Annotated in this window: 56 protein-coding genes (2 of these 56 only partly in view); 32 read left to right on the forward strand and 24 right to left on the reverse strand. The window is 74.7% G+C overall.

The features are described 5' to 3' along the window. Positions 1-1,126, reverse strand: the 5' portion of a protein-coding gene (gene sucB, locus CLV35_RS12410) for a 2-oxoglutarate dehydrogenase, E2 component, dihydrolipoamide succinyltransferase (RefSeq protein WP_121193788.1). It extends 791 nt beyond the left edge of the window; 1,126 of the gene's 1,917 nt are visible here — the first part of the coding sequence; it begins with the start codon at positions 1,124-1,126; the stop codon falls past the left edge of the window. A 75-nt stretch (positions 1,127-1,201) separates the two neighbouring features. Further along, positions 1,202-2,581: a dihydrolipoyl dehydrogenase gene (lpdA, locus tag CLV35_RS12415; protein ID WP_121193789.1), complete on the reverse strand. Its 1,380-nt coding sequence runs from the start codon at positions 2,579-2,581 to the stop codon at positions 1,202-1,204. A 218-nt stretch (positions 2,582-2,799) separates the two neighbouring features. Here lpdA and CLV35_RS12420 point away from each other — a divergent pair, with 218 nt between their 5' ends. Beyond that, positions 2,800-3,138, forward strand: coding sequence for a hypothetical protein (locus CLV35_RS12420; protein WP_121193790.1), 339 nt, complete (start codon positions 2,800-2,802; stop codon positions 3,136-3,138). A 139-nt stretch (positions 3,139-3,277) separates the two neighbouring features. After that, positions 3,278-4,270, forward strand: a complete 993-nt coding sequence (locus CLV35_RS12425; RefSeq protein WP_121193791.1) for an NAD-dependent epimerase/dehydratase family protein — start codon at positions 3,278-3,280, stop codon at positions 4,268-4,270. 7 nt (positions 4,271-4,277) lie between these two features. On the opposite strand, the gene CLV35_RS12430 is transcribed toward CLV35_RS12425, so the two are convergent. Further along, the gene (locus tag CLV35_RS12430; RefSeq protein ID WP_121193792.1) at positions 4,278-5,471 is read right to left on the reverse strand and encodes a PQQ-dependent sugar dehydrogenase; all 1,194 of its coding nucleotides are present in this window, start codon (positions 5,469-5,471) and stop codon (positions 4,278-4,280) included. 73 nt (positions 5,472-5,544) lie between these two features. Next, the gene (locus CLV35_RS12435) at positions 5,545-7,071 is read right to left on the reverse strand and encodes a leucyl aminopeptidase (protein WP_121193793.1); all 1,527 of its coding nucleotides are present in this window, start codon (positions 7,069-7,071) and stop codon (positions 5,545-5,547) included. Positions 7,072-7,130: 59 nt separating this feature from the next. On the opposite strand from CLV35_RS12435, the gene gcvT reads away from it, so the two are divergent. Both gcvT and CLV35_RS12445 read left to right on the forward strand, forming a co-directional pair. After that, positions 7,131-8,228, forward strand: a complete 1,098-nt coding sequence (gene gcvT / locus CLV35_RS12440) for a glycine cleavage system aminomethyltransferase GcvT (RefSeq protein ID WP_231121755.1) — start codon at positions 7,131-7,133, stop codon at positions 8,226-8,228. Between the two features lie 5 nt (positions 8,229-8,233). Beyond that, positions 8,234-8,761: a shikimate kinase gene (locus CLV35_RS12445; RefSeq protein WP_121193795.1), complete on the forward strand. Its 528-nt coding sequence runs from the start codon at positions 8,234-8,236 to the stop codon at positions 8,759-8,761. Between the two features lie 4 nt (positions 8,762-8,765). Here the strand turns inward: CLV35_RS12445 and CLV35_RS12450 are convergent, their stop codons facing one another. The 3 genes from CLV35_RS12450 to CLV35_RS12460 all read right to left on the reverse strand — a co-directional run bounded on the left by CLV35_RS12450 (position 8,766) and on the right by CLV35_RS12460 (position 11,536). After that, positions 8,766-9,506 (reverse strand): adenosylcobinamide-GDP ribazoletransferase, encoded by a 741-nt coding sequence (locus CLV35_RS12450; protein ID WP_231121756.1) that lies wholly within the window; start codon positions 9,504-9,506, stop codon positions 8,766-8,768. Next, entirely contained in the window at positions 9,507-10,517 is a 1,011-nt protein-coding gene (gene cobT, locus CLV35_RS12455) for a nicotinate-nucleotide--dimethylbenzimidazole phosphoribosyltransferase (protein WP_121193932.1), read from the reverse strand. Positions 10,518-10,603: 86 nt separating this feature from the next. Continuing rightward, complete coding sequence (locus CLV35_RS12460) at positions 10,604-11,536, reverse strand: bifunctional adenosylcobinamide kinase/adenosylcobinamide-phosphate guanylyltransferase (protein WP_121193796.1); 933 nt, start codon at positions 11,534-11,536, stop codon at positions 10,604-10,606. 25 nt (positions 11,537-11,561) lie between these two features. On the opposite strand from CLV35_RS12460, the gene CLV35_RS12465 reads away from it, so the two are divergent. Next, entirely contained in the window at positions 11,562-11,771 is a 210-nt protein-coding gene (locus CLV35_RS12465) for a hypothetical protein (protein ID WP_121193797.1), read from the forward strand. Positions 11,772-11,851: 80 nt separating this feature from the next. On the opposite strand, the gene CLV35_RS12470 is transcribed toward CLV35_RS12465, so the two are convergent. Together CLV35_RS12470 and CLV35_RS12475 are read right to left on the reverse strand one after the other, a co-directional pair. Beyond that, positions 11,852-12,856 carry an aldo/keto reductase family protein gene (locus CLV35_RS12470; protein ID WP_121193798.1) on the reverse strand — a complete coding sequence of 335 codons (1,005 nt, stop codon included), beginning with the start codon at positions 12,854-12,856 and terminating at the stop codon, positions 11,852-11,854. Between the two features lie 69 nt (positions 12,857-12,925). Next, entirely contained in the window at positions 12,926-13,507 is a 582-nt protein-coding gene (locus CLV35_RS12475; protein ID WP_231121758.1) for a DUF3043 domain-containing protein, read from the reverse strand. Positions 13,508-13,603: 96 nt separating this feature from the next. Here CLV35_RS12475 and CLV35_RS12480 point away from each other — a divergent pair, with 96 nt between their 5' ends. Next, the gene (locus CLV35_RS12480; protein ID WP_121193934.1) at positions 13,604-14,389 is read left to right on the forward strand and encodes a PspA/IM30 family protein; all 786 of its coding nucleotides are present in this window, start codon (positions 13,604-13,606) and stop codon (positions 14,387-14,389) included. Further along, positions 14,386-14,664, forward strand: coding sequence for a PspA-associated protein PspAA (gene pspAA, locus CLV35_RS12485; protein ID WP_121193799.1), 279 nt, complete (start codon positions 14,386-14,388; stop codon positions 14,662-14,664). Before CLV35_RS12480 ends, pspAA begins: the two co-directional genes overlap by 4 nt. 64 nt (positions 14,665-14,728) lie before the next feature. On the opposite strand, the gene CLV35_RS12490 is transcribed toward pspAA, so the two are convergent. From CLV35_RS12490 to nadA, 3 genes are read right to left on the reverse strand one after another with little or no spacing between them, the layout of a single operon-like run. After that, positions 14,729-15,967, reverse strand: coding sequence for an SAM-dependent methyltransferase (locus CLV35_RS12490; protein WP_121193800.1), 1,239 nt, complete (start codon positions 15,965-15,967; stop codon positions 14,729-14,731). Positions 15,968-16,015: 48 nt separating this feature from the next. After that, a complete protein-coding gene (locus tag CLV35_RS12495; RefSeq protein ID WP_121193801.1) occupies positions 16,016-17,401 on the reverse strand; it encodes an FAD-binding oxidoreductase in 1,386 nt (461 codons plus the stop codon). A gap of 48 nt (positions 17,402-17,449) precedes the next feature. Beyond that, positions 17,450-18,628 (reverse strand): quinolinate synthase NadA, encoded by a 1,179-nt coding sequence (gene nadA / locus CLV35_RS12500; protein WP_121193935.1) that lies wholly within the window; start codon positions 18,626-18,628, stop codon positions 17,450-17,452. A gap of 384 nt (positions 18,629-19,012) precedes the next feature. On the opposite strand from nadA, the gene CLV35_RS12505 reads away from it, so the two are divergent. The 4 genes from CLV35_RS12505 (at position 19,013) to aat (ending at position 21,701) form a co-directional block, all read left to right on the forward strand. After that, positions 19,013-19,378: a HesB/IscA family protein gene (locus tag CLV35_RS12505; RefSeq protein ID WP_121193802.1), complete on the forward strand. Its 366-nt coding sequence runs from the start codon at positions 19,013-19,015 to the stop codon at positions 19,376-19,378. Positions 19,379-19,526: 148 nt separating this feature from the next. Beyond that, a complete protein-coding gene (locus tag CLV35_RS12510) occupies positions 19,527-19,952 on the forward strand; it encodes a DUF4115 domain-containing protein (RefSeq protein WP_183061951.1) in 426 nt (141 codons plus the stop codon). A gap of 63 nt (positions 19,953-20,015) precedes the next feature. Beyond that, a complete protein-coding gene (locus CLV35_RS12515) occupies positions 20,016-21,008 on the forward strand; it encodes a carbohydrate kinase family protein (protein WP_121193804.1) in 993 nt (330 codons plus the stop codon). A 9-nt stretch (positions 21,009-21,017) separates the two neighbouring features. Further along, positions 21,018-21,701: a leucyl/phenylalanyl-tRNA--protein transferase gene (gene aat / locus CLV35_RS12520; protein ID WP_121193805.1), complete on the forward strand. Its 684-nt coding sequence runs from the start codon at positions 21,018-21,020 to the stop codon at positions 21,699-21,701. Between the two features lie 9 nt (positions 21,702-21,710). Here the strand turns inward: aat and CLV35_RS12525 are convergent, their stop codons facing one another. Together CLV35_RS12525 and CLV35_RS12530 are read right to left on the reverse strand one after the other, a co-directional pair. Then, entirely contained in the window at positions 21,711-21,956 is a 246-nt protein-coding gene (locus CLV35_RS12525) for a sulfurtransferase TusA family protein (protein WP_121193806.1), read from the reverse strand. Then, positions 21,953-23,053, reverse strand: coding sequence for a cysteine desulfurase family protein (locus tag CLV35_RS12530; RefSeq protein ID WP_121193936.1), 1,101 nt, complete (start codon positions 23,051-23,053; stop codon positions 21,953-21,955). Before CLV35_RS12530 ends, CLV35_RS12525 begins: the two co-directional genes overlap by 4 nt. A 277-nt stretch (positions 23,054-23,330) precedes the next feature. Here CLV35_RS12530 and ctaC point away from each other — a divergent pair, with 277 nt between their 5' ends. The 4 genes from ctaC (at position 23,331) to CLV35_RS12550 (ending at position 27,876) form a co-directional block, all read left to right on the forward strand. After that, entirely contained in the window at positions 23,331-24,245 is a 915-nt protein-coding gene (ctaC, locus tag CLV35_RS12535; protein ID WP_121193807.1) for an aa3-type cytochrome oxidase subunit II, read from the forward strand. Next, positions 24,242-25,960 (forward strand): aa3-type cytochrome oxidase subunit I, encoded by a 1,719-nt coding sequence (gene ctaD / locus CLV35_RS12540; protein ID WP_121193808.1) that lies wholly within the window; start codon positions 24,242-24,244, stop codon positions 25,958-25,960. Before ctaC ends, ctaD begins: the two co-directional genes overlap by 4 nt. Position 25,961: 1 nt before the next feature. Continuing rightward, positions 25,962-26,357: a cytochrome c oxidase subunit 4 gene (locus CLV35_RS12545; protein ID WP_121193809.1), complete on the forward strand. Its 396-nt coding sequence runs from the start codon at positions 25,962-25,964 to the stop codon at positions 26,355-26,357. A 163-nt stretch (positions 26,358-26,520) separates the two neighbouring features. After that, complete coding sequence (locus tag CLV35_RS12550; RefSeq protein ID WP_147431958.1) at positions 26,521-27,876, forward strand: L,D-transpeptidase; 1,356 nt, start codon at positions 26,521-26,523, stop codon at positions 27,874-27,876. A gap of 2 nt (positions 27,877-27,878) precedes the next feature. Here the strand turns inward: CLV35_RS12550 and CLV35_RS12555 are convergent, their stop codons facing one another. The 5 genes from CLV35_RS12555 to ctaE form a co-directional block, all read right to left on the reverse strand. Further along, the gene (locus CLV35_RS12555; protein WP_121193811.1) at positions 27,879-29,102 is read right to left on the reverse strand and encodes a GGDEF domain-containing protein; all 1,224 of its coding nucleotides are present in this window, start codon (positions 29,100-29,102) and stop codon (positions 27,879-27,881) included. A 167-nt stretch (positions 29,103-29,269) separates the two neighbouring features. Beyond that, on the reverse strand, positions 29,270-30,871 hold the full coding sequence (gene qcrB / locus CLV35_RS12560) for a cytochrome bc1 complex cytochrome b subunit (protein ID WP_121193812.1): 1,602 nt from the start codon (positions 30,869-30,871) through the stop codon (positions 29,270-29,272). Position 30,872: 1 nt separating this feature from the next. Continuing rightward, positions 30,873-31,988 (reverse strand): cytochrome bc1 complex Rieske iron-sulfur subunit, encoded by a 1,116-nt coding sequence (qcrA, locus tag CLV35_RS12565; protein ID WP_121193813.1) that lies wholly within the window; start codon positions 31,986-31,988, stop codon positions 30,873-30,875. 82 nt (positions 31,989-32,070) lie between these two features. Continuing rightward, the gene (qcrC, locus tag CLV35_RS12570; protein WP_231121762.1) at positions 32,071-32,868 is read right to left on the reverse strand and encodes a cytochrome bc1 complex diheme cytochrome c subunit; all 798 of its coding nucleotides are present in this window, start codon (positions 32,866-32,868) and stop codon (positions 32,071-32,073) included. An 8-nt stretch (positions 32,869-32,876) separates the two neighbouring features. After that, positions 32,877-33,485 (reverse strand): aa3-type cytochrome oxidase subunit III, encoded by a 609-nt coding sequence (gene ctaE / locus CLV35_RS12575; RefSeq protein WP_121193814.1) that lies wholly within the window; start codon positions 33,483-33,485, stop codon positions 32,877-32,879. Positions 33,486-33,747: 262 nt separating this feature from the next. Here ctaE and CLV35_RS12580 point away from each other — a divergent pair, with 262 nt between their 5' ends. Then, positions 33,748-34,164 carry a response regulator gene (locus CLV35_RS12580; protein ID WP_121193815.1) on the forward strand — a complete coding sequence of 139 codons (417 nt, stop codon included), beginning with the start codon at positions 33,748-33,750 and terminating at the stop codon, positions 34,162-34,164. Continuing rightward, positions 34,161-35,234, forward strand: a complete 1,074-nt coding sequence (gene trpD, locus CLV35_RS12585; protein ID WP_121193816.1) for an anthranilate phosphoribosyltransferase — start codon at positions 34,161-34,163, stop codon at positions 35,232-35,234. The genes CLV35_RS12580 and trpD overlap by 4 nt, the downstream gene beginning before the upstream one ends. A 114-nt stretch (positions 35,235-35,348) precedes the next feature. On the opposite strand, the gene dacB is transcribed toward trpD, so the two are convergent. The 3 genes from dacB to CLV35_RS12600 all read right to left on the reverse strand — a co-directional run bounded on the left by dacB (position 35,349) and on the right by CLV35_RS12600 (position 38,879). Continuing rightward, positions 35,349-36,671 carry a D-alanyl-D-alanine carboxypeptidase/D-alanyl-D-alanine endopeptidase gene (gene dacB, locus CLV35_RS12590; RefSeq protein ID WP_121193817.1) on the reverse strand — a complete coding sequence of 441 codons (1,323 nt, stop codon included), beginning with the start codon at positions 36,669-36,671 and terminating at the stop codon, positions 35,349-35,351. Beyond that, positions 36,671-36,958, reverse strand: coding sequence for an Lrp/AsnC family transcriptional regulator (locus CLV35_RS12595; protein WP_121193818.1), 288 nt, complete (start codon positions 36,956-36,958; stop codon positions 36,671-36,673). Before CLV35_RS12595 ends, dacB begins: the two co-directional genes overlap by 1 nt. A gap of 100 nt (positions 36,959-37,058) precedes the next feature. After that, a complete protein-coding gene (locus CLV35_RS12600; RefSeq protein ID WP_231121764.1) occupies positions 37,059-38,879 on the reverse strand; it encodes a DEDD exonuclease domain-containing protein in 1,821 nt (606 codons plus the stop codon). Between the two features lie 61 nt (positions 38,880-38,940). Here CLV35_RS12600 and CLV35_RS12605 point away from each other — a divergent pair, with 61 nt between their 5' ends. From CLV35_RS12605 to CLV35_RS12645, 9 genes are all read left to right on the forward strand, one after another. Beyond that, positions 38,941-39,228 (forward strand): hypothetical protein, encoded by a 288-nt coding sequence (locus CLV35_RS12605; protein WP_231121765.1) that lies wholly within the window; start codon positions 38,941-38,943, stop codon positions 39,226-39,228. Next, a complete protein-coding gene (locus tag CLV35_RS12610) occupies positions 39,225-40,547 on the forward strand; it encodes an NYN domain-containing protein (protein ID WP_121193819.1) in 1,323 nt (440 codons plus the stop codon). The genes CLV35_RS12605 and CLV35_RS12610 overlap by 4 nt, the downstream gene beginning before the upstream one ends. Positions 40,548-40,745: 198 nt before the next feature. After that, a complete protein-coding gene (locus tag CLV35_RS12615) occupies positions 40,746-41,921 on the forward strand; it encodes a fatty acid desaturase family protein (protein ID WP_183061952.1) in 1,176 nt (391 codons plus the stop codon). Further along, entirely contained in the window at positions 41,918-42,772 is an 855-nt protein-coding gene (locus CLV35_RS12620; protein ID WP_121193821.1) for a DMT family transporter, read from the forward strand. The genes CLV35_RS12615 and CLV35_RS12620 overlap by 4 nt, the downstream gene beginning before the upstream one ends. Positions 42,773-42,861: 89 nt before the next feature. Beyond that, positions 42,862-43,089 (forward strand): hypothetical protein, encoded by a 228-nt coding sequence (locus CLV35_RS12625; RefSeq protein WP_121193822.1) that lies wholly within the window; start codon positions 42,862-42,864, stop codon positions 43,087-43,089. A 201-nt stretch (positions 43,090-43,290) separates the two neighbouring features. Continuing rightward, positions 43,291-44,793, forward strand: a complete 1,503-nt coding sequence (locus CLV35_RS12630; protein WP_147431960.1) for a peptidase MA family metallohydrolase — start codon at positions 43,291-43,293, stop codon at positions 44,791-44,793. Continuing rightward, entirely contained in the window at positions 44,790-45,530 is a 741-nt protein-coding gene (locus tag CLV35_RS12635; RefSeq protein ID WP_231121766.1) for a (2Fe-2S)-binding protein, read from the forward strand. The genes CLV35_RS12630 and CLV35_RS12635 overlap by 4 nt, the downstream gene beginning before the upstream one ends. A 61-nt stretch (positions 45,531-45,591) precedes the next feature. After that, positions 45,592-46,287 carry a class I SAM-dependent methyltransferase gene (locus tag CLV35_RS12640; RefSeq protein ID WP_121193824.1) on the forward strand — a complete coding sequence of 232 codons (696 nt, stop codon included), beginning with the start codon at positions 45,592-45,594 and terminating at the stop codon, positions 46,285-46,287. A gap of 5 nt (positions 46,288-46,292) precedes the next feature. Then, positions 46,293-47,468 (forward strand): glycosyltransferase family 4 protein, encoded by a 1,176-nt coding sequence (locus tag CLV35_RS12645; protein WP_183061953.1) that lies wholly within the window; start codon positions 46,293-46,295, stop codon positions 47,466-47,468. On the opposite strand, the gene CLV35_RS12650 is transcribed toward CLV35_RS12645, so the two are convergent. Then, positions 47,435-48,319, reverse strand: coding sequence for an aldo/keto reductase (locus CLV35_RS12650; protein WP_121193826.1), 885 nt, complete (start codon positions 48,317-48,319; stop codon positions 47,435-47,437). The two genes, CLV35_RS12645 and CLV35_RS12650, sit on opposite strands and share 34 nt — an antisense overlap. A gap of 39 nt (positions 48,320-48,358) precedes the next feature. Continuing rightward, positions 48,359-50,179: an AMP-dependent synthetase/ligase gene (locus CLV35_RS12655; RefSeq protein ID WP_121193827.1), complete on the reverse strand. Its 1,821-nt coding sequence runs from the start codon at positions 50,177-50,179 to the stop codon at positions 48,359-48,361. A 105-nt stretch (positions 50,180-50,284) separates the two neighbouring features. Between CLV35_RS12655 and CLV35_RS12660 the strand changes: the two genes are divergently transcribed. From CLV35_RS12660 to CLV35_RS12685, 6 genes are all read left to right on the forward strand, one after another. Further along, entirely contained in the window at positions 50,285-50,812 is a 528-nt protein-coding gene (locus CLV35_RS12660) for an SRPBCC family protein (protein WP_121193828.1), read from the forward strand. Beyond that, entirely contained in the window at positions 50,803-51,750 is a 948-nt protein-coding gene (locus CLV35_RS12665; RefSeq protein ID WP_121193829.1) for an ROK family glucokinase, read from the forward strand. The genes CLV35_RS12660 and CLV35_RS12665 overlap by 10 nt, the downstream gene beginning before the upstream one ends. Before the next feature lie 8 nt (positions 51,751-51,758). After that, positions 51,759-52,463: an endonuclease/exonuclease/phosphatase family protein gene (locus CLV35_RS12670; RefSeq protein WP_121193830.1), complete on the forward strand. Its 705-nt coding sequence runs from the start codon at positions 51,759-51,761 to the stop codon at positions 52,461-52,463. 289 nt (positions 52,464-52,752) lie between these two features. Beyond that, positions 52,753-53,868 carry a HesA/MoeB/ThiF family protein gene (locus CLV35_RS12675; protein ID WP_183061954.1) on the forward strand — a complete coding sequence of 372 codons (1,116 nt, stop codon included), beginning with the start codon at positions 52,753-52,755 and terminating at the stop codon, positions 53,866-53,868. Then, positions 53,865-55,076, forward strand: coding sequence for a hypothetical protein (locus CLV35_RS12680; protein ID WP_121193832.1), 1,212 nt, complete (start codon positions 53,865-53,867; stop codon positions 55,074-55,076). Before CLV35_RS12675 ends, CLV35_RS12680 begins: the two co-directional genes overlap by 4 nt. Positions 55,077-55,108: 32 nt before the next feature. Then, positions 55,109-55,193, forward strand: partial view of a VOC family protein gene (locus tag CLV35_RS12685; RefSeq protein ID WP_121193833.1) — the beginning only. 323 nt of this gene lie beyond the right edge of the window; 85 of the gene's 408 nt are visible here — the first part of the coding sequence; its start codon is at positions 55,109-55,111; the stop codon falls past the right edge of the window.

A 55,193-nucleotide genomic window follows, 5' to 3' on the forward strand; every position in this document is an offset into this window, starting at 1 on the left:
CGACCTGTGCCGCGGGCGCCGCCGGAGCGGACGTCGCAGCGTCGCGGGCCGCAGCGGCGTCGGTGACGTCCTGCTTGCGGATGCGGCCGCCCACCCCGGTGCCGGTCAGCGTCGAGAGGTCGATGCCGTGCTCGGCCGCGAGCTTGCGGACCAGCGGGGTGACGTAGGCGTCGCTGCCGCCGGAGGTCGACGCCGGTGCTGCGGCCGCCGGAGCGGGTGCAGCGGCCGGAGCCGGCGCAGGCGCAGGCGCAGCGACCGGAGCCGGCGCAGGCGCAGGCGCAGGCGCAGGCGCAGCGGCCGGAGCCGGCGCAGGCGCAGGGGCGGCTGGCGCGGGTGTCGGCGTGGGCGCGGGCGCCGGGGTCGGCTCGGGGGTCGGCGCAGCGGCGGGCGCGGCGGGTGCCGGTGCGGCTGCCGCGGCGGCGTCGCCGATCACGGCCAGGGTCGCGCCGACCTCGACGGTCTCGTCGGCCTGCACGCGGATCTCGAGCAGCGTCCCGGCCGCCGGCGAGGGGACCTCGGTGTCGACCTTGTCGGTGGAGACCTCGAGGAGCGGCTCGTCGGCCGCCACGGTGTCGCCCACGTTCTTCAGCCAGCGGGTGACGGTGCCCTCGGTGACGCTCTCGCCGAGCGCCGGCATGGCCACCTCGGTGCCACCGGCGGCGTTGCTGCCACCGCCCGCAGGGGCGCTGGAGGAGCTCTCGTCGGCCGCACCGCTGGACTGCACGGGCTGCTCGGAGGGCGACTGCACGCCGGCGGGGGCCGCCGGGTACGCCGCCTCGGCGGTGTCGGACTGCGCCTGGCCGACGGCGGGCTCTGCGGCGGCGGGCTCTGCGGCGGCGGGCGCCTGCGCTGCCTCAGGGGCCGCGGCGGGCGCGTCGGCGGACTCGCCCTCGGTCGCGATGACGGCGAGCTCGGCACCGACGTCGACCGTCTCGTCGGCGGCGACGACGATGCGCGACAGGACGCCGGAGGCGGGGGAGGGCACTTCGGTGTCGACCTTGTCGGTCGAGACCTCGAGCAGGGGCTCGTCGGCCTGGACGGTGTCGCCCTCCTGCTTGAGCCAGCGGGTGACGGTGCCCTCGGAGACACTCTCCCCGAGGGCCGGCATGGTCACCGAGAACGGCAAGGTGTGCCTCCGGAAAACGTTGAGAAGCGGGTGGGGACGAACGGGACCGCGGGCGGCTGGGCCGCCCGCGGAACCCTAGCCGTGGACGTGGAGCGGCTTGCCCGCGAGGGCCAGGTGGGCCTCGCCGAGCGCCTCGGACTGCGTCGGGTGCGGGTGGATGAGCTGCGCGACCTCGACCGGCAGCGCCTCCCAGTTGGTGATCAGCTGCGCCTCGGCGATCAGCTCGCCGACGCGGGCGCCGACCATGTGCACGCCGACCACGGGGCCGTCGGCCTGCTGCACGAGCTTGACCGCGCCCTGCGTCTTGAGGATCGAGCTCTTGCCGTTGCCGGCGAGGTCGTAGGTCAGCACCTTGACGTTCTCGGTGCCGAACTTCTCGCGCGCCCTGGCCTCGGTGATGCCGACCGAGGCGACCTCGGGCTCGGAGTAGGTCACGCGCGGCACGCCGTCGTAGTCGATCGGCGCGACCGGCAGCCCGGCGATCTGCTCGGCGACGAGGATGCCCTCGCCGAAGCCGACGTGCGCGAGCTGCAGGGTCGGGATCAGGTCGCCCACCGCGTAGACGCCCTCGACGCTGGTGCGGCAGTGGTCGTCGACGACGACGTAGCCGCGGTCGACCCTGACACCGGCCTCCTCGTAGCCCAGGCCGGCCGAGACCGGCCCGCGGCCGACCGCGACGAGCAGCAGGTCGGCCTCGAGGGTGGTGCCGTTCTCGAGGGTGACGCGCACGCCCTCCTCGGTGTAGTCGGCCTTGGAGAAGCGGTTGCCGAGCTCGTACTTGATGCCGCGGCGGCGGTAGGCGCGCTCGATGAGCTTGGAGCTCGACTCGTCCTCGAGCGGGAGCAGGTGCGGCAGCGCCTCGACGATCGTCACGTCGGCGCCGAACGACTTCCAGACGCTGGCGAACTCGACGCCGATCACGCCGCCGCCCAGGATGATCGCCGAGCGCGGGACCTGCTCCATCTGGAGGGCGTGGTCGCTCGAGACGATGCGGTTGCCGTCGATGGTCAGCCCCGGCAGGGACTTGGGCACCGAGCCGGTCGCGAGGACGACGTTGCGGCCGGTGTAGCGCTGGCCGTCGACCTCGACCGTGCGGGAGTCGACGAGCCGGCCGTAGCCCTCGACGTAGGTGATCTTGCGCTGCTTCACGAGCCCCTGGAGGCCCTTGTAGAGGCGCGAGACCACGCCGTCCTTGTACTTGTTGACGCCGGGCATGTCGATGCCCTCGAGCGTCGTGCGCACGCCGAACTGCTCGCCCTCGCGGGCCGCGTCGGCGACCTCCGCCGCGTGCAGCAGCGCCTTGGTCGGGATGCAGCCGCGGTGGAGGCAGGTGCCGCCGACCTTGTCCTTCTCGACGAGGACGACGGACAGGCCGAGCTCTGCTGCGCGGAAGGCGGCTGCGTAGCCACCGCTGCCGCCGCCGAGGATGACGACGTCGTAGGCGTTGTCCGCCACCAATCGCTCCTTGATCGTGGGTCCCGTGGTTCGGGGCCATCTTGTCACTGCCGCCCGGCGGCCCGCCCCGCAGGGCCGGGCCCGGACGCGCGCGTGCGGACCGGAGCTCGCGGCACGTCGTCGGTGCAGACCGTGCCGTAGGTTCCACCTACCAGGATGCCTCCTGCGCGCCGGTCCTGACGGGCGGCGCCGGGCGGCCGGCCGGACGGAGGACGTCGATGGGGTGGTCCGCTCTGCGGTGGTGGCGCGACAGGCGCGACCCGGTCCTCGGCGAGTCCTCCGCGCACCTGCGCGACTTCGCGGCCAGCCGCACCGGCGTGGAGGCCTTCGTCGAGCCGCAGACGACCGTCACCGGGGTGACCGTCGTCTTCGTCGCCAACGACGGGGAGTGGACCCGGCGGGCCGCGCCGGACGCCCGGGCCGCCCACGCCCTGGCCAACTCGCTGGGCGTCCCCTCCTACGACGCGGCGGTCGTGGGCTACCCGGCCCGCATGCGCGAGTGGTCGGCGCGGCGCGCCGCCGAGGAGCGCGAGACCGAGCGCCGGCGCGGGCAGTAGGCCCCCGCCCGGGCGCCGGCGGGCCTCGCGGGGCTGTCGGTGCTACGTCGTACAGTCCGTGAATCCCGTCGACGGAGGACCACGTGCAGCAGACCACAGCGACCGCCCCAGCCGGCTCCCGCGCGGGCGGCGGTGCCTGATGCGGACGCTGTTCGTCGGCGGCACCGGCATCATCAGCTCCGCCTGCGCGCAGGTCGCGCTCGAGCGCGGGGTCGAGCTCCACGTGCTCAACCGCGGCACCTTCACGACCCGCCCGCTGCCCGACGGCGCGGTGCTGCACTCGGCCGACGTGCGCGACCCGGCCTCCGTGCGGGCGGCGCTGGGCGACCTCGAGTTCGACTCGGTCGTCGACTGGGTGGCGTTCACCCCGAAGCACGTGCAGACCGACCTCGAGCTGTTCGCCGGCCGCACCGGGCAGTACGTCTTCATCAGCAGCGCGTCGGCCTACCAGACGCCGCCGCTGCGGCTGCCGATCACCGAGTCGACGCCGCTGCGCAACCCGTTCTGGCAGTACTCCCGCGACAAGATCGCCTGCGAGGACCTGCTGGCGCGCGCCTACCGCGACGACGGCTTCCCCGTGACGGTCGTGCGGCCCTCCCACACCTACGACCGCACCGCCGTGCCCTTCGACGGCGGGTGGACGGTGCTCGAGCGCATGCGCCAGGGCAAGCCGGTCGTCGTCCACGGCGACGGCACCTCGCTGTGGGTGATGACGCACGCCGCCGACTTCGCCAAGGCGTTCGTGGGGCTGCTGGGCAACCCGCGCACCCTCGGCGACAGCTTCCAGATCACCTCCGACGAGGTGCTCACCTGGGACCAGCTCGCGCGGGCCCTCGGCGCCGCCGCCGGCGTCCCCGAGCCGCGCCTGGTGCACGTGCCCTCGGACGCGATCGCGGCGGCCGACCCGGGCTGGGGTGCCGGCCTGCTCGGCGACAAGGCCCACAGCGTGTGGTTCGACAACAGCAAGGTCCGCAGCGTGGTGCCCGGCTTCGTCGCCACGATCCCGTTCGCGCAGGGCGCCGAGGAGATCGTCGCCTGGCACGACGCCGAGCCGTCGCGGCGCCAGGTCGACGCCCGCCTCGACGCCCTGATGGACCGGCTCGCCGAGACCTACGCGCCGCGCGAGCTCTAGCCCGGGGTCAGCGCACGTCGAGGCGCAGGATCCGGTCGTCGCCCTTCGACGGCTCGGCGCGGCCGTCGGTGTTGCTGGTCGTCAGCCACACCGAGCCGTCGGGCGCCACGGCGACGGTGCGCAGGCGCCCGTAGGTGCCGGTGAACGACGCCTTGGGCGCGCCGCCGCCCAGCGGCACGGCCCACAGCCGCTCGCCCTTGAGCGCCGCGACGTAGGCGGTCGACCCGACGACGGCGAGGCCCGAGGGCGACGCGTCGTCGGTGTGCCAGGTGACGACCGGGTCGGCGTAGCCGGAGCGGTGGCCGACGCCTTCGACGACCGGCCAGCCGTAGTTGCGGCCTGCGACGATGCGGTTGACCTCGTCCCAGGTGTCCTGGCCGAACTCGTCGGCCCACATGCGGCCCTGCGGGTCCCACCCGAAGCCCTGCACGTTGCGGTGGCCCAGCGTCCAGACGAGCGAGCCCGGGAACGGGTTGCCGGCAGGCACGGCTCCGGTGCGCGTCATCCGCAGGATCTTGCCGTTCAGGGACCCGCGGTCCTGCGCGTTCGGCCGCTCCTCGGCGTCACCGGTGCCGACGTAGAGCATGCCGTCGGGGCCGAAGCCGATGCGCCCGCCGTTGTGGTGCGTGCTCCTGTGGATGCCGCGCAGCAGGACGGTGGGTGCGCCGAGCCGGCCACGGGCGTACGTCATCCGCACGACGCGGTTGTCGCTGGCGCTCGTGAGGTACGCGTAGAGGTACGGCTGGCGCGGGTAGGCGGGGTCGAGCGCGAGACCCAGCAGGCCGCCCTCGCCGCCGTCGGAGGCGGTGTGCACCGCGTCGGCCACCCGGCCCACCGTCGTCACCGCGCCCGCGGCCGTCACGCGCTTGACCAGCCCGGTGTCCCTCTCGGAGACCAGCGCCGAGCCGTCCGGCAGGAACGCCAGCCCCCACGGGGTCGTGAGCCCGGTGGCCACGGTGCCGACCACCTTCGGCGTCAGGCTGCCAGGTGCCGGCGCGCGGGTGGCGGTCGCACCGGGTCTGCCGGGTGCGGTCGCCGTCGGGGAAGGCACCGACTCGGACGACGCAGGGCCGGAGGTGGCGGCGGGCGGGACCGGCGCCGCCACAGGGGAGGAGCTCCCGCCGCAGCCGGCGCTCAGCAGCCCGACGGCCAGGGCGGCGGCTGCCGGGCGCAGGCCCCGGCGCAGCGCGGAGCGGGTCATCCCTCGAACGTACCCGCGCCGGGCACGGACGCACGTCGCCGCTAGCCAGCGCCCTGTCGTCAGCTCGAGGGCGTCAGCGCGGCAGCTGCCCCTGCGCCAGCCGCTCGGCCACGGCGACCAGCGTGCGGACGCTGGCGCCGGTGCCGCCCTTGGGCGTGTAGCCGTAGGGGTCGCCCTCGTTGAACGCCGGCCCGGCGATGTCGAGGTGGGCCCACGGCACGCCGTCGGCGACGAACTCGCGCAGGAAGAGCCCGGCCACCAGCATGCCGCCGTAGCGGTCGCCCATGTTGGCGATGTCGGCCACGGCGGAGTCCATGCTCTTGCGCAGCTCGTCGGGCAGCGGCATCGGCCACATCGCCTCGCCCGCCGAGTCGGCGGCCTCGACGACGGCCGCCCGCAGGTCGTCGTTGTTGCCCATGACGGCGCCCGTGCGGCTGCCCAGCGCCACCAGCTGGGCGCCGGTCAGGGTCGCGGTGTCGAGCAGCACGTCGGGCTGCTCCTCGCACGCCGCGACGATGGCGTCGGCGAGCACCAGCCGGCCCTCGGCGTCGGTGTTGAGGACCTCGACGGTGCGCCCGCCGTAGATCGTCAGCACGTCGGAGGGCCGGATGGCCGAGCCGGACGGCATGTTCTCGGCCAGCGGCATCCAGCCGGTGACGCGCAGCGGCAGCCCGAGCCGGGCGATCGCGAGGACCGCGCCGAGGACCGCCGCAGCACCGCCCATGTCGCACTTCATGGTGATCATCGAGGCCGGCGGCTTGAGCGAGAGGCCGCCCGAGTCGAAGGTGATGCCCTTGCCGACCAGCGCGAGGTGCGGCGCGTCGGGGCCGCCGCCGGTGTAGGACAGGCGCACCAGCCGCGGCGGGTTGGCCGAGCCCTGGCCGACGCCGGTGATGCCGCCGAAGCCCCGGCGGCGCAGCACCTTCTCGTCGAGCACCTCCACCTCGACCGGCAGACCTTCCACGGCGGTCCGGGCGGCCTCGGCCAGCGCGCGGGGCGGCAGGTCGGAGGGCGGGGTGTTCACCAGGTCGCGCACCAGGGCCACCGACGCGCCCAGCGCGCGGGCCCGGTCGGCCGCAGCGCGTGCAGCGGCCTCGCGGGCGACCGGGCTGACGACGGTGACGGAGGCGACGGGGGCCTGCTGCGCGTCGCTGGAGGCCCGGCGGTAGCGGGTGAACGCGTAGGAGCCCAGCAGTGCGCCCTCGCACACGGCGGCGACCGCGGCGGAGTCCGGGGCGGGCAGGGCGATCGCGACGCGGGCGGAGCCGGCGAGGGCGCGCACCGCCGCGCCGGCGGCCCGGCGCAGCACCTCGGCCTCGAGGCCCAGCTCGCGGCGGCGGCGGCCGGGCAGCGGGCCCAGTCCGACGGCCAGCACCAGCGGCGCGGCGACGCCGTCGCCCCCGGGCAGGCGCACGACCTGCTCGCGGGCGCCCGTGGCGCCGAGTGCGGTCGCCACCTTCGCCAGCCGGCTCGCCACGGCCGCCTCGAGCCCGCCGTCGGCGAGGACGGGACCTCCGCGCTGGCCCTCGTGCACGCCCACGACCAGGGCGTCCACGCGCAGGCCCGCGGCAGCGGAGGTCGTCAACGTCAGCTCGGGCACGGCACCATCCGGTTGTGAGTTCGTTCGGGACGCAAGAGCCCGATGCTAGCGTCCGATTCGTGACCACCTCGGAGCCAGTGCCGCTCGTCCGCCCCGTCCTGCACGACCGGCACGTGGCGCTGGGTGCCCGCTTCGCCGCGTTCGCCGGCTGGGAGATGCCCCTGCAGTACTCCGGCGTCGTGGCCGAGCACACCGCGGTGCGCGAGGCCGCCGGCGTCTTCGACGTCAGCCACCTGGGCACTGTGCGGGTGACCGGGCCGGTCGCCGCGGCGTACGTCAACTCTTGCCTGACCAACGACCTCAGCCGCATCGAGCCCGGCATGGCGCAGTACACCCTGTGCTGCACCGAGAGCGGCGGCGTCGTCGACGACCTCATCGTCTACCTGCGCGCCGAGGACGACCTGCTCCTCGTCCCGAACGCCGCCAACACCGCCGAGGTCGCCCGACTGCTCGCCGAGCAGGCGCCCGACGGGGTGCTCGTCGAGAACGTCCACGGCGACTTCGCCATCCTCGCCGTGCAGGGCCCGCGCAGCGACGCCGTGCTCGAGGCGGTAGGGCTGCCCGTCGGGCACCGCTACATGAGCTTCGTCGAGGCCGAGCGCGCCGGGGTGGAGCTCACCGTGTGCCGCACCGGCTACACCGGCGAGCGGGGCTACGAGCTCGTCGTGCCGGCCGCGGCCGCGGGCGAGGTGTGGGACGCGGTGGTGGCCGCGGGTGCGGTGCCCGCCGGGCTGGGCGCCCGCGACACGCTGCGCACCGAGATGGGCTACCCCCTGCACGGCCAGGACCTCTCGCTCGAGATCACGCCGGTCATGGCCCGCGCCTCGTGGGCCGTCGGGTGGGCCAAGCCGGCGTTCTGGGGCCGCGACGCGCTCGTCGCCGAGCGCCAGAGCGGCACCTCGCGCCGCCTGCGCGGCATCGAGGCGCTCGACCGCGGCATCCCCCGGCCCGGCATGAGCGTCCGCGACGCAGCCGGCGCCGAGATCGGCACCGTCACCAGCGGCACGTTCTCGCCGACCCGCAAGCTCGGCATCGGCCTGGCGCTGCTCGACCCGGGCGTGGAGCTGGGCGCCGAGGTCTCGCTCGACGTGCGCGGCAGGGAGTCGCGCGTCCGCGTCGTCGAGCCGCCGTTCGTCCCGACCCGACCGAAGGGCTGACCCCGATGACCCGCACGCCGTCCGAGAAGCGCGTCCTGCTGATGGGGATGATGGCCGTCGGCAAGTCCACGCTGGGCGGCGCGCTCGCGGAGGCCACCGGCTGGGACTACCTCGACAACGACGAGCTGGTCTTCCGGGCCAACGGCGTCACGACGCGCGAGGTGCTCGACTCCGGCGGGCGGCCCGCGATCCGGCAGGCCGAGTCGAAGGCGCTGCAGCAGGCGCTCCAGGAGCCGGCGCCCGTGGTCGCCGGTGTCGCCGGCGGCGTGGTGGAGGTGCCGGGCGACGTCGAGGCGCTGCGGACCGCGGACGCCCTGGTGGTCTGGCTGCACGCGCCGCTCGAGGTGCTGGTCGAGCGGGTCGGCAGCGGCGAGGACCGGCCGTGGCTCTCGCCCGACCCGGAGACCGCGCTGCGCCGGCTCGCCGAGGGCCGCGACCCGCAGTACTCCGAGCTGGCCGACCTCGACCTCGACACCTCGGCGACGCCGGTCGAGGAGTGCGTGCGCCGCATCCTCGAGATCCTCGGCGACTAGCGCGTCAGGCGCCGCACAGGCACAGCGCCACGAGCGCGACGGCGGTCCCCACCTCGACCACGGCGCCGAGGACGTCGCCGCTGATCCCGCCCAGCCGGCGTACGCAGTGGCGCACCAGCAGCTCGGCGCCGACGACCGCCGCGGCGACCGCCACGGCACCCCGCCAGTCGAGCGTGACGGCGCTCGCCGCGCCCGCGGCCAGCACCCCGACGGCGAGCGCCGCGCCGGGCGCGACGGAGCCGGCGACCGTCGCGCCCAGCCCGCCGGGCCGGGCGGAGGGGACACCGCGCCGGCAGGCGAGCGTGACGCCGGCGCGACCGGCGAGGGCGGCGACGGCCAGGGCCCGCGAAGGCAGCTGGGCGGCGGCGGCGACGTCGACCAGCAGGACGAGCACCAGGGTGACGACGCCGAAGGGCCCGATGTCGGAGCGCTTCATGACCTCCAGAGCGCCGGCGGCAGGGCGGCCGGACCCGAGCCCGTCGGCGGTGTCGGCGAGCCCGTCGAGGTGGAGGGCGCGCGTCGCCAGCGCGAGGACGCCGAGCGCGAGGGCGGCGGCGAGCAGGGGGCCGGCGGACGTACGCTGCACCGCCCACGACAGCGCCCCCGCGACCGCGCCGAGGGCCAGCCCCACCGCCGGCGCCAGCAGCATCGCCTGCCCGGCCACCTGCCGGTCGACCCGCCGGGGAGCCGGCACCGGCAGCGCGACGAAGGTGCCCAGGCTCAGGCGCAGGCCGTCGGGCAGCACCTAGTGCGACCCGCCGAGCTCCTCGAGCGTCGCCATCTCGGCGCAGGTCGCCGCGGCGGCCTGCAGCAGGGGCAGCGCCAGCAGCGCGCCCGTGCCCTCGCCCAGCCGCAGCCCCATGTCGACCACCGGCTCGAGAGCGAGCCGGTCGAGCGCGAGCTTCTGCGCCGGCTCGGTCGACCGGGACCCGGCGATCCACCAGAGCGACGCGCGCGGCGCGACGTCGTGGGCGACGACCGCGCAGGCGCACGAGATGACGCCGTCGAGCACGACCGGGGTGCGGCGGACCGCGGCCTGCAGCAGGAAGCCGGTCATGGCCGCCAGGTCGGCGCCGCCGATGCGGGAGAGCAGCGCCACGTGGTCGCCGAGCACGGGACGGCCGCGCCGCATGGCGTCGCGCACGGCGGCGCACTTGCGCATCCAGCCGCGGTCGTCGATGCCCGTGCCGCGGCCCACGACCTCGGCCGCGTTGGCACCGGTCAGCGTGCCGACCAGCGCGGCGGCGGGCGTGGTGTTGCCGATGCCCATGTCGCCGGCGATCAGCAGGTCGGCGCCGCTGTCGACCTCCTCGTCGGCGATGGCCATGCCGGCGCGCAGCGCGGTCGAGGCCTCCTCGAGGGTCATCGCGTCCTCGACGTCGATCGAGCCGCTGCCCCGCCGCACCTTGTGGCTCGTGACGTCCTCGGGCACTCCCGGGCCGGTGAGGTCGGCGTCGACCGAGAGGTCGAGCACCCGCACGGTCGCGCCCGCCAGCCGGGCCAGCGCGTTGACGCCCGCGACGCCCGAGAGGAAGGCCTGCACCATCAGCGGGGTGACCTCGGACGGGTAGGCCGAGACGCCCGAGCGGGCGACGCCGTGGTCGCCGGCGAAGACGACCACCCGCGGGCGCGCGAACGGGCGCGGCGGGCTCGCCCGCTGCACCGCCGAGATCCAAAGGCTGAGGTCCTCGAGGCGGCCCAGCGCGCCCACCGGCTTGGCCAGCGTCGCCTGCCGCTCGCGGGTGGCCTGGCGCATCCAGTCGTCGGGCCACTCGACAGACGCGGCGAGCTCGGCCAGCTCGTCGGGACCCAGCAGGTCGGGCGTTCCGTCAGCAGGTGTCGTCACAGGACGGTGACCCTACCGGCGACCACCTGCACGACCCGCTCGCTCTCCGCCGCCAGCCGCGCGGCGAGGCTGCCGAGCTCGTCGCGGAACAGCCGCCCGCTGCGCTCGGCGGGCACGACACCGGCGCCGACCTCGGGCGACACCGCGACGACGCGCCGTCTGGTGGCCTGCCACGCCGCCACCAGCGCGTCCACCCGCTCGTGGACCGCGCGCAGGTCGCCGCCGTCCCAGGCACCGGCCTCGGCGAGCAGCGTCGTGACCAGCAGCCCGAGGTCGTCGACCAGCAGGGGCGGACCGTCGGCGGCCAGCAGGGGCTCGAGCTCGACGGTCTCGACGGTCGTCCAGCCGACCGGGCGGCGCAGCCGGTGCGCGGCCACGCGCGCGGCCCACTCCCCGTCATCGGTACGCGGTGGTGCCGTCGCCACGTAGACGACCTCCGGCTCGCCGAGCAGCCGGCGCTCGGCCTCGGCCGACTTGCCCGAGCGGGTGCCGCCGAGCACGAGCGTGCGCCGCGGCGGCGCCGGCGACGGGGTCGCGACGACCGCGGCCCCGTCGGGGAGCACGCGGATGCCGAGGTCGTCGAGCGGCAGCGGCGCCGGGCCGTGGCGGTGGGTGAGGCCGACGGCGACGACGTCGGTCGAGGGCGTGACGGCGCCGGAGCGGCGCAGCGCGGCCAGCAGCGCGAGGTCGGCGTCGGCGAGCAGCACCACGGCGTACGTCCCCGGTGCGGCCGTCGCGTCCTCGTCGAGGGCGAGCAGCACCGAGCCGTCGCCGACCGGGCCAGACACGGGAGGGAGTTCCCGCCCGTCGAGCAGCAGGCGCAGGGGAGCGCGGGGGGTGCTCCGGGCGGCGGTGGCGCACGCGGCGCAGGGGCAGCCGGGCTCCGGCCAGCCCAGCGGGCCGCCGGTGCCGGCGAGGCGGAGGTCCATCGGGAGCTCAGCCTAGAGTGGCGCCATGTCGTTCACCTGGCGCTACGAGCACCGCGACGGCCGGGTGGTGGAGGACTCCGCGCTGCCGACCACCGTCTTCCCGACGCGTTCGGACGCGGAGACCTGGCTCGGCGAGGACTGGCGCATCCTGCGCGGCCTCGGCGTCGAGCAGGTCGTGCTGCTCGAGGACGACAGCGCGGTCTACGGGCCGATGAGCCTGCACCCCACCCGCTAGCGTCCGAACCCACGACGCGCCGACCAGGGTCGGCGCGGTCGCGGGTTCGGACACAGCGTCAGTGCGTGTGCGCAGCGGCGTCAGGGACGCGGGTCGGGCGACTGCGTCAGGGCCGGGTCGGTCTTCGCGACGGGGGCGAGGATCTCGTCGATCTTCGCCTTGACGGCCGGGTCGAGCGGCTTGCCCGAGGCGGTGACGTTGTCCTGCACCTGCTCGGGGCGCGAGGCCCCGATGATCGCCGCCGACACGTTGTCGTTGGCGAGCACCCACGCGACGGCCAGCGCGGCCATCGAGAGCCCGGCCTCCTCGGCGACCGGCTTGAGCAGCTGCACGCGCTCGAGGACGTCGTCGCGCAGCATGCCGGAGATCATCTGCGCGCCGCCGCCCTTCTCGTCGGTGGCGCGGCTGCCCTCGGGGTGCGGCTGGCCCGGGAGGTACTTGCCGGTCAGGACGCCCTGGGCGATGGGGGAGAAGACGATCTGGCCGATGCCGAGCTCGACGCTCGTCGGCACGACCTCGGCCTCGATGACGCGGTAGACCGCGCTGTACTGCGGCTGGTTCGACACCAGCTGGATGCCGAGCTGGTCGGCGAGCTCCTTGCCGGCGCGGATCTGCTCGGCGCGCCACTCGGACACGCCGATGTAGAGCGCCTTGCCCGCGCGGACGACGTCGGCGAAGGCCTGCATCGTCTCCTCGAGCGGCGTCTCGTAGTCGTAGCGGTGGGCCTGGTAGAGGTCGACGTAGTCGGTGCCCAGGCGCTTGAGCGAGAGGTTGATGCTCTCGCTGATGTGCTTGCGGCCGAGGCCGCGGTCGTTGGGGCCGTACTCGCCCACGGGCCAGTAGACCTTGGTGAAGATCTCCAGGCCCTCGCGGCGCTCGCCCTTGAGGGCGTCGCCCAGGACGGTCTCCGCGGCGCCGTTCATGTAGACGTCGGCGGTGTCGAAGGTCGTGATGCCGGCGTCGAGCGCGGCGCGCACGCACGCGGTGGCGGCGTCGGCCTCGACCTGCCCGCCGTGCGTGATCCAGTTGCCGTAAGCGATTTCGCTGATCTTCAGGCCGCTACGGCCGAGGTGTCGGAACTCCATGGGCGCGACTGTACGCGGCGGCGCCCGCGGCCCGCTCCGAGGCCCCGGTCGGGCGACCGGGGACCGCGGTCAGGCGACCTTCGCGCCGCGGCGGACCTGCGGCTTGGGCAGGCGCAGCGCGCGGAACTGGAGGGAGCGCATCACCGCGTACATCGTGATGCCCTTGGTCTCGGCTGTCGGCAGCTTGGCGGCGAGGGCCCGCTTGAGCCCGAGCCGCAGCCGCACGGAGTCGGCGATGCCCAGCACGACCGTGAGGAAGAGCAGGTAGGTGCCCAGCAGCGCGATCGGCCGGATGAGCCCCAGCACGAGCACCACGGGGATGACGAGCATGAAGTACTCCGCCACGTTGTAGCGCGCGTCGACGTAGTCGCGGGCGAACCGGCGCACCGGGCCGCGGTCGCGCGCGGGCAGCGAGCGCTCGTCGCCGCGCTTGAGCCCCTCGGCTCGGGCCAGGCGCTCCTCGCGCATGCGGGCCCGGGCCAGAGCCCGCGCCTCCTTGCTGTTGGCCGGCGGGCGCACCGCCTGCTTGCGCTGCTTCTGCGACTCGCTGCGCTTGGGCGTCGGGCGGCCCTTGCCGCCCGCCTTGCTCAGGTCGACGGTCGTCGTCGAGAGGTCGGCGGCGGGCGCGGTGGGGGTACGGCGGCGGAGCACGCGCCCAGGGTACGGCCCCGCGGGCGGGCACCGGGACGGGTACGCCCCGCGTTGGCAGGGCAGGAGGCAGGCGAGGAGGATGTGCCCATGTCGATCATGAAGCGGATGTCGTTGATCTTCCGGTCCAAGGCCAACACGGTGCTCGACCGTGCCGAGGACCCGCGGGAGACGCTCGACTACTCGTACGAGCGCCAGCTCGAGCTGCTGCAGAAGGTGCGCCGGGGGGTGGCGGACGTCGCGACCTCGCGCAAGCGGCTCGAGCTCCAGCTCAACGGTCTGCGCCAGCAGGCCGACAAGCTGGAGGGCCAGGGCCGGCAGGCGCTGGCGGCCGGCCGGGAGGACCTCGCCCGGGAGGCGCTCACGCGCCGCGGCGGGATCCAGCAGCAGGTCACCGACCTGGAGGCCCAGCACGCCCAGCTGCAGGGCGAGGAGGAGAAGCTCACCCTCGCGGCGCAGCGCCTGCAGGCCAAGGTCGAGGCGTTCCGCACCCGCAAGGAGACGATCAAGGCCACCTACACCGCGGCCGAGGCGCAGACCCGCATCGGCGAGGCCGTCTCCGGCATCAGCGAGGAGATGGGCGACGTCGGGCTCGCGGTGCAGCGCGCCGAGGACAAGACCGCCTCGATGCAGGCGCGGGCCGGTGCCATCGACGAGCTGCTGGCCAGCGGCGCGCTCGACGACCTCAGCGGCACCTCGAAGGACAGCCTGACCGCCGAGCTCGACCGGATCGGCACCCAGTCCGACGTGGAGCTCGAGCTCGCGCGGCTCAAGGGCGAGATCGCGCCCGCGCCCGCCCCGCGCTCGATCGAGGGGTCGCCGGGCTTCGGCGACGTGGGCGTCCCGCAGGCCGAGAGCGAGCGCCGACCGGAGGCCCGGTCGTGATCGTCCGCATCCTCGGCGAGGGCCAGCTCACGGTCGCCGACGGCGAGGTCGACGAGCTCAACCGGCTCGACGACGCGCTCACCGGGTCGCTCGACAGCGGCGACGAGGGCGCGTTCCGCGCGGCCCTCGCTGCGCTGCTCGCGCGGGTTCGCGAGGTCGGCACCGCCCTCGACGAGTCCGAGATCGTCCCGTCGGACGCGGTGCTGCCCGCCGAGGACGCGACGGCCGAGGACGTGCGCGCGCTGCTCACCGACGAGGGCGTCATCCCCGGCTGACGCCGCCCGCTCGACGCGACGCTCGGGCGGCACCGCGCGCGGTGCCGCCCGCACCTCTCGCGGCTCAGACGCCCCAGTCGGGGCGCAACGGCATGCGCGCGCTGCCTGCGTCGTCGGTGCGCACGCCCAGCACCTGGTGCAGCTCGATCGTGCGCCGGTGGAAGCCCAGCCGGGAGCCGGCCATGTAGAGCCGCCACACCCGGGCGCGGCCCGTGCCGACCTCGCCGACCGCGGCGTCCCAGTTGGCCTCGAGGTTGGTGCCCCAGTCGCGCAGCGTCATGGCGTAGTGCTCGCGCAGGTTCTCCTCGTGACGCACCTCGAAGCCGCTGTCGTGCATCGCGCTGATGATGGTGCCGACCGCCGACAGCTCGCCGTCGGGGAAGACGTAGCGGTTGATGAAGCCCTTCTTCATGATCGCGCGCTCCTTGCCGCTGGGGCGCGTGATGCAGTGGTTGAGCAGCCGGCCGCCCGGGCGCAGCTTGCCGCGCAGGCGGGTGAAGTAGTGCGGCAGCTCGGCCACGCCGATGTGCTCGGTGAGCCCGATCGAGCTGACGGCGTCGAAGGCGTCGTCGGGGGCGTCGCGGTAGTCGAGGAAGCGGACCTCGGCGCGGTCTGCCAGGCCGCGCTCGGCGATGGCCTTCTGGGCCCACTCGGCCTGCCGGCGCGACAGCGTGACGCCGAGGGTGCGCACGCCGTAGTGCTCGGCGGCGTGCATGACCATGCCGCCCCAGCCGCAGCCCACGTCGAGCAGCCGCATGTCGGAGGTGAGCCCCAGCTTGCGGCAGACGAGGTCGAACTTGTTGGCCTGCGCGGTCTCGAGGCTCGCGTCGAGCTCGGGGTAGACCGCGCAGGTGTAGGCCATCGAGGGGCCGAGGACGTACTCGTAGAACTCGTTCGAGATGTCGTAGTGGTGCGAGATGGCGGCTGCGTCGCGGCGCTTCGAGTGCCGGCCGCCCCGCAGCACGACCTCCTCGGCCGGGAGCGGCGGGCGCACCAGCGCCTTGGGCCCGAAGCTGCGCAGCGCCTTGAGCCGGTCGGCCTTCGAGGGGCCGTTGAGCCCCGAGATGGAGAGCGCGTCGAGGGCGTCGTAGAGGTCACCGGTGACGTCGAGCTCGCCGCTGACGTAGGCGCGCCCCAGCCCCAGCTCGCCGGGGGAGGTCACGACGTAGGCGACTGCCTTCGGCGAGCGCACGCTCACCGTGTGGGCGGCGCCGTCGGGCCCCGCGGTGGAGCCGTCGTAGGCCTCCCAGCGCAGCGCCGGGTTGGGTCCGACCAGCGTCTCGAAAGCTTCGGCGATGCGCATCGTTGTCTCCTCGTCGTTCGTGGGCTGCCGCCTGCGCGCGGGGCGCGGTCAGGCGTTGCGCACGGCCTTGTCGTACAGGCTCGACAACCGGGCCTGGGGGTCGTACTCCTTCTTGAGCCGCTCGTAGGCCGCGCCGCCGTAGAGGGACCAGAAGTGGTCTTCTTCGTAGTAGCTGGTGGAGTAGAGCGACTTGCGTCCTCCGAGGCGCTCGACCTCGGCCTCGACGAGCCGGTTGTGGTGCCCGTCGGACTGGCCGGGCTGCAGGTCGACGGTGGACCAGAACCCGAAGTTGACGTACGTGGTGGCCGGGTCGAGCAGGTAGAGGTCCCACTCCGAGGCGGCGTCGCGCTGCTTGAGGGGGCAGGCCCACACGGGCGTGATGCCGATCTCGCGGGCGAACCACTCGTGGAACTCGGCGGCGCGACCGATCGGCACCTCGACGTCCTGGACCACCTTCTCCTGCGGCAGCCGGCCGCGGCGCTCGTCCCGCCGCTGGGCGACGTGCCAGCGGTCCTCGAGCGCGATGAGCTTCCAGTAGGTGTCGCTGCGCAGCAGCCGCTTGGGCCAGAGGCGGCGGATGCGGGGGTCCTGGGCGCCGAAGGCGCGCGAGCACCAGAACCAGTCGGTGTCCCAGCGCCAGTAGTAGTCGCGGACGCTGAGCACGTCGGTGCGGCGCTGCTGCAGCGAGCGGTAGTAGATGCCCATGCCGGTGTAGTCGGACGGCGACGTGCCCGCCGGCAGCTCGGAGGTCCAGGTGCCGAGGGTCAGGTAGAGCTCGCCCGCGTCGAAGGCCGTCGCGTCGACGAAGTCGACCGGCACGCCCTCGTGGCTGCGGGCCTCGCAGACCTGCGCCATGGTCTCGAACAGCTCCGCCGCGCTCGTGAAGGGCACGTGGCGCAGCGAGACCCAGGGCGTCACCGGCTCGAGCAGGATGCGCAGTCGCAAGGCGTAGCCGAGGGACCCGTAGGAGTTGGGGAAGCCGTGGAAGAGGTCGCGGTGCTCGTTGTCGGGCGTCGCGGTCACGACCCGGCCGTCACCGGTGAGCACGTCCATCTCCAGCACGGACTCGTGGGGGAGCCCGTTGCGGAAGGAGGTCGACTCGATGCCCAGCCCCGTGACGGCGCCCCCGAGGGTGATCGTCTTGAGCTGCGGCACCACGAGCGGGGCCAGTCCGTGGGCGAGCGTCGCGTCGAGGAGGTGCTCGTAGGTCGTCATGCCCTGCACGTCGGCGGTGCGTGCCTCGACGTCGATGCTGATGACGCCGTCGAAGTCGGTGACGTCGAGCCGCGGCGCCGAGCTCGGCCGACGGGTGCGGAACAGGTTGGAGGTCTTCTTCTTCAGCCGCACGGGCGAGCCGGGCGGGATCGCCGCCAGCTGGCCGGCCAGCCGCGCGACCCGGGCGTCGTAGTCGGCCCGCGCACTCGTTGCCTGCATGCTCTGAACCCTAGTGGCCACCGCTGACGGCGAGGGCGAGGTCTCCGCTCAGCCGCGCGTCGTGCCCGACCCCGGGAGGCTGAGCATGCGGTCGAGCGCGACGCGCGCCCAGTGGGCGGTGTCCGGGTCGACCTCGATGCGGTTCACGACGCGGCCGTCGACCAGCGACTCCATCGCCCACACGAGGTGCGGCAGGTCGATGCGGTTCATCGTCGAGCAGTAGCAGACCGTGCGCTCGAGGAACACGATCGACTTGTCGGGGTGGGCCGCGGCCAGCCGCGAGACGAGGTTCAGCTCGGTGCCGACGGCCCACGAGCTGCCGGGCGGCGCCGCCTCGAGCGTGCGGATGATGTGCTCGGTCGAGCCGACCGAGTCGGCCGCCGTGACCACCTCGTGGCGGCACTCGGGGTGCACCAGCACGTTGACGCCGGGGATGCGCTCGCGCACGTCGGCGACGTTGGCCGCGCTGAACCGGCCGTGCACCGAGCAGTGGCCGCGCCAGAGCACCATCTTGGCCCGCCGCAGCTGCTCGGGCGTCACCCCGCCGTGGGGCTTGTGGGGGTTCCAGACGACGCAGTCGTCGAGCTCCAGCCCGAGCTGCAGGACCGCGGTGTTGCGCCCGAGGTGCTGGTCGGGGAGGAACAGCACGCGCTCGCCGCGCTCGAAGGCCCAGCGCAGCGAGCGGTCGGCGTTGCTCGAGGTGCAGATCGTGCCGCCGTGGCGCCCGGTGAAGGACTTGATCGCCGCGGTGGAGTTCATGTAGGCGACCGGGACGGTGCTGTCCGCCAGGCCGGCCGCCTCGAAGGCGGCCCACGCGTCCTCGACCTGCTGCAGCCCGGCCATGTCGGCCATGGAGCAGCCGGCGGCGAGGTCGGGCAGCACGACCTGCTGGTGGTCGCCGGTGAGGATGTCGGCCGACTCCGCCATGAAGTGGACGCCGCAGAACAGGACGAACTCGGCGTCGGGACGCGCGGCGGCCTTCTGGGCGAGCTTGAAGGAGTCGCCGGTGACGTCGGCGAACTCGATGACCTCGTCGCGCTGGTAGTGGTGGCCGAGCACGAAGGCCCGGTCGCCCAGAGCGGCCCGCGCGCGCCGGGCGCGCTCGACCAGGCCGGGGTCGCTGGGGGAGGGCAGGTCGCCCGGGCAGTCGACTCCGCGCTCGCTGGCGAGGTCCGCTGTGCCGAGCGTGCGGCCCAGGAGGAGCTGGGCGAGCGGGCTGGGCGCCACGCCGAGACGGGCTGCAGCGGTGTCGGCAGGGACGACGGCGTCGACGGTCACAGGGCTCCCCAGGGGTCCGGCGGAGGGTCGATCCTCCCACGTGTGCAACGCCCGCCGGCCCGTCCGCGCTTCCCGCTCCGCCGGTCTGCGGCTCGTGCGCCCGCTCCGACCGGTCACGCGCTGCTGCCCGGCGGGCGCTCCCTGCGACGCCGGGCCCGCATCCGGGCGTCGTCCCGGTCACAGTCCCGCCCGTTGCTCCGATCGTGTGTCAGCATGGTCGGGAAGGTTGTGGCGGCGCCAGGCGTTGGCCACGACCTGGGGCGGGTCGCGCCCCTCCACGCAGCACGGGCACAGCAGTGCCACGCACAGCCGAACGATCGAGGAGACGCCAGCATGACGGTTCAGGACACGGTCGAGGTCCAGGTCGAGACGGCCGACGGGGTCGTCCTCACCGACACGGCGGCCTCGAAGGTCCGCGCGCTGCTCGAGCAGGAGGGCCGGGACGACCTGGCCCTGCGCGTCGCCGTGCAGCCCGGCGGCTGCTCCGGCCTGCGCTACCAGCTCTTCTTCGACGAGCGCTCGCTCGACGGCGACGTCGTGAAGACCTTCGACGGAGTCGGCGTGGTCGTCGACCGCATGAGCGCCCCCTACCTCGCCGGTGCCGTGATCGACTTCACCGACACCATCGAGAAGCAGGGCTTCACGATCGACAACCCGAACGCGGGCGGCTCGTGCGCGTGCGGCGACTCGTTCCACTGACCCTGCCGAGCACCACCCCCGGCGCGCCGCGGGCGGTCCGGCCCTGAGCGGGCGGCACGCCCGCAGCCGCCCGCCGGCGCGACGCCGCACCCCCGCGTACGCCACGGGTGCCGTCGCGCTGCTCGTCCTCGTCGTCGTGGTGGCCGTCGTGCTGTCCCGGCGCGGCGGCCCGGACGACGGCGCCCCCGCGGCGTCGAGCTCCGGCGCGAGCACCGCCCTGGCGAGCCGTGCGGCCTCGCCCGCTGCCTCGGCGTCGACGCCCTCCGCAGCACCTCGCGCGCCGACCGCTCGGCCCACGCCCACGCCCACCCGCCCTGCCGCGACGCCGCGCGCCGCGCCGGCCCACCGGCTGGTCCTGACCGCCCGCGGCACGTCGTGGTTCCAGGTCAAGCGGGGCACCGAGGTGCTGGGCCTGGGCACCCTGAAGAAGGGCGCGTCGCGCACGTTCACCGGTGCCGGCTCCTACGACGTCGTGCTCGGCAACGCCGGCAACGTGCTGGTCGACACCGGCAGCGGCCCCGCGCCCGCCGGTCGGGCGGGCGTGAGCGACGTCTTCTCCTTCGTCGTGCGCTAGCGGAGTAGGGTCGGCGGGTCCTGCGCCCCCGCGCCGCCCGCCCCCTCCAGGAGCACCAGCACCGTGCACATCGCCGTCACCGGTTCGATCGCCACCGACCACCTCATGCACTTCCCGGGCCGGTTCACCGACTCGCTGGTCGCGGGCAAGCTCGACAAGGTCTCGCTCTCGTTCCTCGTCGACGAGCTCGAGGTGCGCCGCGGCGGCATCGGCGCCAACATCTCCTTCGGCCTCGGCCAGCTGGGCGTGCGCTCCTCGCTCGTCGGCTCGGTGGGGCCCGACTTCGCCGACTACCGCGCCTGGCTCGAGGGCCACGGCGTCGACTGCGAGTCGATCCACGTGTCGAGCAGGGCGACCGCGCGCTTCGTGTGCACGACCGACGCAGACCACAACCAGATCGCCTCGTTCTACGCGGGCGCCATGTCCGAGTCGAGCGAGTGCCGCCTGGCGCCGGTGGCCGAGCGGCTCGGCGGGCTCGACCTGGTCCTCATCGCGCCCGACGACCCGGCCGGCATGCTGCGCCACACCGAGGAGTGCCGCGAGCGCGGCTACGCCTTCGCCGCCGACCCCAGCCAGCAGCTGGCCCGCATGCACCGCGACGAGGTGCGCGCGCTCGTGGAGGGCGCGACGTACCTGTTCACCAACGAGTACGAAGCGGCCCTGATCGAGCAGAAGACCGGTTGGTCGGCCGACGACCTGCTGCGCCGCGTGCGGACCCGCGTCACCACGCTGGGCCCGCTCGGCGTCCTCGTCGAGCGCCTCGGCGAGCCGTCGCTGCGCGTGGGTACTGTCCACGTCACCGAGCGCGTCGACCCGACCGGCGTCGGCGACGGCTTCCGCTCCGGCTTCCTCGCTGCGCTGTCGTGGGGCCTGTCGACCGAGCGCGCGTGCCAGCTGGGTGCGCTGGTCGCCGCGCACGTGCTGGAGACGATGGGCACCCAGGAGTACGTCCTGGACCCCGCCGCCTCGCTGGCCCGGCTCTCGGTGGCCTTCGGCCCCGAGGCCGCCGCCGAGATCGGCGCCCACCTGCCGGCGGTCGCGCAGCCCGCGCTCTAGGACGGCCGCGTGCCCGTGGAGCCGCCGCCCACGCCGTGGCGGCTGCCCCGCGCGGACCGCTCGCTGGCGGGCGAGGTCGTGGGCATCGGGGCCGACCTCGAGCCCGGGACGCTGCTCGCCGCCTACCGCGCCGGGCTCTTCCCGATGCGCCTCGACGGGCTCGAGGGCCCGCTCGCGTGGTGGTCGCCCGACCCGCGCGGGGTCCTGCCGCTCGACGGGCTCCTCGTCAGCCGCTCGCTGCGGCGCTCGCTGCGCCGCTACACCGTGACGGTCGACGCCGCGTTCGACGAGGTGGTCGCCGGCTGCGCCGACCCTGGGCGCACCGGCGGCTGGATCGACGGGGACGTCGCCGCGGCGTACTCCCGGCTCCACGCCCTGGGCTGGGCGCACTCGCTCGAGGTGTGGACCGAGGGCCAGGAGCTGGTCGGGGGCCTCTACGGCGTCGCCACCGGCGGACTGTTCGCGGGGGAGTCGATGTTCAGCCGGGCCACCGACGCCTCGAAGGTCGCGCTCGTGCACCTGGTCGAGCTGCTCCGGGCCGACGGCGCGCCACGGCTGCTCGACGTCCAGTGGCGCACCGAGCACCTGGCCACGCTCGGCGTGGTGGCCGTGCCGCGGCGCCGCTACCTGCGCCTGCTCGCCCAGGCGCTCGGGCAGCCGCTGCCCCCGGCGTTCGACGACGGCCGGGGCTGAGCCCGGCGCTCAGACCAGGCGGCGCACGACGTAGGCCGTGCCGACCGGTCGCGCCCGCTCGCCGACGAACTCCTGGCCCCGCAGCCGGCACCACGCCGGCACGTCGTGCGCGGCGGCGACGTCGTCGGCGACGACCGCGACCAGCGCACCCACCAGCACCGACGGCACGGCCCGGGCCAGGTCGACGACGGGCAGCGGGCAGCGCCGGCCGAGCGCGTCGACCTCCAGGGCCAGGGGCTCCTCGAGCGCGCTCACAGGCCCTGCACCCCTGCGCGCTCGCGGACGCGGGAGACCGCCCCGGGCAGCGCGTCGAGGAACGCGTCGACCGTCGCCGCGGTCGTGCCGCGGGGGAGCGACACGCGTACGTTGCCGTGCGTCAGCACCCCCATCGCCGCCAGCACGTGGCTGGGGCGCAGGGTGCTCGCCGTGCACGCCGAGCCGGAGCCGACGGCGAAGCCGAGGCGGTCGAGCTCGGTCACCAGCGCCTCGCCGTCGACGTAGAGGCACGAGAAGGTCACCAGGTGCGGCAGCCGCCCGTCGGGGTCGCCCACGACCTCGACGTCGGGCACCCGGCGCGGCACCTCCGCCCGGACCCGGTCGACCAGCGCAGCCAGGCGCCTTCCCTCGTCCGCCGTGTCCGCGACCGCTGCCTCGAGCGCCAGGGCGGCGGCCAGGACGAGCGGCAGCGCCGGCGCCCCCGGCACGCGGCCCTGCGCACCGTCGTCCTCCGGCCAGGGCGAGCGCCAGCGGGCGCCGCGGCGCACGGCGAGCACCCCCACGCCCGGCGGCCCGCCCCACTTGTGCGCGCTCGCGGTCAGCAGGTCCCACGGGGGGAGCGGTGCCCGACCGGCGCTCTGCGCCGCGTCGACCACGAGGGGTACGCGGTGCTCCCTGCACACCTCGAGCGCCTCGGCGACCGGCTGCGTGGTCGCGACCTCGTGGTTGGCCGACTGCAGAGCCGCGACCCGGACCCCGTCGCGGGCGACGGCGGCGCGGAACGCGTCGAGGTCCACGCGGCCGAGCCGGTCGACGCCGACCGCCTCGACCTCGGCGCCCGTGTGCGCGGCGGCCGCGAGCACGCTGGAGTGCTCGACGGCGCTGACGACGACCCGGCCCACCGGCCGCTCCCCGGGCGGCCCGGCGTGGGCCCCGAGCACGGCCAGGTGCGCGGCGAGCGTGCCGGAGGGGGTGAAGGCGACCTCGTCGGCGCGGGCGCCGAGGCTCGCGGCGACCGACTCGCGGGCGGTGTCGAGCAGGAGCCGGGCCCGGCGGCCCTCGGAGTAGGTGCGGCGGGGGTCGGCCCACCCGTCGGCCGTGGCCGCCGCCAGCGCCTGGCGCGCGACCTCGGACATCGGCTCCCCGGCGGCGGCGTCGAGGAAGGCGCGCGCGGGCGGGGTCGGCCGCTCTCGTGCGTCCTCGGGGCTGCTCACCCTCCCAGCATGCCCGGCCACGCGACGTGGCCGCCTCCGCGCCTGCCGCGGCGAGCCCCACCGGGCGTCCGCCAGGTCGCGGTAGTAGTGTGCGTGCGCCAGTAAGTGCCAGTTGTTCGGCTGATCTGCACGGTGCGGCCACGCTCGAGCGACCTGTCCCCAGGTCCCTCGGGCGCACGCGCCGGGAGAAGGGTTGCGAGTGCGTCCGTACGCTCCCCGAGCCTCGCGTCACCCGCGGGGGACCGGACCGCAGGTCCGGAGCTCGGCTCTCCGTCCACCGCTGCGGCGCGCGCTGCTGCTCGCGGCCCCGGTCGCCCTGCTGCTCGCCGGCTGCACCTCGCAGCAGGAGGGCGAGTGGAAGCGCGGCGGGCTCCCCGAGCCGGCCAGCGACAACGCGAAGACCATGCTGACGCTGTGGCAGGGCGCCTGGACCGTCGCGCTGCTCGTCGGCGCGATCGTGTGGGCGCTCATCATCGGCGCCTGCATCATCTACCGGCGCAAGGCGACCGACACCGGGCTGCCGCCGCAGGTGCGCTACAACCTGCCGGTCGAGGTGCTCTACACCACGCTCCCGATCGTCATGGTCGGCGTCTACTTCTACTTCACCGCGCAGGACCAGAACGACATCAACGAGGTCAAGGGCGACGCGACCCACCACGTGACCGTCGTCGGCAAGCGCTGGAGCTGGGACTTCAACTACCAGGAGGGCTCGCAGGGCCCCGACCAGGCGGTCTACGAGACCGGGACCGACGAGCACCGCCCGGTGCTGGTCCTCCCGGTCAACGAGAAGGTGGAGTTCACGGTCCTGACCCGTGACGTCATCCACTCGTTCTGGGTGACGCCCTTCCTCTACAAGCGCGACCTCATCCCCGGCATCACCAACCGGTTCGAGCTGACGCCCACCAAGACGGGCACGTTCCCGGGCAAGTGCGCCGAGCTCTGCGGCACCTACCACTCGCGCATGCTGTTCGACGTCAAGATCGTCAGCCACGACCAGTACGAAGCCGAGCTCCAGCGGCTGCGCGACCTCGGCCAGGTCGGCCTGCAGGGCGACCAGACCGGGCCCCGGCGCACCGGAGCGAACATCAAGAGCGAGAGCGAGACCCGGCCATGACGGCTCAGGCGCACCCCGAGCGGCTCACCGAGAGCGCCATCCCGGTCCGCAAGCACAAGGGCGCCCTGATCGTCAAGTGGGCGACCTCGACCGATCACAAGGTGATCGGCTACATGTACCTCATCACCGCGTTCGGGTTCTTCCTGTTCGGCGGTGTGCTCGCCCTGGTCATGCGCACGGAGCTGGCGCGGCCGGGCCTGCAGATCGTGAGCGAGGAGCAGTACAACCAGCTCTTCACGATGCACGGCCTGGTCATGCTGCTGTTCTTCGCGACCCCGGTGTTCGTCGGGTTCGGCAACATCATCATGCCGCTGCAGATCGGCACGGCCGACGTGGCGTTCCCGCGCCTGAACATGTTCGGCTTCTACCTGTTCCTGTTCGGCGGCCTCATCACCATCTCGGGCTTCATCACCCCTGACGGCGCGGCCGACGTCGGCTGGTACATGTACACCCCGCTCTCGCTGTCGGCGTTCTCGCCGAACATCGGCACCGACCTCGCCGTCTGCGGCCTGATCATCTCCGGCCTCGGCACGATCCTCGCGGGCGTCAACTTCATCACCACGATCTTCTGCATGCGCGCGCCCGGCATGACGATGTTCCGCATGTCGATCTTCACCTGGAACATCCTGCTCACGAGCGTGCTCGTGCTCATGGCGTTCCCGGTGCTGGCCGCTGCGCTCGTGGTGCTCTACTGCGACCGCAAGCTCGGGACCCACGTCTTCGACCCGGCCAACGGCGGCGCCATCCTCTGGCAGCACCTGTTCTGGTTCTTCGGCCATCCCGAGGTCTACATCATCGCGATCCCGTTCTTCGGGATCATCAGCGAGGTCATCCCCGTCTTCAGCCGCAAGCCGATCTTCGGCTACAAGGGCCTCGTCTTCGCGACCATCGCCATCTCGGGCCTCTCGGTCAGCGTGTGGGCCCACCACATGTACCCCACCGGAGCGGTGAACCTGCCGTTCTTCTCGTTCATGACGTTCCTCATCGCGGTGCCCACCGGGGTGAAGTTCTTCAACTGGGTCGGCACGATGTGGCGGGGCTCGATCACGTTCGAGACGCCCATGCTGTGGGCGATCGGCTTCCTGGTCACCTTCCTCTTCGGCGGCCTGACCGGCATGATCCTCGCCTCGCCGCCGCTCGACTTCCACCTCAACGACTCCTACTTCGTCGTCGCCCACTTCCACTACGTGGTCTTCGGCACGGTCGTGTTCGCCATGTTCTCGGGCTTCTACTTCTGGTGGCCCAAGTTCACGGGCAAGATGCTCGACGAGCGCCTCGGCAAGCTGCACTTCTGGCTGCTGTTCATCGGCTTCCACACCACGTTCCTGGTCCAGCACTGGCTGGGCAACGAGGGCATGCCGCGCCGCTACGCCGACTACCTCGCCGAGGACGGCTTCACCACCCTCAACACGGTGTCGACGATCGGCGCGTTCATCCTCGGCGCCTCGATGCTGCCGTTCCTCTACAACGTGTGGAAGACCGCCAAGTACGCCCCGCGCGTGATGGTCGACGACCCGTGGGGCTACGGCGCCAGCCTCGAGTGGGCCACGTCGTGCCCGCCTCCGCGGCACAACTTCGTCGAGCTGCCGCGGATCCGCTCCGAGCGCCCGGCCTTCGACCTGCACCACCCGGAGGTCCCGCGCGTCGACACCGCGACGCCGGGCAAGACGCTGCTCGACCAGATCGCCGGCGAGCCTGACCTCGAGGACCGCTGACATGAAGGTCGAAGGTCTCATCTTCGCGTCGGGCGTGGTGTTCTTCACCATCCTGGCCATCGTCTACGGCGTGATCACCGGTGACCCGACCGGCACGACCGCCCTGGCCTTCACGGCCGGTCTGGCCGCGCTCGTCGGCTTCTACACGCTGTTCACCGGGCACCGCATCGGCGCCCGGCCCGAGGACCGGCTCGACGCCGAGATCGAGGAGAACGCCGGCGAGCTCGGCTTCTTCAGCCCGGGCAGCCCGTGGCCGCTGGCTCTGGGCGCCTCGGTCGCCGTCGTCGCCCTCGGCCTGGTCTTCGGCTGGTGGCTCGTCGGCATGGGCGTGATCTTCCTCGGCTACTCCGTGCTGGGCCTGATCTTCGAGTACTACCGCGGCGAGCACGCGCACTAGCGCTGCCCGCGCCCAGGGTGCGGCGGACCGGGCATCACCCGGTCTGCCGTGCCCCTTCGCGCCTCGCTGGCGGGTCGCTGCTGGCCTTGTGCCCTGGAATGGGTGACACTGGAGGTCCGGTGGCGTGCTCGCGCCAGGCGGGGGAAGCGATGGAGGGCGCAGCTTGAGGCGTATCGGGACGACGGGTCCGGTGCTCGGGAACATCCGCAGCAGTGTCGTCAGCAGTGGTGTCGTCAGCGGTGCCAGCAGCCGGTCCTCCCGCGAGGCGTCCGGCTCCCCCGTGCGCGGGCGTGCCCGCTCCGCGGTCAAGGTCGTGGCCCTGCTCGGTGCTGTCGGCCTCGTGCCGGCTCTGACCGGCTGCCAGGCCAGCGACAACGCCAGTGCCGCGGTCACCTCCGCCTCCGGCTCCTCAGCCGGTGCCACGCCGGCCGGCAGCCCCACCCCGACGATCGTCCCGTCGCTCGCGCGCCTGGCGCTCTCACCCGCCAAGGGCAGCAGCGACGTGCGCCTCGACGCACCGATCTCGGTGACCGTCACGAACGGCACCCTGCAGCGCGTCGACGTCCGTGACGCCCACGGGCCCGTCGAGGGCGCCCTGGCCGACGACGGCACGACGTGGGTGCCGGTGCACGGTCTGCTGGGCGACTCGACCTACACCGTGCGCGCCTACGCGGTCGACGCGGCCGGGCACCCCCGCTCCGGCACGAGCACCTGGACCACCGTGCCGGTGACCAAGGTCGCCAAGACGAGCATCTCTCCGCTCTCCGGCCGCACGGTCGGCGTCGGCATGCCGCTGATCGTGCGCTTCAACAGCCCCGTGGCGGACGCCAGCAAGGCGGCGGTGCAGGCCGGCCTGCAGGTGAGCGGTACCAAGCACCTCGACGGCACCTGGTCGTGGATCAACGACTCCGAGGTGCACTACCGCACCCAGCACTACTTCCCGGCCCACAGCACCGTGACCCTCGCGGTGCACCTCAAGGGCGTCGAGCTCAGCAAGGGCGTCTGGGGCACCGAGGACACCGACCGCACGGTCACCTACGACGTGGGCGCATCGATGGTCAGCACCGTCGACGTGAAGAAGCACCGCATGGTCGTGCGGCGCGACGGCAAGGTGTGGGGCATCTTCCCGATCACCACCGGCAAGGCGGGCTTCCGCACCCGTGGCGGCATCAAGGTGATCAGCGAGAAGTACACGATGAAGGTCATGGACGCCGCCACCACCGGCATCAAGAAGGGTGACCCGAACTACTACAAGCTCGACGTCCCCTACGCCATGCGCATCACCAACAGCGGCGAGTTCGTGCACGCGGCGCCGTGGTCGACCGGCTCTCAGGGCCTGACCAACGTCAGCCACGGCTGCGTCGGCATGAGCCTCGCCAACGCCCACAAGCTGTTCGACGCCACCAACGTCGGCGACGTGGTCAACGTCATCGGCTCGACCCGCAAGCTCGAGCCCCACAACGGCTGGACCGACTGGAACGTGAAGTGGTCCGACTGGGTCGAGGACAGCGCGGTCTGATCTCAGCCGGCGCGCCGGCCACCGGCCAGCGGACGCGGTGACGGCTCCGTCGAGGACGCGTCGGTGGCGCCGGCCCAGGCCCGTCGCGGGCTCCGGCGCTCGGCAGCAGCTTCTCGCGCTGCGTCGGCGCCCTGCGGGGCGTCAGCGCCCTGCGGGGCGCTGACGTCCTGCTGCCCGGCCGTCACGTCGCCGTCGGGCCGCGCGCACCACACCCGGTCGCGTCCCGCCCGCTTGGCCGCGTAGAGCGCCTCGTCGGCGCGACGGTAGAGCTCGTCGGCCTCGACGGAGTCGGCGAGCGCGAGCTCGGCGACGCCGACGCTCACCGTCGCCGTGACGACTCGGCCGTCGACGGTCGCCGGCTCCTCGGCGAGCTGCAGGCGGAAGGCCTCCGCCACGTACGCAGCGGTGCGCGCGCTGCGTCCCGGCACCAGCACCGCCAGCTCGTCGCCGCCGAGCCGGGCCGTCAGCCCGCGGGAGCCGAACTGCTCGCGCAGCAGCCGGGCGACGTGCTGCAGCACCGCGTCGCCGGCCGGGTGGCCCCATGTGTCGTTGACCGCCTTGAAGTGGTCGACGTCGGCCAGCACGAGCGAGACGGTCTCGTGCGTCGACCCCGTGCCGACCGCGGTGCGCATCGCCTGGTCGAGGGCTCGCCGGGTCGCGAGGCCCGTCAGGTCGTCGACCTCGACCTGCCGGCGCAGCTCGCCCACGAGGCGGGACTCTCGCTCGCGGGCGCGCACCAGCAGCAGGCAGAAGACCGACAACGTGGTGCCGACCGAGAACAGGTCGCTGGCTGCCGCGCCGGCCGGGCGCAGGCTGAAGACGATGACGGCGTCGGCGAGGAGCACCTCGACGAGCACCGCCAGGGCGACGCGCGGGCGCAGCTCGTAGGCCGCGAAGAGCACGGGCCAGCACAGGAAGATCTGCCCGGCCGCGCTCGAGTCGCGCGTCAGCAGGTCGAGCACGAGGCCGACGGCCACGACCATCGAGGGCACGGTGGCCCAGAAGAGCAGCGGGAGCCGGTGCGGTGCCAGGGCGAGCACGGCGGTGATGGCGGCGAGCACGGCGACGACGGCCCAGGTCGCGAGCCGTCCGGCAGCGTTGGCGCCGAAGTCGGCGACGAACAGGTTCAGCCCGCCGAGCAGCAGGCCTCCCACGGAGGCGAACACGATGCTCGAGCGGGTGGCGCTGGCCAGGTCACGAGGCGCCAGGTGCCTCGTCGCGTTCATTCCGAAGTCATCGACCCCGGACCCCCCCGTCTGAACCGTCGGCGGGGTGACCTGCGTCGTAAGCCCTTGGTCCTGGGCCCTCGACGTGCACGCCCCCCGGAACGACGACCGCCCGCCCCCCGACGAGCGGGGGAGCGGGCGGTCGTCGACCTGCTGGGCCGGGCTGGCTAGTGGTGGCCGGCCTCGAGCTCGCGGACCTCGGTGGGCGTGGGCGGCTCGACCCGGTCCTCGTAGAACCAGCTGGAGAGCTTCGCACGGGCCTTGCCGCCGACCGCGAACCGTCGGGCGACGCCGTTGCGGTCGGTCGAGCTCGGCGCCTCGATCGGGCGCTGCACCTCGTGCTGGACCAGGCGCCAGCGCTCCTCGACGCTGATCGGCTCGTGCACCTCGACGAACTCGCCGTGGGGCAGCTGCATGAGGATGCCGGTCTCGCGACCGTGCAGCACCTTCTCGCGGTCACGGCGCTGCAGGCCGAGGCAGGCGCGCTTGGTGATCCAGAAGGCGAGCGGCGGGCCGATGAAGAAGAAGAAGCGGAAGAACCACGTGATCGAGTTGATCGACAGCCCGAACGTGATGGCCAGGATGTCGTTGCCACCGGCGAGCCACAGGATGGCGTAGCTCGTGATGAACAGGACGCCCAGGCCGGTGCGGACCGGCTGGTTGCGCGGACGGTCGAGGATGTGGTGCTCGGTGCGGTCGCCAGTCACCCAGGCCTCGAGGAACGGGTAGATCGCGAAGACCATGAACATCACGCCGGGGATGACCAGCGAGGGTATGAGCACGTTCCACGAGAGCGTGTGGCCCCACAGCCGCGTCTCGAGGTTGGGCATCAGGCGCAGCGACCCCTCGAGGAAGCCGATGTACCAGTCCGGCTGCGAACCTGCGCTGACCTCGGAGGGGTTGTAGGGGCCGAACAGCCACACCGGGTTGATCGGGGCGACCGCCGAGATGAAGGCGAGGACGCCGAACACCACGAAGAAGAAGCCGCCGGCCTTCGCCGCGTAGACCGGCAGCAGCGGGAAGCCGACCACGTTGTTGTTGGTGCGCCCGGCGCCGGGGTACTGCGTGTGCTTGTGGAACACCACGAGCGCCAGGTGGGCGCCGATCAGGCCGAGGATCAGAGCCGGGATCAGCAGGATGTGGACCATGTAGAGGCGGGGGATGAGGTCCTCGCCCGGGAACTCGCCGCCGAACATGAAGAACGAGACGTAGGTGCCGACCACCGGGATCGACTTCACGACGCCGTCGGCGATGCGCAGGCCGGTGCCCGAGAGCAGGTCGTCGGGCAGCGAGTAGCCGGCGAAGCCCTCGACCAGGCCGAGGGTCAGCAGGCCGATGCCCAGCAGCCAGTTGAACTCGCGCGGCTTGCGGAACGCGCCCGTGAAGAACGTGCGGAAGGCGTGGACGACCATGCCGGCGATGAAGACCAGCGCCGCCCAGTGGTGCAGGTGGCGCATGATCAGCCCGCCGCGGATCTCGAACGAGATCTTCAGCGTCGACGCGTAGGCCTCGGACATGTGCACGTCCTTGAGCGGGACGTACGGGCCGTTGTAGGCCACCTCGGTCATCGAGGGGTTGAAGAACAGCGTCAGCCAGGTGCCCGTGAGCAGCAGGATGATGAAGCTGTAGAGCACGATCTCGCCCAACATGAACGACCAGTGGTCGGGGAAGACCTTGCGGATGTTCTTCTTGACGATCTTGGCCAGGCCAAGGCGCTCGTCGAGGTAGCGGCCGCTCGCGTTGGCCGCCGAGTTGATCGTGACCGTCATCTCAGCCTCGTTCCCAGAAGCTCGGACCCACGGGCTCGTGGAAGTCGCTCTGTGCTACCAAGTATCCGTCCGAGTCCACGGTGATCGCGAGTTGAGGCAGCGGGCGGGCGGCCGGCCCGAAGATCACCTTGCAGTGGCGCGTGGCGTCGAAGGTCGACTGGTGGCACGGGCAGAGCAGGTGGTGGGTCTGCTGCTCGTAGAGGCCCACCGGGCAGCCGACGTGCGTGCAGATCTTGGAGTAGGCGTAGATGCCGTCGTAGTCCCAGCCCTCGCGCGCGGCGTCGGGCTCGACGTCACCGGGGGCCAGGCGCATGACGAGCACCGCGGCCTTGGCGCGGTCGTTGAGCGTGAGGTCGAGCTCGCCGTCGGCCTGCTCCTCGCCGCCGGTGCCGGTCTGCCCGCCGGCTGTGTCGACGTTGGGCTCCTGGCTCGGCTTCTTGAAGATGCCGGGGACCACGTGGACGACGCCGCCGATCGGGACGTCCTCGGCGCGCAGCGGCTCGCCGGTGGGGTCGCGCACGAGGCGGACGCCCTTGTCCCACTTGGTGTGCGAGATCTGGTCGACCGGGCTCTCGCCGCGGTTGCGGGTCCAGAGGTCCTTGAGCGGGATGACCGCCATGAGGCCCGCGGCGCCGGTGGCGGCCGTCAGGCTCGCCCAGATCATCTTGCGCCGGGGGAGGAAGCCCGCTGCCTCGCCGCCCTCGCGCAGGACGCGCGCGGCGCCCTGGCGGTCCTCGTCGGTCGAGCGGATGGGCTTGCGGATCTCCACCATCTCTTCGTCGGACATGAGCTTCTTGGCCCACTGGATGGCGCCCGCGCCGATGGAGAACAGCGCCAGCGCCATGCCGAGGCCCAGCGTCAGCGTCGACTTGCGGTAGTTGTCGCCGTCGGGCAGGTAGAAGGCGAAGTAGCCGACGACGAAGACGACCGTGCCGACGAGGGAGAGCAGGAACAGCAGGCTGACCTGGCGCTCCGCGCGCGCGGCGGCCTTCGGGTCGATGTCGGTGGACCGGTGCACGTGGGCGGGCAGGCCCGGGTCGGTGAACCGCTCCTCGAGCTGGCCCGCGCCGTCGCGGCGCTCGAGCGAGCCGGAGCTGTCGGTGTCGTGGGTGCTCATCAGGCGCGGTCTCTCTTCGCCGGGTCGGGAGTGAGGTCGAGGTCGGTGCCCGCGGAGGCGCTGGAGCGCGGCATCACGGGCCTCAGCGAGCCTTCTGGGCGAGCCAGACGGCGCAGGCGATGAGCAGGCCGAGCCCGGCGATCCAGCCGAACAGGCCCTCGCTCGTCGGGCCGAGCGCGCCCAGGCCGGTCAGGCCGGGGGAGGAGGTGTCCTTCGAGGCCTTGAGGTAGGCGATGATCGCGCGCTTCTGCGCCGGGGAGATCTGCGCGTCGGAGAACACCGGCATGTTCTGCGGGCCCGTGAGCATCGCCTCGGCGACGTGCTTCGGCGAGGTGTCCAGCAGGCTGGGGGCGTACTTGCCCTGGGTCAGCGCACCGCCGGCACCCGCGAAGTTGTGGCACATCGAGCAGTTCGTCCGGAAGATCTCGCCGCCGAGGGCCGAGTTGGCCTTCGAGGGGTCGACGTCGGCCGCCGACGGGATCGAGGGGCCGGGGCCGAGGGAGGCGACGTAGGCGGCGAGGTCGTTGATCTCGTCCTGGCTGAACAGCACGCGGCCGCGGGCGGCCTGGGCCCCGGGCGCGGCGAGCGGCATGCGACCGGTGCCGACCTGGAAGTCGACCGAGGCGGCGCCCACGCCGACCAGCGACGGCCCGTTGCCCGAGCCCTCGGCCGACAGGCCGTGGCAGGTGGAGCAGTTCTGCTGGAAGAGCTGGCGGCCGCGGTCGGCGCTGCCGACGCCCTCGGTGGCCGCCCGGGTGCTGGGCGCGAACACCGCGTAGGCGCCCGCCATCAGCGACAGGGCGACGAGCAGCAGGAGGAACGTGCCGACCGGGCGGCGGCGCAGCGGGGTGCGCGGCGCGGGTGCGGAGAGGGAGGTCACGGCGGTGCTCACTTCAGGAGGTAGATCGTCGCGAACAGGCCGATCCAGACCACGTCGACGAAGTGCCAGTAGTAGGAGACGACGATGGCGGTGGTCGCCTGCTCGTGGGTGAAGCGCCGGGCCACGAAGGTGCGCCCCAGCACGAGCAGGAAGGCGATCAGACCACCGGTCACGTGCATGCCGTGGAAGCCGGTCGTCAGGTAGAAGATCGAGCCGTAGGCGTCGGACGAGAGCGAGAGCCCGTCGCGGAAGAGCCCGGCGTACTCGTAGACCTGGCCGCCGATGAAGAACGCGCCCATGAGGAACGTGAGCGTGAACCACCGGCGCAGGCCCTTGACGTCGCCGCGCTCGGCGGCGAAGACGCCGAACTGGCAGGTCACCGACGACAGCACCAGCACCGTCGTGTTGACCGAGGAGAAGGGCACGTTGAGGAGGCTGTTCCTGTCGTCCCAGAACGCCTGGCCCCGCTCCGACCGGAGCGTGAAGTACATCGCGAACAACGCCGCGAAGAACATCAGCTCCGAGGACAGCCACACGATGGTGCCCACGGACACCAGGTTGGGGCGGTTCGCCGGAGGGCGTGCGACTGGACTCTCGACCGCTGCTGCCGTTGCCACGGCGCAATGGTGCCACTACCGGGCGTCGAAGGCGCGGCGGGATCCCCCTGGCGCGTCCCGGACCGCCCGCCGACGGCACCCGCGGCCGGCGCGGCGCCGCTGCGTACCCCGCTCCCCGACCGCCTCGGACCGCGATGATCATGAGGAACTCTGCGCGACACGTCGGCGTGTCCGCGGACTTCGCCGTGATCGTCGCGGGTCGGGCGGGGGTGGTCGGTAGCATCGCGCTCGCCAGGGCCACTCGTGCAGAGGAGCGTCGACAGTGACCGAGCAAGCAGCCGTACGGGTGCTCGTCTACAGCGACGACAGCACCGTGCGCGAGCGCGTGAGGCTCGCGCTCGGCCGGCGCCCGGCCAAGGACCTCCCGCTGATCGACTACACCGAGTGCGCGACCCCGCCCGCCGTGATCAGGGCCGTCGACGCCGGGGGCTTCGACCTGGTCGTGCTCGACGGCGAAGCCGTGCCCGCCGGCGGGCTGGGCATCTGCCGCCAGCTCAAGGACGAGGTCTTCGAGTGCCCCCCGGTGCTGGTGCTGACCGGTAGGCCCCAGGACGACTGGCTGGCCGCCTGGTCGCGCGCCGACGCCGCCGTGCCGCACCCCCTCGACCCGGCGGCCCTCGCCGCGACGGCGGCGCGGCTGCTGCGCGAGCGACTGGCCGACGTGGCGGTGCGCTCGTGAGCGCTGCCGCTCGCGGACAGCTGCGCACGTGGCCCGTCCTGATCGGCTCGCTGCTCCGCGGCGAAGCGCTGAGCTCGGCGGAGACAGCCTGGGCGATGGACCAGGTGATGCTCGGCGAGGCCAGCCCGGCGCAGGTCGCGGGCTTCGTCGTGGCGCTGCGCGCCAAGGGCGAGACGCCCGAGGAGATCACCGGCCTGGTCGCCGCCATGCTGCAGCACGCGCGCCGGGTCGACGTGCCGGGCGACGCCGTCGACACGTGCGGCACCGGCGGCGACGGCGCCCACACCGTCAACATCTCGACCATGGCGGCCGTCGTCGTCGCGGCCGCCGGCGGGCGCGTGGTCAAGCACGGCAACCGCGCGGCGTCCTCGCGGTGCGGGTCCGCCGACCTGCTGGAGGCGCTCGGCGTGGTCGTCGACCTGCCTCCTGAGGCCGTCGCCGCCAGCGTCGAGCAGGCCGGCATCGGCTTCTGCTTCGCGCCGCTGTTCCACCCGGCGCTGCGGCACGCCGCCGTGCCGCGCCGGGAGCTCGGCGTGCCGACCGTCTTCAACGTGCTCGGCCCGCTGGCGAACCCCGCGCAGCCGAGCGCCCAGGCCGTGGGCGTGGCCGACGGCCGGCTCGCCGGTGTCATGGCCCGCGTGCTCGCCGACCGCGGCACCAGCGCCCTGGTCTTCCGCGGCGACGACGGGCTGGACGAGCTGACCACCACCGGGCCCTCGACGGTCTGGGAGGTATGCAGCGGCGAGGTCCGCGAGAGCTCGATCGTCCCCGAGGACCTCGGTGTCGAGCGGGCTCCTGCCGGCGCCCTGCGCGGCGGGGACGCCGCCTACAACGCCGAGGTGGCCCAGCAGGTGCTCGCGGGCGAGCGTGGACCGGTGCGCGACGCGGTGCTGCTCAACGCAGCGGCCGCGCTGGTCGCGCTGGACGCCGCCCGCGGCACGGGCGAGGGCGAGGAGCTGGTGCCCCGCCTGGCTGCGGCCGTGGCGCGGGCGGGCGACGCGCTCGACTCGGGTGCGGCGACCGCGACGCTGGCGCGCTGGGTGGAGGTCAGCGCCGCGCTGGCGGGCTGAGCCGCTGCGGCTGCTGTCCGGCGAACCGCTCGTGTCCGAACGCGCTGCGCCGCCACCTGCGCACTCGGGGACGCGAGTTCGGACACAGCGGGGGGAGGGACGCGAGCGGCCGGGCTACCAGCAGCCGGTCACCGTGGCGGCGAGGCCGTCGACCTGGCGGCGGAGCGCGAGCGTGGACCTCGAGCCGTTCACCAGCACCGCGAAGGCCTGGAGGTGCCCGTCGGTGCTGCGGGTGTAGCCGGCGAGACCCACGACGTCGCGCAGCAGCCCCGTCTTCGCCCACAGCTTGCCGGTGGCGCACTTGGACGGCGCCGTGACGAACCGTCCGCGGGCGGGTCGCAGCGAGCCGGTGCGGCCGGCGACGGGGAGGCCGCCGCCGAACGCGATGCTGGACAGCTCCGGCCGCGACGGGTCGGCGGCGAGGTCGAGCAGCGAGACCAGGGCGTAGGGCGTGATCCGGCTGAGCCGCGAGAGCCCGCTGCCGTCGCGGAGCGTCACCCCGTCGAGCGGGACGCCCAGCCGGGCGAGCACGCTCGCCCGGGCGCGCTCGGCGCCGGCCCAGTCGGGGCGCTCGCCGACCGCGAGCGCCACCTGCCGCCCGAGGGTCTCGGCGATGTCGTTGTCGCTGACCTGCAGCATCGCCTTGACCTGCTGGGCGAGCGTGAGGCCGGCGAAGCTCGCCACCTGGGTGCTCCCGGCGGGCGTGTGCCGCCGGGAGACCGTCGTGACCTGGACGCCGCGGCGCTCCAGGGCGGCGGCGAACCGCCGGCCGGCGAGCATGCCGGTGTCGGCGCTGGCCGCGCGGTCGACGACCAGGCCGCGGACCGGCGAGACCTCGCCCCGGTAGTAGGAGCGCGGCCAGCCGGGCGCGAGCGTCGGGGGCGCGAAGACGGAGTCGTCGACGACCACCGGCCGCCGGGCCGTGAGGTGCGCGCCGAGGGCGGCGGTCGCCTGGGCGGCCAGCGTGCCGAGGTCGCGGGTGCGCAGGGTGGCGTCGCCGCCGCCGCGCAGCACGAGCGTGCCGTCGGGCGCGAGCAGCACGCTGGTCACGAACCGGCGGTCCGGCCCCATCGTCTCGAGGGCGGCGACCGTGGTGGCCAGCTTGGAGAGCGAGGCCGGCAGCCGGCGCGCGGTCGGGCGCACGGCGAGCACCTCGCTGCGGGCGTCGACGTCGGTGACGACCACGCTGGCCCGCGAGCCGAGGTGCAGGGCCGCGAGCCGCTGCGGCAGCAGCGAGGCGATGCGCTGCTCGGGGGTGACGACCGGCGGCGGTGGGGGCAGCGGGGCGGTGCTGCTGCTGGGCGCGGAGGACGGCTCGGCGGAGGCGCCGGCGGCGGCGTCTCCGTGCCCGGTGAGCACCCCGGCGGCCACGGCGGCGGTCGCGAGCAGGGCGGCCCCGGGAGCGCCGACCCGGGACACGAAGGAGCGCACCGGCATCAGTCGGCGTCCTCGACGCCCAGCGCGAACGCGGCCTCGAGGTCGTGGCGGCTGTAGGCCCGGAAGGCGATGTGCGTGGTGGTGTCGACGACGCCGGGCACCTTGTGGAGGCGGTCGGCGATGACCTCGGCGAGCTCCTCGTGGCGGCGCACGCGCACCAGGGCGATCAGGTCGACGCCGCCGGTCACGGAGTAGACCTCGCTGACGCCGTCGAGCTCGGCGATGGCGGCGGCGACCTCGGGGATGCGGTCGACCTCGGTCTGCACGAGCACGATCGCCGTGATCACGGGAGCCTCCTGGGACGGGCCGGGCCTCGGGGCCGCGGCGGGACGTGCGCTGCTGCGGCAACGGTACGACGCCCGGGGTGGCACCGGGCGCGGCTCGGGCTCATCCGACGCGCTCCCACCCTGCCGCGGGCCGCGAGCTGGTGAGCAGGGGTCGCCGGTCGGCGAAGGGGACCACGTCGGCCTCCGTCGCGGCGTCGAGCCGGCGGCGCGGGCCGCCCGCGCCGAAGGCGGGCGAGGCCCAGGTGCCCTCGAGCTCGACCAGCCGGGTGCCGGGGGTCTCGAGCCAGGCGAGCACCCGCTCGACCTCCTCGGCGCCTGCGCAGGGCAGCGGCCCCGGGCCCGGCTCGACCTGCTCGGCCGTGGCCACGAGGGCGTCGGCGTGCGGGCGCGGGTGGACTCCCGGCGGCACCGCTGCTGCGCCGACGAGCCGGCCGTGGCGGACGGCCGCCAGCTCCCAGCCGCCGTCGTCGCGGGCCCGGGCCGCGAGCAGCTGGGGGACGCTGGTGAGTGCGCGCAGCCGCTGCACGCGCGAGGCCCCGCGCAGCAGCGCCGCCAGCCGGTCGCGCGCCGCTGCGGCGTCCTCGAAGCGCTCCTGGGCAGCCAGCGCGCAGATGCGGGCCTCGAGCAGCTCGACCGCCGGCCGGACGTCGGCGGTGAACGCCTGGCGCACCGCGTCGGCGTGCACGGCGTAGTCCTCGCGCGTCTCGCTGCCGTCGCAGGGCGCGCCGCAGCGGCCCATCCCGGCCAGCGCGCAGGCGCTCGTGCGCACGCGCAGCGAGAGCCGCGGCGTGCACTGGCGCAGCCGGAAGGCCTCGTGCACCGCGGCCATCGCCTGCTCGGCCGACTGCGACGACGACCACGGCCCGATGTAGGCGCCGCCGTCGTCGCGCACCTGGCGCACGAGCGAGAGCCGGGGGAACGCCTCGTCGGTGAGCTTGAGCCACACCTGGCGCTCGGGGTGCTTCGAGCGCCGGTTGTAGCGCGGGCGCAGCTCGGCGATGAGCCGCAGCTCGCGGACCTCGGCCTCCAGGGGGGTGGCGCACACGATCGCGTCGACGCTCGTCGCGAGGGCCACCATCTCGCGCATGCGGCGGCGCGGCTCGGACGCGGTGAAGTAGGTGCGGACGCGGGCGCGCAGGTTGCGCGACGTGCCGACGTAGAGGGCGCGGCCCTGCGCGTCGCGGAACACGTAGACGCCCGGCGCGGTCGGCATGCGGTCGGCGAGGTGGCGCTTGCGGCGCTGCTGGGGCGTGACGCGGGCGCTGTAGGTGACCAGCTCCTCGACGGAGTGCACCCCGATGCCGCCCAGGCGCTCGAGGAGGCCGTGGAGCACGTCGACGGTCGCCTGGGCGTCGGCCAGCGCGCGGTGGTTGGGCGTGGTCGTGGCCCCGAAGAACGCGGCGAGCGAGGACAGCTTGCAGTTGGGCGTCTCGTCGCGAGTGACGAGCTGGCGGGCGAGGCGCGCCGTGTCGACCACCCGCCGGCCGGGCCACGGCACGCCGGTCTCGCGGCACGCGTGCTGGAGGAAGCCCATGTCGAACGGGGCGTTGTGGGCGACGAAGACGGCGTCGGGACCTGCCCACTCGAGGAACGCGGGCAGCACCGCCTCGATCGTGGGCGCGCCCAGCAGCATCGCGTCGGTGATGCCGGTCAGCACGGCGACGAACGGCGGGACCGGACAGCCGGGGTCGACCAGGGTCTGGAACTCGCCCAGGCGCTGGCCGCCGCACACCTTGACCGCGCCGATCTCGGTGATGCGGGAGCCGGCGGCGGGGGAGCCGCCCGTGGTCTCGAGGTCGACGACCACGAACGTGGTGCTGCGCAACGGTGTGCCGAGCTCGTCGAAGGTGCCCTGCACGGGCGGCGCGGGCGGTGCTGCGCCGTCGCGGCTGGCGGGCGTGCGGAGGTCGAGCTGGCTCACGGGCGACACCGTAGGCGTGGGGACTGACAGGACCGGACTGGCGCGCCGTACGCTCCATGCCGTGCCGACCCCGACGCTGCCCACTGCCGAGAGCCGCTGGCGCTGCGCGCGCTGCGGCAACCTCACGCGCTTCGACGTCACCCGTCGCACGCGCACGGTCGAGTTCTGGCACTTCGACCTGCCGGGGGAGCCGCAGGTGGAGGTCAGCGAGCGCCTCGACGACGTCGTGGAGCGGGTGCGCTGCCGCTGGTGCGAGTCGGCCGACGACGTCGAGCTGGTGCTGCGCACCGACGCCGACCCGCAGGCGGACCCCCAGCAGGCCGACCCCCAGGGCGGCCGGGCGGGGTGACCGAGCCCTCGGCGCCCGGCTCCGTCCCGGCGCTGCCCGAGCAGGTGCGGGCGAGGCTCGTCGCGCTCGCCGACGAGACGCTGGGCACGCTGGCGCCGGGCGAGGTGCCCGCTCCGCTGCGCCCCTTCCTCCGCTTCACCCCGGCCCGCCGGCTGCGCCACGCGGCACCTGCGCTGGCGGCGGCGCTGGAGCTCGACGAGGGCTTCCGCGAGCGCGTCGCCGACCGGGTGCGCGACGCGCTGCCCGGAGTCGCCGACGCGCTCGCCGCCGGCTCGGTGCCCCCTGCGGCGGAGCCTGCGGACCTGGCGGCCGCCGCGTACCTCCTGCGCACGCCGGGCTGGGAGGAGGTCGTCGGCGGGGTGGCGCGCGAGGGCCGGGAGCAGCAGGCGGGCGCCGAGCTGGCCGAGGCCCGCGCCGCCGCCGAGCGGCTGCATGCGCAGCTCGCGGTCCTGCGCACCCAGCAGCGCACCGACATCGACCGGGTGCGCACCGAGCTGCACGCCGCGAAGGCGGAGGTCGCGGAGCTGCGCCACCGCCTGCACGGCGCGCGCGAGGAGTCGCGCACGGCAGCAGGCCGCTCGCGCCGCGCGGTCGAGGAGGCCGAGCAGCGCGCCGCCGACGCCGAGGCGCGGGCGGCGCGCGCCGAGACGGAGGCACGGCGGCTGCGCGACCGGCTCGCCGCCGTGGAGGGCGAGCGCGACGGCGCCCGTCGACAGGTGCGCGAGGGCCGCACCGCCGCCGACGCCCGTCTGCGCCTCCTGCTCGACGTCGTCGCCGACGCGGCGACCGGGCTGCGCCGCGAGCTGGCCCTGCCGGCCTCCGACGTGCGCCCCGCGGACTCCGTCGAGGCGCTGGCGCCGGGGCAGGCGCTGCAGGGCGTCGGGCCGCGGGCGCTCGCCTCCGACGACCCGGCCGTCCTGGACGAGCTGCTGTCCCTGCCGCGGGTGCACCTGGTGGTCGACGGCTACAACGTGACGAAGAGCGGCTACGGCGGGCTCGCGCTCCAGGCCCAGCGCGAGCGGCTGGTCACGGGGCTCGGGGGGCTCGTCGCGCGTACCGGCGCCGAGGTCACCTGCTGCTTCGACGGCGCCGCCGTCGACGCCCCGGTGGTCGTGGCCAAGCCGCGCGGGGTGCGGGTGCTGTTCTCGCTGCCGGGCGAGACGGCCGACGAGCTCATCCGCCGGCTCGTCGCCAACGAGCCCGCCGGGCGTCCCGTCGTGGTGGTGAGCTCCGACAAGGAGGTGGCCGCCGGCGTCGTGCGCTCGGGCGCCCGCCCGGTCGCGGCGATGGCGCTGGTGCGCCGCCTCGAGCGGGGCTAGGACCGGCTACGGCACCCGCAGCGTGCCGACGCCGTCGGCGCGGGCGGGGCGCGTACGCTGCCCCCAACGCCGCCTGCGGGCGAGGACGTGCGACGCCTCGGTCCGGCCGCCCTGCCGGGCGCTGCCGCCGGGGCACCGATCGCGGAGAGGGAGTGGGCGATGTCGTCGGAGACCGCTGGACGGGAGACCGTACGGAGGATGCGTGACGCCGCGCCCCGCAGCCCGCGCGGAGCGGGTGCCCAGCGACCGGGTGCCTCGCGCGGCCCGCGAGCCACCGTGCCGGCGCAGCGGTTCGCCGGTGCCCGCGCACGCATGTCGCTGCGGCAGAGCTCGCCCGGCCGCCTCGAGCCCTGGCGCGACTGGGCGGTCCTGCTGGTCTGGAACCACGCCGTGCTCGTCGCGGCGACCCTCGCGCACCCGAGCCTGCCCTGGCTGCTGGTCTTCGCCCTGCCGCTCGGCGCCGGCCTCGCGATCGCCACCCTCACCGTCCTGCACGACGCCGGCCACCGGCGGCTGGCCCGCTCGGCGTGGCCGAACGCGTTCGCCGTGCACACCTGCGACCCGGTCGGGCTGTGGGTCGACCACTGGACGCTCAAGCACCGGGTCCACCACAAGCTCACGCAGGTCTACCCGCTCGATGACGCGACGCGCGCCTCCGGCATGGTGCGCCTGCACCCGTCCGCCGCCCGCTGGGGCGTCCACCGCTACCAGCACTTCTACGCGTGGTTCCTCTACGGCCTCGCCTGGGCCGGCGAGCTGCGCAGCCAGGTCACGTTCCTGCGCAAGGGTGAGCTCGCCGGCGAGGAGTCGCCGCGCCTCGCCCGCCGCATCGGCACCTTCGCCCTCGAGAAGGCCGTCTGCCTCCTGGTGCTGGCGCCGTACTTCTGGTTCCTCGGCTTCGCCCACGTCGTCGTGCTCATGCTCGCCGCGATGACGGTCGCCAGCGTCATCGCCGCGGTGCTGACCGTCGTCGGCCACATCAACATCGGCCTCGAGCCGCCGGCCGACGCGCCGCGCGGCAAGGAGTGGTCCGAGCACCTCGTGCGCACGACCGCCTCCTTCAGCACCGAGAGCGTCGCCGTCCGCTGGCTGACCGGCGGCCTCACCCACCACCTGGCCCACCACCTGCGCCCGGTTGCTCCACGGTTCGAGCTGCCTGCCCTGCACGACACCACCGTCACCGCCATCGCCGAGCGCGCGGGCCTGCCGGTGGTCGTCTACCCGACGCTGCGCAGCGCGGTGGTCAACCACTACCGGCGGCTGCGCGAGCTCGGGCAGCCGGGCGCCATCGAGACGCCCGCCGAGCGCGAGCAGCGCCTGCTCGCCGCCGCCGCTCGTACGCCGGCGGCCAGCGGGCGCGGACCGGCTGCTTGACGCTGCTCAGCGTCGTCGTCGCGGTCGCGGCGGCGGTCTCCTTCGGCTGGTCCACCGCGCTGATGCACCACAGCGCCTCAGCCGCGTCGCCCGACCTGCACGGGCCGGTCGCACTGCTGCGCCACCTGGTCGTGCAGTGGCGGTGGCTCGTCGGCATGGCCGCGAGCCTGCTCGGCTTCGTCCTGCACGCGGTGGCGCTGCACCTCGGCTCCATCGCCCTGGTGCAGCCGGTCATCGTCAGCGGCCTGGTGTGGTCGCTTGTGTTCCGGGCGGCGCTGGACCGGCGCCTGCTGCCGCGCAGCATGCTCGGCGCCGTCCTGCTCACGGCGACGGGCCTGGTGGTCTTCGTGGTCTCGTTCCGCACGAGCGCCGGCGACAACAGCGTCGACGGGCGCGCAGCCGCAGTGCTGCTCGCCTGCGGCGGTGCCGCTGCGGCGCTCGCCCTCTGGCTCTCGTTCGACGCGGGCGCGCGACGGCGCGGGCTGCTGCTCGGCGCAAGCGGAGGCATCGTCTTCGGGCTCATCGCAGGGGCCATCAAGGCGACGACGGACTCCGCGGCGCGCCAGCCGGTCTGGCAGACCTGGCCGGTCTACGTGCTCGTGGCGCTCGGCGCCTGCGGGTTCCTGCTCAACCAGCGGGCCTACCACCAGACCTCGCTGTCGAGCTCGCTGCCTGCGCTGAACCTGCTCAACCCGGTGGTGGCGGTCGTCTTCGGCGTCGTCGCCTTCCACGAGCGGCCCACCGGCGGCCCGCTCGCGCTGACCGCCCAGGGGGCGAGCCTGCTCGCCGTGCTGCTCGGCATCTTCCTGCTCTCGAGGCGCCCCGACCGCGACGTCCCGGTGCCCGTCTGAGGGTCGTGCGGACCTCGTCCGGACGACGTTGTCAGTGGTGCCGCCTAGCGTCCACCACGACGGACGAGGACACGGCAAGAGGAGACGTCATGATCGTCGACTGCGACGGGTGCGCGGTGCGTGGGCACGGGTGTGCCGACTGCGTCGTCACCGTGCTGATGGGCGGGCCGCCCGAGGTGCTCGAGCTCGACGCCGACGAGCAGCGGGCGATCGCCGCGCTGTCCGCCGGCGGGCTGGTGCCGCCGCTGCGGCTGCTGCCGGTGCGCCCGGTGACTGCCGAGGAGCGCGGGCGGGCGCCGCGCCGTGCCGTGGGCTAGCCGCTCGCATAGCCTGGCGGCGTGCCACGGCCCCCGTCACGGCCGTCCCGGTCGTCCCGCCCCTCGGTCGGGCCCTGCCCGGCAGCGCGCGCGGCGACGGGTGCGGCAGCGGGCGCGAGCACGGCTGCGGCAGCGGGCGCGAGCACGGCTGCGGCCGCCGGTCGCCGCTGCCGGCGGACGCGCCGGGCCCTGGCTCCGGTCGTGACGGCCGTCGTCCTGGCGGCGCTGGCCCTGGCCGGGTGCAGCGGCGGGGAGCCGTCCCGCGCAGCAGGAGCGCCCGCAGGCGCACGGGGGAGCGGGGGCACCTCCGGAGCTCCGGGTGGTGCGGGTCGTTCCAGTGCCGCCGGGGGCGCCGCCGGTGGTGCCGGCGCTGCAGCCGTGCCGGTGGCGGCGCCGGCGCGGGTCGCGGCGGTGCAGCGGCTGCTCGACTCGCGGGCTGCAGCGCTGCGTGCCCGTGACGCGAGCGGCTGGCTGTCGGCGCTCGACCCGTCGGCCACCGGCTTCGCCGACCGGCAGGCCGTCGCGTGGCAGGCGCTGTCGCGGCTGCCGCTCTCGCGCTGGTCCTGGCACGTGGACGACCTGCAGGCGGTCGACAGCGGCACCGGCACGCCGCAGTGGGCGCGCGACGCGGCCGACGGCGACGCGTCGGCCGCCGTGGCGCACGTGGTGCTGCGCTACCGGATCGCCGGGGCCGACGACTCCGACGTCGTGCGCCGGCGCGCGCTGCTCGTGGTCCAGCGGGCCGAGGGCGAGCTGCTGCGCGCCCAGGGGCCGGCGGACCTGCCCGACCCGTGGGACCTCGGGCCGGTGCAGGTGGTCCTCGGCGCCCGGAGCACGGTGATCGTGGCCGGCAGCGCGTCCGCCGCAGCGCCGTCCCCCGCCGCCGCGCCGTCCCCCGCCGCCGCGCTGACCCCCGCCGCAGCGCAGACCTCTGGCGGCGGGCCGTCCCCCGCCGCCCCGCCCTCCGGGGGGCCGCTGACGGCCGCGGGCTGGTCCGCCCTCGCCGACCGCGCGGCCGCGAAGGTCGACGAGGTCTGGGGCACGGGGTGGGCACGCCGCCCGGTGGTCGTCGTGCCGGCCGACGCGGCGGGCCTGGCGGCGCTGCTCGGCCGCAGCCCGGCCGCCGCCGGGTCGCTGTCCTCGCTCGCCGCCGTCACGACCGGCCTCCCTGCCCAGGGCGGGGCGCTGCCGACCGGCACCCGCGTGGTCGTCAACCCCGACGAGTTCGCCAGCCTGAGCCCGGCCGGGCGCGGCGTCGTGCTCGCCCACGAGCTGACCCACGTGGCGACCCGCGACGCCTCCGCCGCCGGGGCGGCAGCGGTGCCCGACTGGCTCAGCGAGGGCGTGGCCGACTACACCGGCTACCGGGGCGCGGGCGTCGGCGTGGACGCCGCGGCGGCCGAGCTGCTCGCCGACGTGCGGGCCTCGGGGCCGCCGGCGAGCCTGCCCGGCGACGCAGCGTTCGACGTGCAGGAGGGCGGGTCGCCGCAGTCCTACGAGTCGGCCTGGCTGGCGTGCCGCATGGTCGCCCAGCGCTACGGCCAGCCGGCGCTGGTGGAGCTCTACCGCCGGACCCAGGCCGACGGGCTCCCGGCTGCGCTGCGCGCTGTGCTGGGGCTCGACCCTGCCGAGCTCACGGCCCAGTGGCGCAGCTACCTGACCCGTGTCCTGCGTCCCGCGGCCTCGCCCGCACCACCCGCGTGACCGGCGCGACGCCCACCGCGCAGCTGTTGCGCGAGCTCGAGCAGCTCGGGCCCTTCTTCGCGCTGGAGACCGTGGACGCCGCAGCGGCCGCTGCGGACCAGCGCGCCTGGCAGCCGCTCTCGGAGATGGTCGCTGCACCGGCCCTGCTCGAGGCACGGGTGCGCGAGGGCCGGACCGTCGTCGCCGGCCTGGCCGGCGTGCCGGAGCACGACGTGGAGCGCCGCGTCGTCGTGTCGGTCGTCGTGCAGGGGCTGGTCGGGCGCCTGGTCTCCCCGGCGCTCGCGGCGCTCGTGCTGCACGAGGCGCTGCCCGACCCCTCGCTCTGGCAGTGGCGCCCGACCGGCACCGGCCCGCTCCCCCTGCGGCTGGTGCTCCTGGCCGACCGCGCCCCGTTCGAGCCAGTCGCGCCGCCGGAGGCTGCCGACGCCTTCGCGGCGCTGGTGCTGGAGCGGTGGGTCGAGCCCCTTCTCAGCCAGGCCGGCGAGGCCGCCCGCCTCGCGCCGAGCCTGCTGCGCGGCAACGCCGCCTCGGCCGTGGCCGGGGCGGGATCGGTCCTCGCCCGCGCGCGGCCCGAGCACGCCGACGGCGTACGTCGTCTGCTGTCGGCCCTGCTCGCCGTGCCCGCCCTCGCCGGGACGGGGCGGCTCGAGCACGGCGCGTTCCGTCGCCGCACCTGCTGCCTCTACTACCGCGTACCCGGCGGAGGCACCTGCGGCGACTGCCCCCTGAGCCGCTGACGACACGGGGAGCCGGTCCGGTGCACCGCGCCCGCGGGCAGGACCGGCAGGATGTCGGCTCGTGGAAGGCACCGAGGTACGCAAGCTGGCCGCGCTGGAGGACCGCCACTGGTGGTACGCGGAGCGCCGTTCGCTGCTCGCCGCCCAGGTCGCGGCGCTCGGGACGCCGGGCACGGCGCTCGACGTCGGCGCGGCCGGCGGCGGCAACACCCGCGTCCTGCGCGACGCGGGCTGGCGGGCGCTGGCGCTGGAGTACGGCGAGGAGGGCGCGCAGGTCGCGCACGAGCGCGGGCTCCCGGTCGTGCGCGGCGACGCCACCCGGCTGCCGGTCGCCGACGGCAGCATCGGCCTGGTCGTCGCCTTCGACGTGCTCGAGCACATCGACGACGACGACGCCGTGGTGGCCCACGTACGGCGCGCGCTGCGCCCGGGCGGCACCCTGCTGGTCGCCGTCCCCGCCGGCATGCGCAACTGGAGCGCGCACGACGAGGCGGTCGGCCACGTGCGCCGCTACGAGCGCGAGCAGCTGCGCGCGCTGCTCGAGCGAGGCGGGCTCGAGGTGCGCGAGCTGCGCTCCTGGAACGTGCTGATGGCGCCGCTCGCGCGCTGGCGGCGCCGATCGGCGACCGGGTCCGACCTCGACGACGTGCCCGCCGTCGTCAACGCCGGCGCCCGAGCGGTGGTCGCGCTCGAGCGCGTGCTGCCCGTCGGCGGCCTGCCCGGCATCTCGCTGCTCGCGACCGCGCGGCGCCCCTAGTGCGGGTGCCGCGGACGCTGGTCCTCACCAACGACTTCCCGCCGCGGCAGGGCGGCATCGAGTCGTTCGTCGAGGCGGTGGTGACGCGGCTGCCGGCCGACTCGGTGGTCGTCTACGCGCGCGGCCAGGCCGGCGCCGCCGACTACGACCGCCACCTGCCCCTCCGCGTCGTGCGCCACCCGCGCGGGATCGTGCTGCCCGAGCCGACGGTCGCCCGGGCCGCCGCGCAGCTGGCGCGGGAGGAGCGGTGCGAGGCGGCCTGGGTCGCGGCGGCGGCCCCGCTCGGCCTGCTCGCCCCTGCCCTGCGCCGGCGCGGCGGGGTGCAGCGCGTCGTCGCCACGACCCACGGCCACGAGGTCTGGTGGGCGCGGCTGCCCGGCAGCCGTGCCGTGCTGCACCGCATCGGCGACTTCGTCGACACGCTGACCGTGCTCGGCCCCTGGACCCGCGCCGCGCTGGCGCCGGCGCTGAGCGAGGGGGCGCGCGACCGCGTACGCCGCCTGGCTCCCGGCGTCGACACCGCGTTCTTCTCGCCCTCCGCCGGCGGCGCCCGGGTGCGCGAGCGCCACGGACTGGGCGACCGGCCGGTCGTCGTGTGCGTCTCGCGCCTCGTGCCGCGCAAGGGCCAGGACACCTTGATCGAGGCGTGGCCCGCAGTGCGGCGTGCGGTGCCCGGCGCGGTGCTGCTGCTCGTGGGCGGTGGGCCCGACGCCGACCGGCTGCGCGCGCTCGCGGCAGAGCGGGGCGTCGCCGAGGACGTCGTGCTGACCGGGTCGGTGCCCTACGCCGAGCTGCCCGACCACTACCGCGCCGGCGACGTCTTCGCGATGCCGTGCCGGTCACGCCGCGGCGGGCTCGAGGTCGAGGGGCTCGGCATGGTCTACCTCGAGGCGGCGGCGTGCGGGCTGCCGGTGGTCGCCGGCGACTCCGGGGGAGCGCCGGAGGCGGTGCTGCACGGACGCACCGGCTGGGTGGTGCCGGGGCGATCGGTGGGCGAGACCGCCGCCAGGGTCGTCGCGCTGCTCGAGGACCCCGCCGCGGCCCGGGCCATGGGGGCGGCGGGCCGGGCGTGGGTGGAGGAGCGCTGGACCTGGGACCGGACGGTGGCCCAGCTGGGCACCCTGCTCGCCGGCAGGGAGTCAGACGGTCACCAGGGCATCGCCGCGAACGGCGAGCTGTAGCCCTCCACGTCGGCGAGCGCCAGCTCGGCGTCGACCGCGTCCATGCGGTCGGCCTCGGCGCGCAGGAGGGGGCGCAGCAGGCGTACGTCGCCGGCGGTCGCGAGGCCGGTGATCTCCTCGTGGGCGAGGACCCAGGAGGCGGCCGCGCGGATGCGCTCGTCGTCGACGAGCGGCTCGTACCACGTGGAGTACGCCTGCTGCCCGACGTCCTGGCCCTCGACGGTGCCGGGCCAGTTGCGCCGCGCGACGGTCTTGATCGTGAGCAGCCCGGCGTCCTGCCGACGCACCTCCTCGACCAGCGCCTGGTAGGCGGCGCGCCACGCCTCGTCGCGCCACAGCAGCGGGTTGAGCGGCGTCAGCACGGTGGAGAACGGGTGGCGCCGCAGCGCCTCCAGGTGGGTCTCCGCCGCGTGCGAGCCGTGCCCGGTGATGCCGACGGCACCGACCAGGCCCTCGTCGAGCGCGCGCAGCGCACCCTCGAGAGCGCCGCCCGGCCCGGTCACGGAGTCCAGCTCCTCGAGCGTGCCCACGGCGTGCAGCTGGAGCAGGTCGACGCGGTCGGTCTGCAGCCGCTCGAGCGAGGCGTTGATCTGCGCCCAGGCCTTCTCGGCGGTGCGCTCGCCGGTCTTGGTGGCGAGGAAGATGCGGTCGCGGATCTGCGGCATCCACGGCCCGAGGCGCAGCTCCGCGTCGCCGTAGCTCGCGGCCACGTCGAAGTGGTTGATGCCGCCGTCGAGCGCCTCCTGCACCGAGGCGTCCGCGACGTCCTGGCTCACCGCGCTGAGCGAGGCTGCTCCGTAGACGAGCACCGAGCTCTGGTGGCCGATCCGGCCGAGGCGACGTGTCTCCATGGCACCGTCCTACCACGGGTAGGCGTCGGCCAGACCCCCTCAGGAGTAGAGCGCCTCGATCTCCGCGGCGAAGTCGCGCGCCACGGCCGCGCGGCGCACCTTCATCGACGGCGTGAGGTGGCCGGAGGCCTCGGTCAGGTCGACCTCGAGGATGCGGAAGCGGCGGATCGACTCGGCCCGCGAGAACTCCGCGTTCGCAGCGTCGACGGCCGCCTGCACCCCCGCCGCGACCTGCGGGTCGTGCGCCGCCTCGGCCAGGCTCAGCGGCGGGCGGTGGCGGGCGGCGAGCCAGGCGGTCACCGCGTCGGAGTCGAGCGTGACCAGCGCCGCGACGTAGGGCTTGCCGTCGCCCACGACCATGCACTGCGACACCAGCGCGGCGGCGCGCAGCCGGTCCTCGAGCGCGGCGGGGGCGACGTTCTTGCCGCCCGCGGTCACGAGGATCTCCTTGCTGCGACCGGTGACGCGCAGGTAGCCGGCGGCGTCCAGCTCGCCGAGGTCGCCGGTGCGCAAGTAGCCGTCCTCGGTGAACGCCGCCGCCCGGGCCGCGGGGTCGTGGGAGTAGCCCGAGAACACCTGCCCGCCGGCGATCTGGATCTCGCCGTCCTGCGCGATGCGCACCGTCACGCCGGGCAGCGGGCGGCCGACGGTGCCGATGCGTACGGCGCTGGGCGTGTTGACGGTCGCCGCGGCGGTCGTCTCGGTGAGCCCGTAGCCCTCGAGCACCGTCAGCCCGATGCCGCGGAAGAAGTGCCCGAGCCGCTCGCCGAGCGGTGCGCCGCCGCAGACGGCGAACTCGACCCGGCCGCCCAGCGCCGCCCGCAGCTTGCCGTAGACGAGCGCGTCGAAGACGCGGTGGCGCACCCGGAGCAGCGGCCCCGCGCCCCCGGCGTCGGCCGCCTGGCTGAACGCGACCGAGGTCGCCGCAGCGGCGCGGAAGATCCTGCCCCTGCCGGAGGCGTCGGCCTTCTGCTCGGAGGCGTTGTAGACCTTCTCGAACACGCGCGGCACGGCGAGCAGGAACGTCGGGCGGAACGACTCGAGGTCGCCCAGCAGGTTCTTGACGTCGGGGGTGTGGCCGAGGGTGACGCCACCGGCGAGCACCGCGAGCTGGATGACCCGCGCCAGCACGTGGGCGAGCGGCAGGAACAGCAGCGCGGCGGCGTCGGGCTTGCCGAAGACCTCGTGCAGCCCGGTGAGGATGCCGTCGATCTCGGCGAGCAGGTTGGCGTGCGTGAGCTCGCAGCCCTTGGGTCGCCCCGTGGTGCCGGAGGTGTAGATGACGGTGGCGAGGTCGCCGGCCACCACGGAGGTACGCCGTGCCTCCACCTCCTCGTCGCTGACCCCCGTGCCGCAGGCCACGAGCGCGGCGAGGCCGCGCTCGGAGCGGTCGGCCTCGATGCGCCACACGTCGCGCACCGTGGGCAGCCCCTCGGCGACGCGGTCCCACAGCGCCGCGTGCTCGGCGGTCTCGAGGATGACGACCGAGCAGCCCGAGTCGCCGACGATCCAGCGCAGCTGCTCCGCCGCCGAGGTCTCGTAGACCGGCACGCTGACGCCGCCGGCGACCCAGACGGCGAAGTCCACGACCGCCCACTCGTAGCGCGTCCGCGACATGAGCGCCACGCGCTCGCCGGGCTGGAGCCCCGACCCGACCAGGCCGCGGGCCAGCTCGGTCACCTCGGCGCAGAACTGCTCTGCGGTGACCGGGCGCCACTCGCCGTCGACCTGGCGGCGCAGCATCTCGAAGGCCGGGTCCGAGCTGGCGCGGTCCCAGACCAGCGTCGTGATGTTGCGCGGGCCCGCCGGCTGCGCGAGCGCCGGTCCCGTGCGGACCGCGCGTGGGCCGCCCTGCTGCATCCGAGCTCCTCCTGGTGACCCCGTGAAGCGGCCTCGCCGACTGCCGGACGACCCTACTGCCGCGAACCGGTAGCCTTCGCCACCGACGCGGAGGGGGTGTGGCCAGTGCCGGAGCGTACGTCAGGGGGACCGACGTCCCGCGCGTCGTCGCCGTCCGCCGCGCCCGAGGCGTCGGGCGGGTCGACCGAGGCGAGCACCCGGCTGGAGGCGCCCGTCGAGCGGGTGCTGGCTGCCGTCACCGACCTCGAGCGCTACCCCGAGTGGAACGACGAGCTGAGCGCCGTCGAGGTGCTCGCGCTCGACGAGCAGGGCCGGCCGGCGCGCGCCCGCCTCACGCTGGTCTCGCCGTTCCTCAGCGACACCTTCGAGCTGGCCTACTCCTACCCCGCGCCGCACGGCGGGGTGCACGTCGTCAGCTGGGTGCTGGTCGCGCCGGGCGCGGTGCTGACGCGCATGGACGGGTCCTACCTGCTCGCCGACGGCGGCGACGGGACGACCGGGGCGACCTACCGGCTGCGCGTGGGAGTGAGCGTGCCGCTGGTCGGCGCCCTGCGCCGCAAGGCCGAGAAGACTGTCATCGACCGGGCCCTCGACGGGTTGCGGAAGCGCGTGGAGGAGAGCTCGTGGGACTGACGATCGGTGTGGACCTGGGCGGCACGAAGGTGGCTGCCGCCGTCGTGGACGAGAAGGGCGCCATCCTGGCCCGCACCCGTGCCGAGACGCCGCCCGGCGCCGAGAACACCGTGGGCGCGATCCTCGCTGCGGTCAAGGAGCTGCGCGAGCAGCACCCCGACATCGAGGCCGTCGGCGTCGGTGCGCCCGGCTTCATCGACGAGCGCCGCTCGACGGTGCTCTTCCTGACCAACCTCGCGGGCTGGCGCCACCGGCCGCTGCGGCCCGAGCTCGAGCAGGCGCTGGGCCTGCCGGTGGTCGTCGAGAACGACGCCAACGCCGCGGCGTGGGGCGAGGCGGTGCACGGTGCCGGCCGCGGCGAGGACCACATCGTCTGCGTCACGGTGGGCACCGGCATCGGCGGTGGGCTGATCGTCGACGGCGAGCTCTACCGCGGCCGCTTCGGTGTGGCCGGAGAGGTCGGGCACTACCGCGTCGAGCCCAACGGGCGCCCGTGCGGCTGCGGCAACCGCGGCTGCTGGGAGCAGTACTGCTCCGGCAACGCGCTCGTGCGCGAGGCCCGCTGGCGCGCGGCCGAAGACCGCGCCGGAGCGCAGCTGCTGCTGAGCTACGGCGACGGCAGTCCTGAGGGAGTCCAGGGCCTGCACGTGACGGACGCAGCGACCAAGGGCGACCCGGTCGCCGTGGCGTCGTTCGAGTCGGTGGGCCGCTGGCTCGGTGCCGGCCTGGCCGACCTCGCCGCGATCCTCGACCCGGGCTGCTTCGTCATCGGGGGAGGGGTCTCGGAGGCCGGAGACCTGCTGCTCGAGCCGGCGCGGCGGACCTTCGCCGAGGTGCTCACCGGGCGCAACTACCGCCCGCTGGCCGAGATCCGGCGGGCCACGCTCGGCAACGACGCCGGCATGGTCGGCGCCGCCGACCTGGCACGCCACCTGTAGGACCCGCCGTGCTGCGGGTGCTGAGCTACAACATCCGCAGCCTGCGCGACGACCGGGCGGCGCTGGCGCGCGTCGTCCGGGCCTGTGCGCCTGACCTGGTGTGCGTGCAGGAGGCGCCGCGCTTCGTGCTCTCCCGCTGGCAGCTGCGCCGGTTGGCCGCCGCGACCGGCCTGCGCCACGTCTGCGGCGGGCGCGCCACCCACGGGCCGGTCGTGCTGGCGCACCCCGCTGTCGAGGTGCTGGCCCGCCGGGAGGTCGCGCTGCCGCGTACCCGTGGTCTCCACGCCCGCGGGCTGGCGCTCGCCACCGTGCGGGTCGGCGGGCAGGAGCTCGCCGTCGGCAGCCTGCACCTGGGCCTCCGGCCGGACGAGCGGCTGCGCAACGTGGCCGGCATCGAGGCGGCGCTCGACGGCGTGCCTCGCGAGTCGCTGCTGCTGGCGGGTGACCTCAACGAGCCTCCCGGTGGTCCGGCGTGGCATGCGTTGGCGGCGCTGGGACTGCGGGACGCGTACGCCGTGGCTCCTCGAGGCCCTGAGCCGACGTTCTCGTCGGCGAACCCGCGCCGGCGCATCGACGCAGTGCTCGTCGGTGGCGCCTTCACCGTGCACGGCTGCGGCGTCGCCGCTGAGCTGCCAGGCGTACGCGGCGGTGACCTCGCCCGCGCCACCGACCACCTGCCGGTGCTGGCGGAGCTCCACATCGTCCCTCGGTAGCCCCACTGCCCCTTGGGGAAGCGTGCGTCGACCGGCGTATCTGCGCGCCCCGCACGGCCTCTCCTCCTCCGTGAAGCTGAACTCGCGAAGGAGGTGCACACCATGAAGATCACAGTCGTGAAGGTCGAGCGCATCGAGGCGACCCGCATCCACCTGGACCCGGACGCCGGCGGGGCGTGACCCGCGGGAGCCGTGCGGTCCCTCGTGGGCCGCACGGCTCCGCCATGTCCGGACCACTCCATGCCACGTCAGACCTCGCACACAGGAGCTCGCTGCCATGCTGCATCCCATGCTGAAGTCCGTCTCGGCCGTGGCTGCCGACAGCCGCGTGCTGCTCTACGTCCGCCCCTACGAGCGGGTGACCCTCGCTGACCCCGACGGCAGCACCACCGCCCTGCTGTCCCTGCTCGCCGAAGGGAGCCGGACGCTCGACGAGCTGGCGACGGCCGTGCAGGAGCGGGGGTTCGCCGTCACTCGCGACGACGTCGCTGAGGGTGTGGCTGGACTGGCGGAGCTGGGCGTGCTGCAGGAGCCCACCGACTGGGCGTCGCTCCCGGTGGACGAGCAGCAGCGCCACGAGAGCAACCTGCGCTACTACGAGCTCTTCGCCACCCCGACCATGTCGGCGGTCGACGTGCACCGCCGCATCCGCGGGGCGCGCGTCCTGCTGCTCGGGGCGGGCGGCGCCGGGAGCGGGATCCTCCAGGCGCTGGTCGGGGCCGGGGTCGGCTTCGTGCGTCTGGTCGACGTCGACGTCGTGGAGACGAAGAACCTGGCGCGGCAGTTCTGCTACGGCTCCCGCGAGATCGGCCGGTCGAAGGTCGCCGCCGCAGCCGACTGGGTGGGCGGGTACTCCACCGGCACCCTGGTCGAGCCGCTGCACGAGCGCATCGAGGGCGCCGACCGGGTGGCCGAGCTCGCGGCCGACGTCGACGTCGTGGTCTGCGCCATCGACACCCCTTCTGACGTGCAGCTGACCGTCAACCAGGCGTGCATGCGCCTGCGGATCCCACTGGTCACTGGTGGTCTCCAGCAGTCGACCCTCTACTACTGGTCGGTGCAGCCCGGCGTCTCGCCGTGCCGGCAGTGCCTCGAGCTGCACCGCCGTGACGAGCTCGCCGGCTCCGAGGCGGTGCTCGCCCAGCCGCCGCTGCTGCTCGCCAGCACCGTCAACCGTGCGACCGGCGCGGTCGTGCAGCTGCTCGCCGGGCAGATGGCGCTGGAGGTGATGCGCTACCTCGGTCGGCACGACGAGCCGGTCGCAGCTGCGACCTACCAGTGGGTCGCGCTCGCCGACGGCATGAGCACCGGGCGTGACCCCTGGACCCGCCACGCCGAGTGCGGCCTGTGCGCGGCGGCCCTCGATGCCCGCGCCGGTCGCGAGCTCGTCGGAGCGGCGGGATGAGCACGGCCACCGTGCCCCCGGCCGAGGCGCTCGCCGCGCTGAGCATCGTGGCCGACGGTGACGCGTACGTCGTCGGGGACCCCCGCACCCGCACCTTCGTCGCCGTGCCGGCGGTCGGCGCCCACGTCCTCGAGTGGCTGCGGGCCGGCGACGACGTCGTGACCGCGGCCCGGCGGGCCGAGGAGCTGGTCGGCGAGCCCGTCGACGTGGCGGACTTCCTCGGCGTGCTGGTGGAGCAGGGCGTGCTCACCCACCAGGCGCCAGCGGCCCCGTCGGGCGTCAGCCCGCGCTGGCAACGGCTCGGCGCGGCGGTGTTCGGCCGCACCGGCTGGTCGGTGCAGCTCGCACTGACGGCGCTCGGCGTCGTCCTCGCGGTGCGGGACCCGTCGCTGCGTCCGCGCGGCTCCCACCTCGTGGTGGCCGGCTCGCCGCTCGCGTCCCTGCTCGTGGGCATGGCCGCCGCGGTGCTCTGCACCGTGCTGCACGAAGGCGGTCACGTGCTGGCGGCGGCTGCCCGCGGCGTACCCACCCGCCTGTCGGTCGGCCGCCGGCTGTGGTTCCTCACCGCCCAGGCCGATCTCACCGGGCTGTGGACGCTGCCGAGGCTGCAACGCCTCCCGCCGCTGCTCGCCGGGCTCAGCGTCGACGCGGCCGTGACCGGTGGACTCGTGGCAGTGGAGGCGAGCGGGGTCTGCGGCGGGACCGCGGCAGAGGTGCTGCGCGCGACCGTCGCCCTGCAGCTCGCTGCCATGGTGTTCCAGGGTGCGGTGTTCCTGCGCACCGACCTGTACGCGGTGCTCGCGACGCTGAGCGGCTGCCGCACGCTGTGGGCGCTGAAGTCGGCGCTGCTGCGCCAGGCGGTCGGCCGGGCCGGCGCTTCCGACCTCGAGGTCCTCGCTGCGGCGGGGCGGCGGGAGCGGGCCTGGGCGCGCGCGTACCTCCTGCTCTACGTGCCAGGCACGCTGGCGGCGACGTGGTACCTCGCGGCGGTGAGCCTGCCGGGGACCGCCCACGTCGTGCGGCTCACCGGCGACGGACTCGCCCCGCTCGACCTCGGCTCAGGGCGCACCTGGCAGAGCCTGGCGGTCGTCTCGCTCGTGGTGGTGCCGAACCTGCTGACCGTCGGCGCCGCGCTCGCCGCCCAGCTCCGCTCGGCTGGGCGGCTCCGGCGTGCGGACGAGGTCGACCCGGCGGCGGTGCAGGACTAGCCTGCCGGTCACCCACGAGAAGGAGCACCACCATGGCCGTCCGCCTCACGCCCTACATCAGCTTCGACGGCAACGCGCGCGAAGCGCTGGAGCGCTACCGCTCGGTGCTGGGCGGCA

It is taken from the genome of Motilibacter peucedani (assembly GCF_003634695.1).
In the GTDB taxonomy this organism is placed as follows: domain Bacteria; phylum Actinomycetota; class Actinomycetes; order Motilibacterales; family Motilibacteraceae; genus Motilibacter; species Motilibacter peucedani.

Bases quoted from the DNA above. Each gene is read 5' to 3' on its own strand.
- CLV35_RS12420 (WP_121193790.1), top strand. From the start codon at position 2,800: ATGGGGTGGTCCGCTCTGCGGTGGTGGCGCGACAGGCGCGACCCGGTC.
- CLV35_RS12425 (WP_121193791.1), top strand. From the start codon at position 3,278: ATGCGGACGCTGTTCGTCGGCGGCACCGGCATCATCAGCTCCGCCTGC.
- CLV35_RS12430 (WP_121193792.1), bottom strand. From the start codon at position 5,471: ATGACCCGCTCCGCGCTGCGCCGGGGCCTGCGCCCGGCAGCCGCCGCC.
- CLV35_RS12445 (WP_121193795.1), top strand. From the start codon at position 8,234: ATGACCCGCACGCCGTCCGAGAAGCGCGTCCTGCTGATGGGGATGATG.
- cobT (WP_121193932.1), bottom strand. From the start codon at position 10,517: ATGCGCCAGGCCACCCGCGAGCGGCAGGCGACGCTGGCCAAGCCGGTG.
- CLV35_RS12460 (WP_121193796.1), bottom strand. From the start codon at position 11,536: ATGGACCTCCGCCTCGCCGGCACCGGCGGCCCGCTGGGCTGGCCGGAG.
- CLV35_RS12465 (WP_121193797.1), top strand. From the start codon at position 11,562: ATGTCGTTCACCTGGCGCTACGAGCACCGCGACGGCCGGGTGGTGGAG.
- CLV35_RS12470 (WP_121193798.1), bottom strand. From the start codon at position 12,856: ATGGAGTTCCGACACCTCGGCCGTAGCGGCCTGAAGATCAGCGAAATC.
- CLV35_RS12480 (WP_121193934.1), top strand. From the start codon at position 13,604: ATGAAGCGGATGTCGTTGATCTTCCGGTCCAAGGCCAACACGGTGCTC.
- CLV35_RS12490 (WP_121193800.1), bottom strand. From the start codon at position 15,967: ATGCGCATCGCCGAAGCTTTCGAGACGCTGGTCGGACCCAACCCGGCG.
- CLV35_RS12495 (WP_121193801.1), bottom strand. From the start codon at position 17,401: ATGCAGGCAACGAGTGCGCGGGCCGACTACGACGCCCGGGTCGCGCGG.
- CLV35_RS12505 (WP_121193802.1), top strand. From the start codon at position 19,013: ATGACGGTTCAGGACACGGTCGAGGTCCAGGTCGAGACGGCCGACGGG.
- CLV35_RS12530 (WP_121193936.1), bottom strand. From the start codon at position 23,053: ATGTCCGAGGTCGCGCGCCAGGCGCTGGCGGCGGCCACGGCCGACGGG.
- ctaD (WP_121193808.1), top strand. From the start codon at position 24,242: ATGACGGCTCAGGCGCACCCCGAGCGGCTCACCGAGAGCGCCATCCCG.
- CLV35_RS12545 (WP_121193809.1), top strand. From the start codon at position 25,962: ATGAAGGTCGAAGGTCTCATCTTCGCGTCGGGCGTGGTGTTCTTCACC.
- CLV35_RS12555 (WP_121193811.1), bottom strand. From the start codon at position 29,102: ATGAACGCGACGAGGCACCTGGCGCCTCGTGACCTGGCCAGCGCCACC.
- qcrB (WP_121193812.1), bottom strand. From the start codon at position 30,871: ATGACGGTCACGATCAACTCGGCGGCCAACGCGAGCGGCCGCTACCTC.
- qcrA (WP_121193813.1), bottom strand. From the start codon at position 31,988: ATGAGCACCCACGACACCGACAGCTCCGGCTCGCTCGAGCGCCGCGAC.
- dacB (WP_121193817.1), bottom strand. From the start codon at position 36,671: ATGCCGGTGCGCTCCTTCGTGTCCCGGGTCGGCGCTCCCGGGGCCGCC.
- CLV35_RS12615 (WP_183061952.1), top strand. From the start codon at position 40,746: ATGCGTGACGCCGCGCCCCGCAGCCCGCGCGGAGCGGGTGCCCAGCGA.
- CLV35_RS12625 (WP_121193822.1), top strand. From the start codon at position 42,862: ATGATCGTCGACTGCGACGGGTGCGCGGTGCGTGGGCACGGGTGTGCC.
- CLV35_RS12650 (WP_121193826.1), bottom strand. From the start codon at position 48,319: ATGGAGACACGTCGCCTCGGCCGGATCGGCCACCAGAGCTCGGTGCTC.
- CLV35_RS12655 (WP_121193827.1), bottom strand. From the start codon at position 50,179: ATGCAGCAGGGCGGCCCACGCGCGGTCCGCACGGGACCGGCGCTCGCG.
- CLV35_RS12675 (WP_183061954.1), top strand. From the start codon at position 52,753: ATGCTGAAGTCCGTCTCGGCCGTGGCTGCCGACAGCCGCGTGCTGCTC.
- CLV35_RS12680 (WP_121193832.1), top strand. From the start codon at position 53,865: ATGAGCACGGCCACCGTGCCCCCGGCCGAGGCGCTCGCCGCGCTGAGC.